Origin of the sequence: uncultured Roseobacter sp. (assembly GCF_947495275.1) — a bacterium.
In the GTDB taxonomy this organism is placed as follows: domain Bacteria; phylum Pseudomonadota; class Alphaproteobacteria; order Rhodobacterales; family Rhodobacteraceae; genus Roseobacter.
This window is the reverse complement of the sequence record NZ_CANLYL010000003.1, coordinates 340283-397166: the sequence shown is the minus strand read 5'-3', so window position 1 is coordinate 397166 and position 56884 is coordinate 340283. Positions and strand designations below refer to the sequence as shown.

Here is a 56884-nt window from a genome sequence, read left to right as displayed (position 1 = left end):
GACCCTTGCGGATTTGTCCTATTTTTACGACGAGGCCCGTGAATTCGCGCGTTTGATGACATTGAAAAGTCTGGAGACCAGCGGGCGGGAAAACGTTGTGGTCACGGGCGGTGGCCCGGGTGTGATGGAGGCAGGTAATCGCGGCGCAATTGACGCGGGCGGTCATTCGATCGGGTTGAATATCGTGCTGCCCCACGAACAGGCCCCCAATGAATTCGTCACGCCTGAGCTTTGTTTCAACTTCCACTATTTCGCAATCCGCAAGATGCACTTCCTGATGCGCGCCAAAGCCATCTGTGTCTTTCCGGGTGGATTTGGGACGATGGACGAGCTCTTTGAAACTCTGACGCTGATCCAGACCGGGCGCATGCAACCGGTGCCTGTTCTGCTGTTTGGTCGTGATTTCTGGGAGCGTATTCTGAACTGGGAAGCGCTTGCCGATGCGGGCACGATATCTGACGAGGATCTGTCGCTATTCCGTTTCGTCGACAACGCGAATGAAGCCGTGCATGTGATCGAGAATTGGACGGATTTGCCCGCCCGCGACAAATTGCCCGGACGCGAATAGCGGAACCATTTCAGCCCTCAGACCGTTGACCTCCCGAACAGCAAATTACGGGCCGCGTGGCGGACCGGCAGAACTTTTTAGGAGGGCCAAATGGCACAAGCACGCACAAATGGTAAGGCGGAGACATCAGACGTAACGGCACAGATTGATACGATTAAACAAGACATTGCGGTGTTGACGTCGATGATGACCGATCTGGCACAGGACAAGAAAGAAAACCTCAAGGCGGGCACGCTGAACAAACTGGACGCTGCTCAGGAAAAAGCGGTCCAAACTGGCGAGCACCTACGCGGCGAAGCGGAAATCGCATTTCACAAGGCCGAGGAAACTGTGCGCCAGCAACCCGCGATGGCGGTCGGAATTGCCGCCGGATTGGGTTTTCTCGTCGGCATGATGATATCCCGCCGCGCCTGACATGATCAATCACTTGAAAAAGAAACTGCGCCGGAGCGCTCAGCGTCTGGCGCTTGGCACCCTTGGCGGAATCATGTTGTTGGCAGGGCTGGGCTTTTTCAGCGCATCAGCTCTGATGCTCCTGCTGACAATGACCGATCCGATAACCGCGTGCGCGATCCTGGGCGGCGCTCTTGCGGGGATTGGTTTGCTGATGATCGCTGTCACGCAGAGCTCCGACGACGACAGGCTTCATTCGACCGCGGACACATCATCTGCTCAGAAGGATGATATGCCACCTCTCGCCGCTGCCTTCATGCAGGGCTTGGCGCAAGGTATGGCCGTTCGTCAAAGGTCAGCCTGACCCGCTCACCTGCCGCGAAGGCATTCCGGTAGAGGCGTCTCCATCTCAAGATCGATGAGCCGCCTTAGGTCATCCTCAGGTAAAGCTCCAATCATCAGCGTCCGGCCCACGAAGGTGCCGGGCGTTCCGGGGATACCGAGTGCGCGCCCCAAAGCCAAGGCATCCTCGATCTGTTGCAGCATCCGCTCGCTTGAGGCATCCGACGTTAGTATTTCAACGTCCAGACCATGACGGGTCGCAACATCGCGTATTCCTGCGACGCCGGGCTTGAGGACGCGCTGCATCATGTCCAGATGGATCGTCGGGTGATCGCCCTGCAACCCTGCTGCCAAGGCGACCTGCGCTGCCCATCGTGAACGATCGCCCAGCAAGGGCAATTCATGAAATCTCACGGCAATTGGCGCGCCCTCTTCCTCCAAATCCGCAAGGCGTTTGTCGAGTACCGCGCAATAGGGGCAATAGTAATCACTAAACACAGCGACGGGCAGTTTGCCCGCTGGTGGGGCGTCTGGGAACACTGATCCGCATAAGTTGTCGGTTAATCGCCCGTCCGCGGCGACTTCTTCAGGCGTTCGCAAACCTGCAAAAAGATCAGGGGCCGCGGAGATCGACCCTCTTTCCAAGCGCCGGAACCCGGGCATGCCCGCAAGCTCCACAAACTCAAAATCCGGCTTCTGTCTGCGCAAGATGGGTGGGATGGCAATCGCGACGGCCATGAAACCGCCCACCACCAACAGATCGCGGCGACGCATTACCGACCGGCCAGACCTGCCTCGGCCTCAATCTGACGGCGTGATTTGCGCGCGCGCTCAGTTGCAGATTTAAGTTGCCCGCAAGCCGCCATGATATCTTCGCCCCGCGGCGTTCGGATCGGAGATGCATAGCCCGCCTTGTAGATGATATCGGCGAAGGCCCGAATGCGATTATTCGACGACCTTTTGTAAGGCGCACCCGGCCATTCATTGAAAGGAATAAGATTGATCTTGGCAGGGATACCATCGATCAACTTAATCAGGCGGCGCGCGTCTTCGTCACTGTCATTCACGCCGTGCAGCATCACATATTCAAAAGTAATGCGCTCGGAATTGGACACTTTGGGATAGCTGCGCAATGCCTCCAGCAGAACATCAATGTTCCAGCGTTTGTTGATCGGAACCAGCCTGTCGCGCACCTCATCGGTGGTGGCATGAAAACTGATGGCCAACTGGCATCCGATCTCTTCGGCGGTCCGGGCAATTTCGGGCACAACACCTGAGGTGCTGAGCGTGATCCGGCGGCGGCTGAGTTGAATGCCTTCTGGATCCATGGCGATCTTCATCGCGTCGCGCACGTTTTCAAAATTGTAAAGCGGCTCACCCATTCCCATCAGGACGATATTGCTCAGCAATCGCGTTTCGTCTTTTGGCGCGCCGATTTCCGGCCATTCGTCCAGGTCGTCCCGCGCCATCATGACCTGACCGATGATCTCAGCAGCCGTGAGATTGCGCACCAGTTTCTGCGTGCCGGTGTGGCAGAATGAACAGGTCAACGTACATCCCACCTGACTGGACACACAAAGTGTGCCGCGGCCTTCTTCGGGAATGTAGACAACCTCTACCTCATGCCCGCCGGCGATGCGCACAAGGTACTTGCGAGTACCGTCGTCGCTCACCTGTTTCGAAACGACCTCCGGCACTTCAATCACGAAGCGTTCGCTGAGTTCTGTGCGAAGGCCTTTGGCCAGATTGGTCATGACATCAAAATCACGCACGCCCCATTGGTAAATCCATTGCCAGATCTGGCCGACACGCATCTTTGCCTGCTTTTCAGGAACGCCCGCGTCAATCAGCGCCGCACGCATGGCATCACGCGTCAGCCCAACAAGGTTGAGCGGCCCCTCCGGCAGTTTGCGCGGGATGGTGTGAACGTCTTGCGTAATCGGCGCAGAGGCAGACATGGCTGATCCTATCGTGGCGAAGAGGTGCCTCTATACAGAGCTTTGCGCCAGGATCAAAAGGAAAAGCCTACCTCGACCTGTGACTATCCGGCGCAGCGTTTCTGGGCCTCTTCCAATGCAGCCGTAAATCCGCGCAGAGAAAATGTATCTTTCGTGGTCGTACCCCGGCTGGACAGACCCGTTACAGTGGCGTCGGCACCTCGTTTCATCGCATCAACAATCTTGCTGTCCTCTGCGGTATTCTCTGGCCAGGCCCATTCTCCATCGGTGAACAATGCATAGTTGCTTCCACTGATGTCCAGATTCACCTTCGATCCGCTGGCAAACGGGTAGCCCCCCGTGAATGTCACCTGCGCGTTCGCACCAGAGCCCGGACGGTAAAACACCATCAGCAATATTTGACCACGGGTCGCCGCAACCACCCGCCCATCGCGGGTGTTGACGGTCTTTGTCGGGACCGAAACACTCCAACATTCTTTGGGATTTGTGTCCTCGTAGACACTCCAATCGGTCTTTTCAGCCACCAGATTGGTACTCTGATCCTGCGCCTGTGCTGCCATGCCGATCAGCGCCAATGCTGAGACAAAACCAACAAAACCCTTATTAATTCGCATGTTTACAGCCTCCAGCCGTCCTTAACCTCAATGTCCCTGTGATCTGCCCGGCACGCCTTTTTCGACGCGCTCTCTTGCATGACCGGTCATTCTTCTCGACAAGTGGCACAGTAACGCAAAACCCGCGAGCCCCGAAAGGGCGATTAGCAGGTTTTTGCCAAATTCTTGAGGTTAAAAATGACACAAGCCGCCCCAATGGTCGAAATCTGGCGTGGGGACTTCCTCGAAAGCGCCCATTCCGGCCATGCTGTGGTCTGCAATGCGGCAGGAGAGATCGTGCATTCCTGGGGCGATCCGGAGGCAATTGTCTTCCCGCGCAGCTCGTCCAAGATGATCCAGGCGTTGCCGCTCATCACTTCAGGGGCCGCAGATCAAGCCGGGCTGACAACCGAACATCTGGCGCTTGCATGTGCGTCGCATAATGGTGCTGCAATCCACACGGATCGGGTCGGCACCTGGCTGGACACGCTTGGACTGGACGATGATGCATTGCGTTGCGGCCCCCAGCTTCCCGATGATTCCGATGCGCGCAACCAGCTCATCCGCGCGTATCAGACCCCCTGCCAGATTCACAACAACTGCTCCGGCAAACACACAGGATTCCTGACCCTTGCCAAGCACATTGGCGCAACCGGGGATTACAATGACCCCGATCATGCGGTGCAAAAAGCCTGTCTGGAAGCATTTGAGGAAACCACCGGGGAAACCTCGCCGGGTTTTGGTATTGACGGATGTTCTGCGCCAAATCACGCTGCAACTTTGCGTGGTATTGCCCGTGCCATGGCGCATTTCGCTGCGGCGCCCGCCGGAAGTGCTGCTGCCCGATTGCACGAAGCCATGCGGCTGCATCCTGATCTTGTGGCTGGCGAAGGACGCGCTTGCACTGAATTGATGCGGGCCATGAACGGTCAGGTCGCTATAAAAACAGGGGCGGAGGCATTTTTTACCGCCATTTTGCCTGAACAGAAACTCGGCGTCGCCCTCAAGATCGTTGACGGTGCCACGCGCGCCTCTGAATGTGCAATCGCTGCCATACTGGTGAAATTAGGCGTGTTAGAGCCTGATCATCCAGCCACGCTCAAGCGCTTGGACGCGCCGATTACAAACCGTCGGGATATCCAAACCGGCTGGATCAAGGCCACCGCCAGCCTCATCTGATCACATCTGGTGAATTTCCGCGACCTCTATTGAGCCTGTGCCATCCACGACCATTGGGCACCCTTTCGCCAAATCTGCCGCCGCATCAATGTCATCCGCCGTGACAACCGTATAACCGGAGATGGGATTTGCCCCGCCGCCATCCGTTACGCTATCGTCGGTTACCGTCTTGGACATGCCGACAGGATTTCCGGGATCAACAACCGCAGCGCCCATGGTTTCAAACCAGGCTTGCCAGGCGGCCATGGTCTTGGCGATTTCGTCTTCCCCTTCCGGCATATGACCTCCGTGGTAGGCAAAAATGAAGTTTGGCATCTGCTGTCCTCCCATCCAGATAGGGTAACCATAGCACAATACTGGCCGGGCCGCGCCTGATCAGTCATTCACGAATTCGGCAGCGGTATACCCCTGAAGAAAAAGCAGCGCTGTCAGATCGCCGTGGTTGATCCGCACATCGCATTGGGCGGCAACGGCGGGTTTGGCATGGAGCGCGACGCCGGTTCCCGCACGGCCCAGCATGCCCAGGTCATTTGCACCATCGCCCACCGCGATCACATCCCGTTCCGATAGTTCCAAACGCTGTGTGATTTCTGACAAAGCGTCGATCTTTGCCTGTTTGCCCAGAATGGGTTCCCCGACTTCTCCGGTCAGAATGTAATTTCTGGCGATCAGTGAATTTGCCCGGTTCTCATCAAAACCCAATTTATGCGCAACGACGCTGGTAAAATCCGTGAAGCCACCCGACACCAGCGCCGCGTGAGCGCCATCCGCTTTCATGGTGCACAGGAGCACCCGCCCACCGGGCATGTAGGTGATCCGCTCCTCAAGCACCTTGGTAATTGTGGACACAGGCAACCCTTTCAACAGGCCCACGCGGGCATGCAAGGCGTCTTCAAAGTCCAGCTCGCCGTTCATGGCACGCGCCGTGATCTCCTTGACCTTACCGCCGACGCCTGCCTCATCGGCCAGTTCATCAATGCACTCCTGCTCGATCATGGTGCTGTCCATGTCGGCCAAAAGCATCTTCTTGCGGCGTCCTTCCATAGGCTGCACCACAAGATCAATGCCCTGTTGCTGAAGCTCAGCCCATACATCCCAGCGATTTCCCGGAATTTGCACGATTGCGAATTCCGCTGCCTCGTCCGGAGCCAACCAGATGGCGTCCCCACCGCCCCAGGCATTGCGCAGCGCGTCGACCAATGAGGGCTCAAGATTCCGGACCGCTGGCGCGACCAGCAAGGTGACAATGTACATGGGCAGTGTTTCCGATCGGCGATGCAGGTGTCGCAAAAAAGCGAATTTGCGGCGTTCTAGCGCCGTTTTTCCCGTTGCACCAGACCACAGACCGCCATAGACCCGTCCGTGGGACACCCTTCCCCAACGAAGGGCGCATATCTGGAAGGATAGCATCAATGGCTAACCAAAAACCGTCCGCGCGGCCGGCTAATCCGCGTTTTTCTTCTGGCCCCTGTGCCAAACCCCCCACCCATAATCTGGCAAAACTGGCCTCCGCGCCTCTGGGACGCTCGCATCGCGCAGCCCCTGGCAAGGCAAAACTGCTGGAAGCGATCGAGACGACGCGCGACATCCTCGGCGTGCCCGACGATTACCGCATCGGGATCGTACCGGCCTCCGACACCGGCGCATTCGAAATGGCGATGTGGTCGCTGCTCGGGGAACGCCCGGCAGAGATGGTCGCCTGGGAAAGCTTTGGAGCGGGTTGGGTCACGGACGTGGCCAAGCAGCTGAAAATCGACCACACCGTGCACACAGCCGACTACGGCGAGATCGTCGACATGGCCGCGCTGAACTATGATAACGACGTGTGCTTTACGTGGAACGGCACAACCTCCGGCGTGCGCCTCCCATCAGGCGATGTCATCCCATCGGACCGCAAGGGGCTGACTCTTTGCGATGCGACGTCTGCCGCATTTGCTGTCGATTTGCCTTGGGACAAGCTCGATGTCACGACCTTCTCCTGGCAGAAGGTGCTGGGCGGCGAGGCGGCGCACGGCATGCTGATCCTGTCGCCCCGTGCGGTCGAGCGGCTGGAACATTACACGCCACCCTGGCCGATGCCAAAGATTTTTCGCCTGACAAAAGGCGGCAAGCTGATCGAGGGCATCTTCAAAGGCGAGACGATCAACACGCCCTCGATGCTCTGTGTCGAGGACTACCTGCAATCGCTGGAATGGGCCAAATCCGTGGGCGGCTTACCCGGCTTGATCGCACGGGCAGATGCCAATACGGCCGCCATAACGGCCTTTGTAGAGCAACATAACTGGATCAACTTCCTCGCAACCGATCCGGCGACACGGTCGAATACATCGGTCTGCTTGAAATTCGCCAGTGACGATGTGACCGATGGTGCCGCTTTTGCCAAAGCAGTGGCCAAGCGGCTGGCGGACGAAGGCGTTGCACTCGATATCGGCGCTTACCGCGATGCCCCCGCAGGCCTGCGCATCTGGTGCGGCGGCACGGTGGAGACCTCGGATATAGAGGCGATGCTGCCCTGGGTCGCATGGGCTTTCGAGGCCGAAATCGAAGCACAATTGGCGTCGGCATAACCTGTCGGCCTACCCCATCCTGACATACTAAAGTTTCAAGAAATGGAGCCCCAAATGGCCCCCAAAGTACTCATCTCCGACAAACTCTCGGAAGCCGCCGTGCAGATTTTCCGTGACCGCGGCATCGACGTGGATTTTCAGCCCGATGTTGGCAAGGATAAGGAGAAACTCGCCGCCATCATTGGCGACTATGACGGTCTCGCGATCCGATCCGCCACCAAGGTGACGGAGAAGATCATCGCAGCGGCGAGCAACCTCAAAGTCATCGGGCGCGCTGGAATCGGCACCGACAACATCGACAAAGAAGCAGCCTCTAAAAAGGGCATTATTGTCATGAACACGCCCTTCGGCAACATGATCACCACCGCTGAACACGCGATTGCAATGATGTTTGCGGTGGCCCGTCAGATACCCGAAGCCTCCGCCTCGACCCATGATGGTAAATGGGAAAAATCCAAATTCATGGGGGTTGAACTGACCGGCAAGACTTTGGGTGTCATCGGTGCTGGTAATATCGGAGGTATTGTCTGCGACCGGGCCCGGGCGCTCAAAATGAAGGTGCTGGCCTACGATCCCTTCCTCGGTGAGGAAAAAGCCAAGAAAATGGGCGTGGAGAAAGTTGATCTGGACGATCTTTTGGGCCGTGCGGACTTCATCACCTTACACGTGCCCTTCACCGACCAGACCGCGAATATCCTCAGCGCTGAGGCAATCGCCAAAACCAAGAAGGGCGTGCGGATCATCAACTGCGCGCGTGGCGGACTGGTTGACGAAGAGGCTTTGGCCGAGGCGCTGAAATCCGGCCATGTCGCGGGCGCAGCCTTCGATGTTTTCGCCAAGGAACCGGCCAATGAAAACGCGCTGTTCCATCTGCCCAATGTAGTTTGCACCCCGCATCTGGGTGCTGCCACGACCGAGGCGCAGGAAAATGTCGCCCTTCAGGTCGCCGAACAGATGTCTAACTATCTCTTGACTGGCGCTGTGGAAAACGCGCTTAACATGCCGTCTGTCACAGCTGAGGAAGCCCGCGTGATGGGGCCTTGGGTGAAATTGGCAGGCTATCTGGGGAGTTTCACAGGCCAGATGACCGACGAACCCATCAGGGCAATCAATATTCTTTATGACGGCGTTGTGGCGGACATGAACCTCGATGCACTCAATTGCGGCGTTATTGCGGGGATCATGAAAAAGGCCAACCCGGATGTGAATATGGTATCCGCACCCTTTATCGCCAAGGAACGCGGCATTCAGATATCAACAACCAATCAGGATAAGTCGGGCACATTCGACGGCTATATGAAGGTGACTGTCGTGACGGCGAAACGGGAACGCTCGATCGCGGGCACCGTCTTTTCCGATGGCAAACCGCGTTTCATCCAGATCAAGGGCATCAATATTGATGCGGAGGTCGGCGCGCATATGCTCTACACCACCAACAAGGACATGCCGGGGATCATCGGGACGCTGGGGCAAACGCTGGGGGATGGTGGCGTGAACATCGCCAATTTTACATTGGGGCGCGCCGAGGCCGGCGGAGAGGCTATCGCCCTTCTTTACGTGGATGAAGCCGTGCCAGCGGAATCGCGTGCAAAGCTTGCCGAAACCGGGCTTTTCACGCAAATCAAACCACTTGCCTTTGATGTAGCCTAAAGCACTGTGCCGCAGGAATTGTGCTTGCGGCACGTCACCATCCACCTTTTGGAAAGCCACGTGAAATGACTGGACCAATTTACGCGATCGGGGACGTGCATGGCCAACTCGAAGAGTTGCACCGTGTGTTGGCTTTGATCGAGGCGGACGGCGGCACGGACGCTCAAGTGGTCTTTGTGGGTGACTATGTGGATCGTGGGCCCGATAGCCGGGGTGTCGTGCAATTCCTGTTGGATGCGCGGGTCGCGGGCCGGAACTGGATCATGCTCAAAGGCAATCACGATCGCTATCTGACGCGTTTTCTGGATCATTCGATTGTTCACGATCCCGCCACCCGGGCAGATTTGTCGTGGTTCAACCCGCGTCTGGGCGGAGACAAGACGATGGCCTCGTACGGCGTGCCTGCGGAAGAGGAAACACCTCTTGGCGAGATACATGCCGCGGCCATACAGGCGGTTCCGCAATCTCACCGGGACTTTCTGAATGAGCGCCCATTGATGCACATCACCGATGACTTGGTCTTTGTGCACGCTGGTATCCGACCCAAGGTGTCTTTGGAGGACCAGATAGAGGACGATCTGATCTGGATCAGGCAACCCTTTCTGGACTATCGCAAGCCCCATGATCGTCTTGTCGTGCATGGGCATACGGCGCTGGATCATCCGGTGCATGCTGGCAATCGTGTCAATCTGGATGGCGGTGCCGGCTATTTTCGCCCCCTTCACGCCGCTGTCTTTGAAGGCACAGAATGTTGGTTGCTGTCAGCGAACGGGCGCATTCCGTTGCGGCCATAGAGCGGCGATAATCATCATCCATCCCAATGCGCCCTGACTGTGATGGCTCAGATTGGCATCCGATGTGAAGGTCAAAAGGCGCAGAAGATGCATGGGACCAGGTGCGGTTTTGACGATCCATTGCACCGGAAGCCCGTCAAACAGAATCAGGTAGTAAAAATAGTAGATTTGCGGGGAAAGCCAGACAAAGAGCCAGAACGCAACAAGCGCCAACGCGCAGCGCCAGACCCAAGCGCGATGCCGTGCCAGTCGCGATGCGCCCCAGATCATCACAAAGGATAGAAACGCCGATACCGCAGCCAGCCCGATCTGCCCGACCGTCGAGAGGGTGAAAAAACTGTCCTGCCCGTACAGCGCGCCTACCCCGTCCAATCCAGAACAACCTTGCCGGATTGCCCCGATTTCATGGCCGCAAATCCGGCCTCGAAATCATCAACCCCGAACCGATGTGTGATCACGCGGCTGACGTCCAACCCGTTCTGCAACATGGCGATCATCTTGTACCAGGTCTCGAAAATCTCGCGCCCGTAGACACCCTTGATCGTGATCGCCTTGAAGACGATGCGGCTCCAGTCCACGGGACTTTTGCCCGGCGGAATACCCAGCATCGCGATCCGCCCGCCCATGGTCATGGCATCCACCATCTGATCCAGCGCCCGCTGGTTTCCGGACATCTCCAGACCAACGTCAAAACCCTGTTTCATCTTGAGCTGTGAAACTGTCTCGGCCAGATCGGCTTCTGCGACATTGACCGGCACAACGTCAGTGACACGCGCGGCAAGGTCCAGACGGTCGGGGTTTATGTCCGTGATGACAACGTGTCGCGCACCCACGTGACGCGCCACCGCCGCCGCCATGATCCCGATGGGACCGGCACCGGTTATCAAAACATCCTCACCCACCAGATCGAAGCTGAGTGCTGTGTGCACCGCATTGCCCAAGGGATCAAGAATAGCCCCGATATCGTCGGAAATCTCATCCGGCAGCGGCACCACATTAAAGGCGGGCAGCTTGAGGTATTGCGCAAAGGCGCCCTGTTCATTAACACCGATGCCGCGCGTGGCGGGATCGAGATGGAACTTGCCTGCGCGGCTCTGTCGTGAGGTTTTCCCGATCAGATGCCCCTCGCCGGAGCATCGCTGACCAATCTCCAGATCACTCACGTTCCGGCCCAGTTCAACGATTTCACCCGCAAACTCATGACCTGTAATCATAGGCACAGGCACGGTCGCTGACGCCCAGTCGTCCCAATTCCAGATGTGAATGTCGGTGCCACAGATACCCGTCTTGTTGATCTTGATCAGCACGTCATCCGGGCCGATTTCCGGAACGGCGGCATGGGTCATCCAAAGCCCCTCGCGCGGGTGCAGTTTGGACAGCGCTTTCATTTCGTTGGTCATCAGATTACCCCACAGGCTTTGCCCGCAACCTCAAAGGCACGCAAGGCGCGGTCCAGATCGTCACGGCTCAGTGCTGCGTTCATTTGCGTGCGGATACGTGCCTGCCCCCGTGGCACAACGGGAAAGAAAAACCCTGACACAAACACCCCTTCTTCAAATAATCTGGCTGCCATGTCCTGCGCCAGTTGCGCCTCACCCAACATGACCGGAATGATCGGATGCTCACCGGGCAAGAGCGAAAACCCCAGCTTTTCCAGCCCCTCACGCCAATAGCGCGCATTCTCAAAGAGCCGCGTCCGTAAATCATCGCCGTGTTCCACAAGGTCCAGTGCTTTCAGCCCCGCAGCCACAATGGATGGCGGCAAGGAGTTGGAAAAAAGATAAGGCCGCGCGCGCTGGCGCAACAGATCAATGATGGGTTGCGGCCCGGCAATATAACCACCAATCGCCCCGCCGAGCGCTTTGCCGAGCGTGCCTGTCAGGATATCGACATCGACACCCGCGTGGGCTGGTGTCCCTTCACCTTTGGGGCCCATGAACCCGGTCGCGTGGCAATCATCGACCATCACCATGGCATCATATTTCGCGGCGAGCTCGTTGATTTCTGGCAGCTTTGCCAGATAGCCGTCCATGCTGAAAACACCATCTGTCGCGATGAGAATAAACCGTGCGCCGTCTTCACGCGCCTGCCGCAGCTGACCTTCCAGATCATCCATATCGGAATTGGCATAACGGTATCTTTTGGCTTTACAGAGCCTGATACCATCAATGATTGATGCATGGTTGAGCGCATCCGAGACAACAGCATCCTCAGGGCCAAGGAGAGGCTCGAAGAGCCCGCCATTTGCATCGAAACACGCAGCAAAAAGAATGGAATCGTCCTTGCCGAGGAACCGGGCCAGTTTCTGTTCCAGTTCCCGGTGAATATCCTGCGTGCCACAAATGAACCGCACGGAGGCCATGCCAAATCCGCGTGGGTCCATCGCGCTCCTGGCGGCCTCGATCAGGTCAGGATGATCCGCCAATCCGAGGTAATTGTTGGCGCATAGATTAATGACCTCACGCGGGCCGACCGAGATTTGCGCGCCTTGCGGAGAGGTAATCATGCGCTCGCGTTTCAACATGCCGTCGGCCTCGATCTGCGCGAGCGTTGCGGTGATGTGGTCGAGGTATTCCTGCGTCATGATAGCGACTCCCTTTCTCCGTTCCGTCTAACATAGTGGACAGAAATCCGAAATAGGGGATGTTCACAATAGCGGAAAAATTCCGTGATCCCGGAAATCACGCGTCCTGAACCACCAAAAACACGCGGACATCGCCCCCGTTGGCGGCAATTCGGTGAGGCACATCTGCTGCATATCGCGCGGTGTCACCCGCTTGCAAAACGCTGTTCGCCTCCCCGCTCGTTACCGTCACCGACCCTTCTATCACCGTCAGATGTTCCCTGGCCCCACGGGTATGCGGCTGGCTGTCGAGCGACCCGCCATTCGCAATGGTGATCTCGTAGACCTCATGTTTGCCGGCCTCTTCGGGGGGCGAGAGAATGCGAATACGACAACCGGACCCGAGATTATCAATGGTGGGCACGTCGGCTGCGCGCAATGTTTCGATTTGCGGCGCGGAAGGCGCGCCATCCAGCAGACCGGCAAAATCGACCTGCAAAGCGCGCGTCAGATTCCAGAGCGTTGCAATCGTCGGGCTGCTTTCGCCGCGTTCAATCTGGCTGACCATAGATCGTGACACACCGGAAAGCCTGGCAACAGCGTCCAGAGACAACCCCTGCTCACGCCGCGCGTCTTTCAGGCGGGCAGGCAACTGGTTCAGGATGGCATTATCGGAATCCGTCATGTCGGAGGTGTCGCCGATATCAAGGATTCTGTCAATTGAGCGATGCCCCCTGACGAAACGTCGCTGCTGACAATCACGCCAAGCGGTCCCATAGTCGATAACAACGGAAAGGACATTCTCATGACCCAAGACATCGTAATTCTGGACGGCGCACGCACGGCAATCGGCACCTTTGGTGGCGCGCTGGCAGGAACCGCCCCCATTGAACTAGGGTCCGTTGCGGCCAAGGCGGCGCTGGCCAGGGCCGGCGTGGAGGGCGCGCAGATCGGGCATGTCGCCTTTGGTCACGTGATCAATACCGAACCGCGGGATATGTACCTTAGCAGAGTTGCGGCCATGCAGGCGGGTGTTCCGGACACGGTTCCGGCGATGAATGTCAATCGGCTCTGCGGCTCGGGTGTTCAGGCGATCGTGTCGGTGGTGCAGTCGCTGATGCTAGGGGACGCAGACTTCGGGCTCGCGGGCGGTGCCGAAAACATGTCCCGGTCGCCTTTCATCGTGACGGACCAGCGTTGGGGGGCCAAGATGGGGGACATCCGCACGCTCGACATGATGCTGGGCGCCTTGAACTGCCCGTTTGGCACGGGGCATATGGGTGTGACAGCGGAAAACGTTGCCAAGGAAAATGACATCACCCGGCAAGAACAGGATGCATTTGCGCTGGAAAGCCAGAAACGCGCTGCTGCCGCCATCGACGCGGGGCATTTCGCAAGCCAGATCACACCGGTCGAGGTGCGCGTCAGACGGGACACTGTGGCCTTTGAGCGCGACGAGCATCCCAAAGCGACCACAGCCGAGGCTTTGGCAGGGCTGCGCGCGGTATTTCAGAAAGACGGCAGCGTGACGGCCGGAAATGCCAGCGGGATCAATGACGGTGCTGCGGCGCTTGTCCTCGCGACGGCGGAGGCAGCAGAAAAAGCGGGCCTGAAACCAAAGGCGCGCGTATTGGGATATGCGCACGCCGGGGTGCGTCCGGAGGTTATGGGCATTGGTCCGGTGCCTGCGGTCCAAAACCTATTGGCCCGAACCGGGCTCAGCGCCGAAGATTTTGACGTGATCGAAAGCAATGAAGCCTTTGCCGCCCAAGCCCTCGCCGTCAGCAAATCGCTGGGATTTGACCCGGCCAAAGTGAACCCCAACGGCGGGGCCATCGCTCTGGGGCATCCGGTTGGCGCAACAGGTGCTATCATCACCGTCAAAGCGCTTTATGAACTGGAACGCCTTCAGGGGTCAAAAGCGCTGATCACCATGTGTATCGGCGGCGGCCAGGGCATTGCACTAGCAATCGAGAGGCTCTGATCAGAAGACTTGATCAATGAGGATCAGGCAGGTGGCCCCGCCCACACCGATGGAAACGCCCAGAACGACCGCCAGAAAAATACGCTCACCAAGGCCACGGCCGCGCGGCGCTTCGTCCAGATTACTCTGGCGGACAAGGGCTGCCTCGACCATCCCCGGCATGCGTGGTCCGAAACGGGCCACAACGCGCGCGGTTTTTGCCAGATCCGACAGCACCGCCTTGGGACCGATGGACTTGGAAATGTAGTCGCTGACGATGGGTTTGGCCACTTGCCAGATATTGATCTGAGGGTTGAGCGACCGTGCGACACCTTCAACAACCACCATCGTGCGCTGCAACAGAATAAGCTCAGTGCGGGTTTCCATGCCGAAGCGCTCTGTTACCTCGAAAAGGTAATTCAGCAAGCGCCCCATGGAAATATGCGTGGCATCCATGCCAAAGATCGGCTCACCCACGGCGCGCAAGGCCCGCGCAAATTCATCCACATCCTTATCGGCGGGCACATAACCGGCCTCAAAATGCACTTCGGCCACGCGTTTGTAATCCTTGCGGATAAATCCAAACAGGATCTCCGCGTAGACGCGGCGCGTATATTCATCAATGTGGCCCATGATCCCGAAATCATAGGCGATCACGTTGCCATTCGGCGCAACCTTAAGGTTGCCCTGATGCATGTCCGCGTGGAAATACCCATCCCGCAGCGCGTGATTGAGAAAAAGCTGCAAGACCCGTTCGCTGAGCAGCACCCGGTCGTGCCCGGCGGCATCAATCGCGTCATTGTCACCCATCGGCGCGCCGTCCGCCCATTCCAGCGTCATCACGCGGCGGGCAGAGTATTCCCATTTGACCAGCGGCAGTTGGAACCCTTCATCGTCCTTCGTATTGGCGGCAAATTCCGAGGCCGCCGATGATTCCAGACGCAGATCAAGTTCGCCGCGTACCACACCGTCGAAATGCTCGATCACTTCCATCGGGCGCAACCGACGGGAGCCGGGTGAGAAAATCTCAACCATGCTGGCCGCCAGGTAAAAAGCGTCGATGTCCTTGCGGAAGGCCTTTTCGATGTTCGGACGCAGGACCTTGACGGCGACCTCTTCACCCGTTGTAGCCAACGTTGCCTTGTGAACCTGCGCTATCGACGCGGCAGCAACGGGTTCACTGAAAGCGGAGAACATCTGATCCACCGGCAGGCCCAGTTCCCGTTGTACCTCCGCCTTGGCTTCTTCGACCGAAAAGGGTGGCAGTTTGTCCTGCAATACACGCAATTGGATCGCCAGTTCATCTCCAACAACATCCGGACGCGTCGAGAGGATTTGGCCAAACTTGATATACGCAGGCCCCAGTGCCGTCAGCGCGCGTGTGGCGGGCGGCATATTCGGATCGCCCTTGTAGCCCAGCCATTTGAACGGCAGGCCCAGCGCACGGGCGAGAAAACGCAAGGCAGGCGGCGCTTCAAAAGCGTCCAGCACAACCTGCATGGCGCCCGTGCGTTCCAGCGTGGCACCAGTACGGATCAGCCGCCAGATGTTGTGAGGGCCGCGCACGTCAGAGTTTCCAGCCCGAATGCAGGCAGGCCACACCCATGGTCATATTGCGATACTTGGCGTTCTCGAACCCGGCATCACGCACCATCTGCAGAAATGTTTCCTGATCAGGGAAGTTGCGGATCGATTCCACCAGATATTGGTAGCTGTCACGGTCGTTTGCGATCATCTGCCCCATGCGCGGGATCACGTTGAAACTATAAAGGTCATAGGCCTTCTGCATCATCGGATTGGGCAGCTGACTGAACTCCAGCACCATCAGACGCCCACCCGGACGCAGGACGCGAAACGCCTCTTTCAGGGCATCCTGCGGGCGCGTTACATTCCGGATGCCAAAGCTGATGGTATAGACATCAAATGAATTGTCGTCGAAGGGCAAGGCCATGGCATCGCCGACCACCCAATCGAGACTGTCCTGCATCTGCTCGGCTTCGGCGCGCTGGCGACCCGCGACAAGCATCTGCTCGGTCAAATCCAGTACCGTTGCATGACCTGATCCCGCGCGTTTAAGAAACCGGAAGGAAATATCCCCGGTGCCCCCCGCCACATCCAGCAGCCTCTGCCCGATGCGCGGCGCCAGCCAGTCCATCATTGCGTCTTTCCACAGCCGGTGAATGCCGCCCGACATCACGTCATTCATGATGTCGTATTTGCTGGCCACGGAACTGAAGACGCCCTGAACGCGTCCGGCTTTTTCGCCTTCGGGAACGGTTTCAAACCCGAAATGGGTGGTTTTGTCGCTGTGATCAGTCATCGGCTCTTGTGGTCCTTGCGGTTCGGACTTTGTTATAGGGTTCTGGGTGCCATGCACAATGCGGCCCTTTGGCCACAGGGGTGAATATGCCGGAGCTACCAGAAGTCGAGACCGTAAAACGCGGCCTCACACCCGCCATGGAAGGGGTCATCATTGCGAAAGCTGAGGTGAACCGACCTGATCTGCGTTGGCCTTTCCCCCCCGACATGGCCGTCCGGTTGACCGGTCAGCGGGTTGAGCGGCTGCGCAGGCGGTCGAAATACATTCTCGCGGATCTCGGTTCCGGCGAAACGCTGCTGATCCATCTGGGGATGTCCGGGCGGATGCTGGTTTCGGGGGATCCCTTGGGGCAATTCGCCCATAATCATCCCGCGCCGCAAAAGCACGACCATGTGGTACTGCACATGGGAAATGGTGCGCGCATCACCTTCAATGATCCGCGCCGGTTCGGCGCAATGGACCTTCTGGAGACCGCAACAGCAGATGCACACAAGCTTTTAGCCGTCCTCGGGCCCGAGCCATTGGGCAATGATTTTCACGAAGCGCATCTGATTTCCGCTTTCAAAAACAAGCTGAGTCCCGTCAAATCGGCACTTCTCGACCAGCGTATCATTGCCGGGTTGGGCAACATCTACGTTTGTGAAGCGCTTTTCCGGGCCAAAATCAAACCGACACAAAAAGCCGGAAAACTATCTAAACCTAAGGTTGCAAGTCTCGTTCCCATCATCCGAGACGTTCTGTCGGAGGCCATCGAGGCTGGGGGATCTTCCTTGCGGGATTTCCGCCAAGCTGATGGAGAACTTGGATATTTCCAGCATAGCTTTGATGTATATGGCCGCGAAGGAGAACCCTGTCGCACCCCCAATTGCCCTGGCGTCATCAAGCGAATCGTTCAGTCCGGACGCTCATCTTTCTATTGCGCGCAATGTCAAAGATAGCTTGAACCCAGCAAACTGCGTGTTACAGACTCGAATTTCCTGACAACAACCGAGAGCTTCCTTAATGGCCTATGAAACGATCATCGTTGAAATAGAGAACCATGTGGCCCAGATCACGCTGAACCGGCCAGATGCCCTGAATGCCCTGAATGACGAATTGATGAAGGAACTCGCAAATGCGCTGAGTGCGGCACAGGACAACGAAAAAGTACGCTGCATCATCATCACAGGGTCGGAAAAAGCTTTCGCCGCAGGCGCGGATATCGCGATGATGAAGGACAAGAGCTTTGTCGAAGCCTTCTCGGGTGATTTGTTCACGCCCGAAACCGACCAGATCATGCGGGTGCGTAAACCGATCATCGCGGCTGTGTCCGGCTATGCCTTGGGTGGCGGGTGCGAACTGGCGATGATGTGCGATTTCATTATCTGCTCAGAAACCGCGAAATTCGGCCAGCCCGAGATCAATCTGGGCGTTGTTGCCGGGATCGGTGGCACGCAACGTCTCACGCGCATCATAGGCAAGTCCAAGGCCATGGACATGAACCTCACGGGCCGCTTCATGGACGCTGAAGAAGCTGAACGATCCGGCTTGGCATCTCGCGTGGTGCCTTGCAAGAAACTGCTGGAAGAAGCCCACGGTGCCGCGCAAAAAATTGCAGAGAAATCCATGGTGTCGGTGATGGTGGTGAAAGAAGCCGTCAACCGTGCCTATGAGGTGCCCCTGCGGGAAGGGCTTTTGTTTGAACGCCGCATGTTCCATTCGCTCTTTGCCACCGAGGACCAATCCGAGGGCATGTCAGCCTTTCTGGAAAAACGCGAAGCGCAGTTCCGCGACAAGTAGAGTGGCACGCTGCGGTTGGATTCCGACTGCGCTGCACCCAGATGCCCGCATTCAACATTGATTTATGATTTTATCCCACATATCCATTCACCCATAGGTTGATTGGATCGGGGATGCTGGTGGGCGGACAGATCGACAAAGAAAGCCTGACCTGGCGGGTGACACCTGACCTTCTGGGCATTCTGGATAAGACGGGTGTATTCACGCATACCAACCCGGCGTGGTTCAAGACTCTGGGGCGGCTGCCTGAAGATATCGAAAGCAGGTTGTTTTTCGACTTCATTCACCCGGATGACATCCCCAAAGCCGAACAGGCATTTGTGGACATCCAAAACGGCATGCCCATCCTTCAATTCGAGAACAGATACCGACACAAGGATGGCAGCTATCGCTGGCTCTCCTGGAACGCGGTGCCCGAAGACGACCTGTTTTTCTGTAATGCCCGGGATATCACAACCAGCAAGGAGAACGAGGCGAGGCTCAAAACCAAGGACGACGAAGCACGTTTGCGCGAGCAGTTCATCGCCGTTCTGGGCCATGATCTGCGCACACCCCTTGCCGCCGTCAGCGGCGCGATCTGGAGTGCGCTGCGACAGGAACAGACAGACAAATCCCGTAAGCTTCTGATGACCACGGAGGCATCGCTGAACCGAATGAGCGAGCTGATCTCGAACGTCATGGATTTTGCGCGGGCGCGACTGGGTGGAGATATCGGAATTGAGGTCAAGGAAATCGCAAACCTCACACCGGTGCTGGAGCAAGTGGTGCAGGAAATACGGCTGTCTCATCCCGGCGTGATCCTGATAGAAGATTATCATTTTTCGGATCAGCTTGAATGCGATACCGACAGGATCGGCCAACTGTTCTCCAATCTTTTATCCAATGCCGTTTTTCACGGCGACCAATATGAACCCATTCGCATCCGGGCATATGATGATGGCCAGGATTTTGTCCTGACCGTCACGAATTTCGGAAAGCAGATACCTGCACCGGCTCAGGAGAAGATGTTCGAACCGTTCTCCCGGGCGGAAGTACAAAAATCGCAAAACGGGCTGGGACTGGGGTTGTTCATCGCCAAACAGATTGCCCTGGAACACGGCGGAACACTGACTGCCAGTTCGGATGAAATCGAAACCACCTTCAGCCTCACCCTGCCTCGGCGCATGCACTGAGCTTCAGCAGGCGCAATGCGCATGCAAATTCCGGTTTGCATTTGCTGCGGTCTTCTTTATAGAGCGCCCGATACATGCGCGTGCAGCCCGCTCAGGCTAGAATCACCTCAGGACGATATTGTCCGGTCAGGGTTTGGCGTCGCGCCTTTGAAATTGAGACAACAAACCCGAGAAGGTCATTCACGCATGGCAAATTCGCCCCAAGCTAAAAAGCGCGCACGTCAGAACGAAGCGCGTTTCCAAGTCAACAAAGCACGTCGTTCACGCATCCGCACCTACCTGCGCAAAGTCGAAGAGGCGATTGCGTCCGGCGACAAGGATGCCGCATCCGCTGCATTGAAAGCTGCACAGCCGGAACTGATGCGCGGTGTGACAAAAGGTGTCTTCCACAAAAACACGGCAGCGCGCAAAGTTTCCCGCCTGTCTGCACGGGTTAAAGCTCTGGGTTGAGCCACCTTGTGATTCTACTCGAAAAAGGCGCCGCGAAATCGGCGCTTTTTTGCATTATTGAGACTCCTCTCCCCCCGGCCAGAGATTCTTTTTTGAAAATTCAGAGTCAAGAATGAAGTTCAGTTGCCGTGCCGCTCACGAACTTGCTACCAGTGTAGTGCGATTCATTTCGCCATGGGGGGACAGGCTCTGAAAGTTCAAGCCGCACTGCTGCGGTCATAAGAACATCAGGGACTGAGTGTTGCATAACATGCAATGCGTTCAGTCTGCGAACGTTGCCAATACAGCGTTTTGCCCTGTCAAAAAAAGTGCGGACGGTGTCGTCTGATTTGATGCGGAGCCTTGAGCGATCAGGGCGCTTGTCGGTCGGGCTTTGCCTAATCGTAGTCGAGCGGCAGTTAGCCATCTGTCTCCTTTTCGAAGGGACAGAGAAGCCACTTGTCGTCTGAAGATAAGAGGCGGCGCGGCCATCCAAAAATGGAGTTGCGTCTGAAATTGGAACGCTAGAGGGAAAACAGGTCAAACATGACTAAGGACAAATGGGGGCAGCTGAGGCAGCGGCTGCTGAAGACGGTAGGTCAAAACAACTATACTAACTGGATCGAACCAATTGAGTTTCGCGCAGCAGACGATGGGATCGCAACTTTTGATGTGCCCACGAACTTTCTCGGAAACTACGTCAATCAGAACTTCGCAGATTTGATTCTGCACGAATTGAAAACCGAAGACCCGACAGTGAAACGGTTGAAATTTGCGGTACCGGCGGTTGTCATGGCCGGTGAAGAGCCCGCAGAACCCGCACCCGTTGCCGCCCCCAAGGCAGCTCCAAAGCCTGCGTCTCGAAGCGCGCTTGCCACGGCGCCGCTCGACAAGCGTTTCACCTTTGACACCTTTGTGGTTGGCAAGCCGAACGAGCTGGCGCATGCGGCAGCGCGCCGTGTTGCCGAAGGCGGGCCAGTGACTTTCAACCCTCTGTTCCTCTATGGCGGTGTCGGCCTTGGCAAAACCCATTTGATGCACGCCATTGCCCATGAATTGCGTCAGCGGCGGCCTGATCTCAATGTTCTCTACCTCTCTGCCGAGCAGTTCATGTATCGGTTTGTCCAGGCTCTCCGTGATCGCAAGATGATGGATTTCAAGGAAATTTTCCGCTCGGTCGATGTTCTGATGGTCGATGACGTCCAGTTCATCGCCGGTAAGGACAGCACGCAGGAGGAGTTTTTCCACACTTTCAACGCGCTCGTCGATCAGAATAAGCAGATCATCATCTCCGCCGACCGCGCACCGGGTGAAATCAAAGACCTCGAAGATCGGGTGAAATCACGCCTGCAATGCGGCCTTGTCGTCGACCTGCATCCAACCGACTATGAGCTGCGCCTCGGCATTCTGCAAAGTAAGGTGGAACAGCAGCGGATCAACTATCCCGGGCTGGAGCTTGAGGCAGGTGTTCTGGAGTTTCTCGCCCACCGCATCTCGACAAATGTGCGGGTACTGGAGGGCGCTTTGACCCGGCTCTTTGCCTTCGCCTCCCTTGTCGGGCGTGAGATCAACATGGAATTGACGCAGGATTGCCTGTCGGATGTGTTGCGCGCCTCGGAGCGCAAGATCACGGTCGAAGAAATCCAGCGCAAAGTCTCCGACCACTATAACATCCGCCTGTCGGACATGATCGGCCCCAAACGCCTGCGCTCCTATGCGCGACCGCGTCAGGTGGCAATGTATCTGTGCAAGAAGATGACGAGCCGGTCACTGCCTGAAATCGGGCGTCGTTTCGGCGGACGCGATCACACCACGGTTATGCATGGTGTCAAACGCATCGAAGAACTGAAAACCCAGGACGGTCAGATCGCCGAAGATCTCGAACTGTTGCGCCGCGCGCTGGAAGAATAGTCACACTACCGACCTGTGGCCTCTCAATGGGGCCACAGGTCTTGACGCCTTGCCCGTATCCTAAGACAAACCAATAAAAGTCTTGTGAAGTCGGTGGAACCGGGTAATTTGCCTTTCCCGACTGGTGGGAAGGATAAAAACATCATGAAGATCAGCATCGAACGCGCAGCCCTGCTCAAAGCGGTGTCACAGGCCCAATCCGTTGTTGAGCGGCGCAACACAATTCCAATTCTCGCCAATGTGCTGATCGAGGCCGAAGGCAGCGATGTTTCCTTCCGGGCAACCGATCTCGACATTGAAGTTGTGGACAAGGCACCGGCTCAGGTGGAACGCGCAGGGGCCACTACCGTTGCGGCCACGACGCTGCACGAGATCGTCCGCAAGCTGCCAGATGGGGCCTTGGTCACGCTAACCGCCGATGGTGCAACCGGCCGATTGACGGTCGAGGCCGGTCGCTCGAACTTCTCGCTTGCGACACTGCCGAAAGAAGACTTCCCGGTCATGGCCTCGTCGGAATATGCATCGAATTTCTCTGCTGCGGCCCCGGTGCTGCGCCGGTTGTTTGACAAATCGAAGTTCGCCATCTCCACCGAAGAGACACGCTATTACCTGAATGGTGTCTACATGCACGTCTCCGACGCGGAAGGCGGCCAGGTTCTGCGCTGCGTGGCGACGGATGGGCACCGGTTGGCGCGGATTGATGCGGATTTGCCCGAAGGTGCTGCGGATATGCCGGGTGTGATCGTGCCCCGGAAAACGGTTGGGGAGTTGCGCAAGCTTCTCGAAGATGATGAGATGAAAATCGCGGTTTCTGTGTCCGAAACCAAGGTGCGTTTCGCCACGCCGGACATTACCCTGACCTCGAAAGTGATTGACGGCACCTTCCCTGATTACACGCGCGTCATCCCGCAAGGAAACACCCGCAAACTGGAAGTGGATGCCAGCGATTTTGCGCAAGCCGTGGACCGTGTTGCAACGGTGAGTTCTGAACGGTCCCGCGCGGTGAAACTGCAACTGGACGAAGACCGCCTCGTGCTCTCGGTCAACGCGCCGGACAGCGGTGCGGCGGAGGAAGAGCTGGCCGTCGCATATGGTGATGAGCGGTTGGAAATTGGGTTTAACGCCAAATACTTGCTGGAAATCGCCAGCCAGGTGGATCGTGAAAACGCGGTCTTCATGTTCAACTCCTCCGGCGATCCGACGTTGATGCGCGAAGGCAATGATCAATCGGCTGTCTATGTGGTCATGCCGATGCGCGTGTGACCTGCCCCGCCGCGTAAAACTCTCGAACGTAAGGTGATGTCGTGACACTGGCGCTGACATCTCTCACCCTGTCGCATTTTCGATCCCACAAAATTGGGCGAATGACATTGGATGCGCGTCCAGTGGCGCTTTTTGGATCGAATGGCGCAGGAAAGACCAATGTACTTGAGGCGGTGTCGCTTTTCTCTCCCGGGCGCGGTCTGCGGCGGTCCAGCGCGGAAGACATGACGCGGCGACCCGAAGCCCTGGGGTGGAAAGTTACCGGACTGCTACACTCCCTGCACCAGATGCATGAGATCGACATCTGGTCGGAGGAAGGGGCCGCACGTCAAATCAAGATTGACAGCAAGGCAGCGCCCCAGACGGCGCTTGGTCGCATTGCGCGGGTTTTGTGGCTGATCCCGGCGATGGACAGGCTGTGGATTGAAGGCGCAGAAGGACGCAGGCGATTTCTCGACCGCATGACGCTGAGCTTTGAGCCTACCCACGCAGAGGCTTCGCTCACCTATGAACGCGCCATGCGGGAGCGTAACCGCCTGCTGAAAGACATGGTCCGCGATCCGGCCTGGTACGGCGCTTTGGAGAACCAGATGGCGCAGGCGGGAACCGCGATCAACACCAACCGCTTGAACGCGCTTGCGCAGCTCGCAGAGGCGCAGAAAGGGGCCGCAACGGCGTTTCCGGCGGCGGATCTGACCCTCATTCATTCTGATGGGGATTTACCTGACACAGAGGATGATCTGCGGGCCGCACTTGCCGACAATCGGAACCGTGATCTGGCGGCTGGGCGCAGTCTCATCGGCCCGCATCGCGCTGATCTGACAGGCGTTTACAGCGCCAAGGGTGTGCCCGCGAAAGACTGCTCCACAGGTGAGCAAAAGGCACTTCTGGTCTCCTTGATCCTGGCCAATGCCCGCGCCCTGACACGTGATTTCGGCGCGCCACCCTTGCTGCTGCTGGACGAGGTTGCGGCCCATCTGGACGCAGACCGTCGTGCAGCACTTTATGATGAAATCGTTGCTCTCGGCGCGCAGGCCTGGATGACCGGCACAGGACCAGAGCTTTTCGACACACTGGGTTCCCGCGCGCAATATGTCGAGGTTCGCGAACAGAATGGCATTTCGGAGATCGTTCAAAAGTCATGACCATCACATTGGCCGATCTCCTGCTTTATTCCGGCGCGTTGGTAATCCTGTTTCTGACACCCGGCCCGGTTTGGCTCGCCCTGATGGCACGGGCTTTGTCTGGCGGGTTTCAGGCCGCCTGGCCACTCGCACTAGGGGTCGCACTCGGCGATATCCTGTGGCCTCTGGTCGCGATCCTGGGCATCTCCTGGATTCTGTCGATCTTTGATGTTTTCATGACCATTCTGCGCTGGGTCGCGTGTGGCGTTTTCATAGGCATGGGCGCGCTGCTCATCAAACATGCGCGGCAGGAAATCAGTACGGACAGTAGGCTCACCCGCCCGGGGCTCTGGCCCGGATTTATCGCAGGTATTGTCGCAATTCTGGGAAACCCCAAGGCCGTTTTGTTTTACATGGGTGTCCTGCCGGGCTTCTTTGATCTTCGCAATGTTTCTGCAATCGATATCTCTGCAATCATTGGCGTGTCGGTGGCGATACCAATGATCGGCAATCTCGTTCTGGCCGCTTGCGTCGGTCAGGTTCGCTCCATTGTGACCGCCCCCAGGACACTTGCCCGCATCAATATCACGTCGGGCTTGCTGCTGATTTTGGTCGGTGTGCTTATCCCCCTCATCTGACACAAAATATTGTGCCAATTGCGTGACATCCCGCGCCAAAAATCGTATAAAATCGCAAAAATACGAAGGTGTAGCGGCATGTCCGACAACGAGCAATCGCCAGAAGAATATGGCGCTAATTCCATCAAAGTTCTCAAAGGCTTAGAAGCAGTTCGAAAACGTCCGGGCATGTATATCGGGGACACGGATGATGGCTCCGGGCTGCACCATATGGTTTATGAGGTTGTCGACAACGGTATTGACGAGGCATTGGCCGGTCATGCGGACGCCGTCACCGTCACAATTCACGAGGATTCCTCTGTTTCAGTGAGCGACAACGGGCGTGGCATTCCAGTGGGCATCCACGAGGAAGAAGGGGTATCTGCCGCCGAAGTGATCATGACGCAGCTGCATGCCGGGGGTAAGTTCGACAGCAATTCCTACAAGGTCTCCGGCGGTCTGCACGGTGTCGGCGTATCAGTTGTGAACGCGCTCAGCGATTGGCTTGAACTGCGCATCTGGCGCGAGGGAAAAGAGCACGTCGCACGGTTTGAAGGCGGTTTTACCACCAAGCATCTTGAAATCGTGGGGCCGACCGACCGAACGGGCACCGAGGTTCGTTTCATGGCGTCGACAGGGACATTCTCCAATGTCGAATACTCCTTTGAGACATTGGAAAAGCGGTTGCGGGAACTGGCGTTCCTGAATTCCGGCGTCCGGATCATTCTGGTGGACGAGCGCCCGGCGGAACATCTGCGTTCGGAACTCTTTTATGATGGTGGCGTCAAGGAGTTTGTAAAGTACCTAGATCGGCACAAATCTTCGGTCATGCCAGAACCGATTTTCATTACCGGTGAGCGGGATGACATCGGCGTCGAAGTGGCGATGTGGTGGAATGACAGCTACCACGAAAACGTCCTGCCCTTTACCAACAACATCCCTCAGCGCGACGGCGGCACACACATGGCCGGTTTCCGGGGCGCTTTGACCCGCACGATCAACAACTATGCGCAATCTTCCGGGATCGCCAAGAAGGAGAAGGTGTCGTTCACCGGAGACGACGCGCGCGAAGGGCTGACTTGCGTGCTGTCCGTAAAGGTCCCGGACCCAAAGTTTTCCAGCCAGACCAAAGACAAGCTTGTCTCCAGCGAAGTGCGCCCGGCCGTCGAAGGGTTGGTGAACGAGAAATTGGCCGAATGGTTTGAAGAAAACCCCAACGAGGCCCGAATTGTCGTGTCCAAGATCATTGAAGCTGCGCAGGCGCGGGAAGCCGCGCGTAAAGCCCGTGAATTGACGCGTCGAAAAACGGCCATGGACGTGAATTTTCTCGCGGGCAAGCTCAAGGACTGCTCAGAAAAAGACCCTGCCAAAACCGAAGTTTTCCTCGTGGAAGGCGACTCAGCCGGCGGGTCAGCGCAAACCGGTCGGGACCGTCAAACACAGGCGATCCTGCCGCTGAAGGGTAAAATCCTGAACGTGGAGAGGGCCAGGTTTGACCGAATGCTCGGCAGTCAGGAAATTGGCAATCTGGTCATGGCCCTTGGCACCGGCATTGGCCGCGATGAATTCAATATCGAGAAACTGCGCTACCACAAGATTGTCATCATGACGGACGCCGACGTGGACGGCGCGCACATTCGCACGCTGCTTCTGACATTTTTCTACAGGCAGATGCCGGAGTTGATCGAACAGGGGCATCTCTTTATTGCACAGCCACCGCTCTACAAGGTGTCTCGCGGGAAATCTGAGGTTTACCTCAAGGATCAGGCCGCGATGGAAGAATACCTGATCAACCAAGGGATCGAAGGGGCCATGCTCAAACAGGGCAATGGTGAGGAAATCACCGGGCAGGATTTGATGCGCGTCGTCGATTTGGCCCGTCAGATGCGCCGTGTGTTGGACGCCTTTCCCACCCACTATCCACGTCACATATTGGAACAGGCTGCGATTGCCGGTGCTTTCGCGCCGGGCGTGGTTGATGCAGACCTGCAAGGAACCGCAGACAAGGTCGCAAACCGCCTGAACCTGATTGCCGCCGAATACGAACGTGGCTGGCAGGGGCGGATTACGCAGGATCATGGCATTCGGCTGGCGCGTATTCTGCGAGGTGTCGAAGAAGTGCGAACGCTGGATGGCCGTATCCTGCGGGGCGGTGAAGCCAAGCGCACTGGCAGCTTCACACAGAGCCTGCAGGAGGTTTACAATCTGCCTGCAACCCTGATCCGCAAAGACCGCATGCAGTCTATTCTCGGGCCAATGGACCTGTTGGATGCGATCCTGCAAGAGGGCGAGAAAGGGCTGTCATTGCAGCGCTACAAGGGCCTGGGTGAGATGAACCCAGATCAGCTATGGGAAACGACGCTGGACCCGGATGCACGCACACTTTTACAGGTGAAGGTGGATGACATGGCGGAAGCCGACGACCTCTTTACCAAGCTGATGGGCGATGTGGTCGAGCCTCGTCGGGAATTCATTCAGAAAAACGCCCTGAGTGTCGAGAATCTGGATTTCTAGATTATTCCTTTGAAATCAAGTTGATGAAACGCAAAGGAATAGATCTTAGTCGACAGCAGCGACCGCCGCGCGCCATGCTTCTGCGTAGCGCCGCATATTTTTGCTGTGTTTCGGCGTCTTCACACGTTTAACATCAAGAGCCCTCGTGGATTCTGAAAACAGCATAGCGGCGCCAATTGCCGTTCCGGTCTTTGCAGCGGCAGCGTAGGTGCTTTGCCCCGTTGCTGCAGCAAGCATTTCCAAGAACAGCTGGTTTTCGGCAAATGGCCCCTCCACGAAGTTATCGCCACGACCCCCGGAAATTTCCAGACATGTGGCCGTCATCATCGCCAGATACAATGCCAGGGCTGCCGCGCGGGTTGGCTCCCCAACAGCCGGTTCCACACCGACCCAGCGGGATTGCATGCCCTGATACGGGCCCGTGTCCGCTACAATTGCAGGCAACAGCATGATCTGATTTTCCAACACCTTGGTCAAAGCCGCGTCGGTCACCCCGGCAGGCTTGTCTCCTTGTCCGATGTCAAACTCTCGCCCACCCATGAACCTTACCGACGGCACAGCGTGCCCAAACGCGTTGACATTTAACAATGCGTCCCGCTTGGGGTCCGGGCGGACATCAGTGCCCCCGATGCTCATGACGATCACCCAGGTCCCTGTTGAAACAACATTGAAGGGTGGTTGGTGCCGAAGGACGTAGGGCAACAAAGAAGCGTTGGAATCGTGAATTCCGCAAGCCACAGGAACCCCCGGCCTCAGGCCTGCAAATTGCGCGATATCCGGCAACACCGTGCCCAAAACATCACCGGGTTTTCGAACGGGCGCGAGTTTTTCCCGAATGCCAAGCCTGTCCACCAGTTCAGACAAACAGCCCGACCTTGGTTCCCATAAATCCGTGTGACACCCCATGGAGGTCACATCGCTGGCGACAACGGCCGTCAGCCGGTGCCCCCAATATTGCGGGTAGGTCAGGATGCTGGCTGTTCGATCATGCAAACCAGCATCACGGGTAAACTGCCAATGCAATTGCGCGCCTACGTTCAATCCACCGGCAAGCCTGGGCGATCCGGTTTCCGCAAAAGCAGGACGCAGAGCCTCATATTCGGCGGCACTCTCTTCGGGACCGTCGTGTTCGTAGTCGAGAATGGGAGTTGCCAGCGACCCGTCTTCAGCGAGTAGTGCCGCACTGGCACCATGCGTCGTTACCGAAACCGCGTCGATCCCATGATCATCCTGCAACGTGGACAACGCCGACAGAATGAAACGCCAATGACCTTCGGTATCAAAATGTGGATAGGGCGGACCGGGTTTGACGATATTGGGCCGGGTGAGAACGGCCAGCTCCTCACGTTCCTCAAGATCGACAAGCGCCACTTTTACATTGGTTTTTCCAACATCAATGACCGCAATGTTGCGCGGCCCCGTCATGGCAAATGAAACAATCGCACGAGTGGCTGCGCAACCGGTTCATTATCCTCAGCAACCTCCATGATGTCGGACATATGCGCCCACCAGCGCTGCATGACCGGGTGGTTTGGCAATTCATCCATTGTGTGGTTCCGACGCCGCGTCAGGACGCCAATCAGCAGATCGCTTTCCGGGTCAAGCCAGATATCGTAGTCGCTGATACCCGCGTCATGCAGCAGGTCGACCAACTCTGGCCAGATCTCATCATGACGCCGCTTGTACTCTGCCTGCTTGCCAGGGTGCAGCCGCATGCGAAACACGTATCTTTCGCTCATGTTTTCCGCCTCTGCGACCATAGTCGCCATAATCTTGGTAAAGCGATGACCCCGATCAGCAACAGGCCAATGAAGATCGACATCACAATACCGGGCACATTCAAAAGGCCCAGTCCAAAGGTCACCAACCCCATCACGCAGGCCGCGATAACGACACCGGGAATACTGCCTGATCCCCCCAGAATATTAACCCCGCCCAGAACCACCATTGTGACCACCTCAAGTTCCATTCCTGTGGCAATGGAGGGACGCGTAGACCCGAGCCGCGACGTCAGACAGACAGCGGCCACGCCTGACATCAGTCCGGTCAGCAGAAACAGAATGAACTTGATCCGCTGTACCCTGATCCCGGAAAACATCGCTGCCGTGGGGTTGTTGCCAATGGCAAAAATCGCGCGGCCGAAATTCGTCTTGTGCAAGACAACGCCATACAGAAGCGCCAGAAGCGCAAAGAGCACCAATTCGAAACTGATGACCCAGAAAACGTATCCCTGCCCAAAATAGGCAAAAGAAGGTGGATATCCACGAAAGGCACCGTCACCCAGAATAATGTAGCTGATGCCGCGGAAAAGGCTCATGGTTCCGATTGTGACAACAATTGAGGGCAAGCCCAAAACCGTGACAAACACGGCATTGAACGCCCCGCACAACAGCCCCACCAGCAAGCCGATCAGTACCAGTTCTGATGTGCCGGCACCCCATTGCATCGCCAGTCCCATTGCCGTCGATGCAAGCGCAATGATCGAGGCAACCGACAAATCAATCTCGCCTGAGATGATCAGAAGCGCCATCGCAAAGGCAATCATGGCTTTTTCAGTGAAATTGAATGTGGCGTCCGACAGATTCCAGGCATTCAGGAAATACGGCGACGCAAAAGAATTCAGCACAAAGATACCAACCGCAACCAGCAGCAGCAGCGTTTCCCAACTGCGCAGTAATTGAGCGCCGCGCCCGGTCAGCCGGTCGGGAATATGACGGTCTGCAAGGCTCATGTGGTGGTTTCCGCTTCGCGCAGGATGATGCGGCCCTTGGACCGGCTTGACTGGGCGTTCAAGACCACGGCGACCAGAATAGCGCTACCGGAGATGGCCAGCTGCCAGAACGGAGAAATGTTCACGACCGGCAGGGCGTTTTTGACGATACCCAAAAACACGGCACCCAGAACCGCGCCACCTACCGAGCCAATGCCGCCGGCAATGGAAATACCGCCGATGACACAGGCCGCCACGACTTCGAGCTCAAACCCCCCGGCGATATCCACGTAAGCCACCGCATAACGGGCGACCCAAAGGTATCCAGTCAGCCCTGCGAGCGCGCCCGAGATGACAAAAGCGGCGCATTGCGTCCGGCCCACATTGATACCGGCATAAACGGCTGCGTGCGGGTTGCCGCCAACAGCAAAAAACGATCGCCCCAACGGCGTGCGGGACATCATCAAACCAATGATTGCGATACAAAAAAGGGCAATCCACGAAAGAACGGGCAACCCCAGAAAGAAAGCACGCGGGAAACCGGTAAAGGCTGGGCTCATCTCATGAGCATTCACCCATTTGCCATCTGACAGCAGGAAAATGATACCTCGGAATATCGTCATCGTGCCCAGAGTGACGACGATGGGCGGTATTTCCAATTTCCACACCAGCACGCCATTGATCAAGCCCATGACTGCGCCAAACGTGATCGCAATGGCAAGAATGAACGGCACGGGAAGTCCCGGAAAGGCTGTGTTCAACATGGCAACCGCCATGCCTGTCAGCGCAAGATTAGCGGCCACGGACAAATCGATACAGCGGGTGAGAATGACGGCCATCTGGCCCAAGGCCAGGATGATCAGCGGCGCCGTATCATTAAAGACATCACCCAGATTGGCAGGTGTGACAAACCCGGAAAAACGGCTGGCAATCAGGACCAGCATCAGCCCGATGGCCAATGACAAAATGCTCTCGCGCGATCTGATCCATCGTCCCGTCATGCGGCGGTTTCCACAATCCCGGAAGCATGGCGCACGAGTTCTTCCGGGGACAGATCGTCTCCCGAAAGCTCCGCCACGATGCGGCCCTCACGCATCACGATCACCCGATCCGACATGCCGATAATCTCGGGAATTTCTGAGCTTACCATGATGATCGACAGGCCCTGGGCTGCCAGTTCGGACATGAATTCATGAACCGCTGCCTTGGATCCGATGTCGATCCCCTTGGTGGGTTCATCCAGAATGATCACTTGGGGCCGTGTTGACAACCACTTGGCAATGACCACTTTTTGCTGATTCCCGCCTGACAGGTTTCCAACCTCCTGATCCAATGAGGCGGCCCGCAGGTCCAGCCGTTGGGTGTATTCGCGCGCCAGTTCGAATTCTTTGGTCATACGCAAGAATCCGTTCCGGGAGGTGTTGCCCAGCGATGGTAACGTCACGTTTTGAAAGATCGGCAGACCGATGATGGCTCCTTGTTTGCCGCGGTCCTCGGGGACATAGACAATACCATTGGCGATGGCATCCGCCGGGGATCGGATGGATTTTTCGGCGCCATTGATCCTTGTCGTGCCATGGGATGGCCTGGTGATGCCAAAGAGGGATTGCATAAATTCCGACCGCCCCGCGCCAACCAGACCGTAGAACCCAAGGATCTCGCCTTTGCGCAGCTTAAACCCGATGTCTGCAAATTCGGTTGGATGTGCATAGCCTGCAACTTCGAGCACGTCTTCCATGGGGTGCGGATCGCGTTTGGGGTAAATCTGATCCACGGCGCGTCCGACCATGAGCTGAACCAATTCCGCTTCCGTCACCTCCGAAATACGGCCCTCACCCACAAGTTCGCCGTCGCGAAATGCGGTGTAGTTGTCCGCAATGTGGAAAATCTCATCAAATTTATGGCTGATGAACAAGATCGCTTTGCCCTGGGCTTTCAGTTGTTCGATCAGTGCAAAAAGTTCGCGTATTTCCTTCTGGCTCAGAGCGGCCGTCGGTTCGTCCATGATCACGACCCGCGCGTCGATGGAGAGCGCGCGCGCAATGGCCACAAGATGTTTGCTCGCAATCCCGAGATCTCTGAGACGTGTAGACGGGTCGATCTGAGCACCGATTTCAGCCAAAAGCTCTGAAGCGCGGCGATGGGTCTCTGCGCGGTCAATCAATCCCCATGAGGTGAGCGGTGCATGTCCCAGGAATATATTCTCCGCGACCGACAGCTCATCGAACAGAACTGTTTCCTGATGAATGGCCGTGATGCCCGCCCGGGTTGCATCGTGCGCCGTGGCAAATCTGGTGACCTTGCCGCCAACCCGTATCACCCCGGCATCCGGTTTATAAATGCCGGTCAGAACCTTGACGGTCGTTGATTTCCCGGCACCGTTTTCACCAACAAGCGCCGTCACTTCACCCGGATAGAGGTTCAGCGTCACGTCAGATAATGCGCGAACACCGGGAAAGGTCTTTGTGATACCGTCCAGCGATACAACAGCGGCCCTGCTCATGAGAGTGCCCTTCAAGGATGCAAGAGTGGAAAGGGACATCGGCGCTTTGGATGGCACCGATGTCGCCAAGATCGCGCCGGATCAGAAGATAGATTTGAAGGCGTCGATGTTGCTCGCGTCATAGACGAATGGGTCAGCCATGGCGCCTTCACTATTATCGTCGAGTTTCAGGCTGCCCATCCGGCCCATTGGGATTTCAGCACCTGGGGCGGCTTCGGCGCCATTCTTGCTGATTTCATACGCCAGCATCGCGGCGGAATACCCCAGATCGATCGGATTCCAGATGGCGAAAGACTGCGACGCACCACTTTCGATAGCACCCGCCATTTCGGATGGCAGACCGAGGCCTGTCACATTCACCTGACCCACTTTTCCGGCATCAACAACCGCCTGTGCCGCGGCCACGATCCCTACAGATGTGGGTGCAATGATCGCATCAAGGTCGGGATATGTCTGCATCAGCCCGGTTGCCTCGCGATACGATTTATCTGCAAGGTCATCCCCATAGACAGTAGATACGACATTGATGTCGGGATAATCGCCCATCACCTTGGTCATCTCTTCGATCCAGATGTTCTGGTTGGTCGAGGTTGTCGTCGCTGACAGAACAGCAACGTCACCGCCTTCGGGAAGGTGGTCTGCTGCAAGCTTGATGATCATGTTCCCGATCAAAGGATTGGACGACGGGTTCAGATGCAGCTGGCGACCCTCTGGTGCCACACCTGAATCCCAGCTGATCACAGTGATGCCGCGCTGCATCGCTTTCTTCAACGCCGGGACCAAAGCGTCAGCATCATTGGCGGACACGGCAATCGCATCGACATTCTGCGCGATCAGAGCGTTGATCACCTCGATCTGACCTTCAGCGGTTGTATCTGTCGGCCCGGTATAGATGATCTCGACATCTCCCAGCTCCGATGCCGCTTCCTCCGCGCCCTTGGCCGCCGCTTCGAAAAACCCGATCCCAAGCGCCTTGACGACCAGCGCAATTCTGACGTCTTCGGCTTGTGCCGCACCAGCCGCAAACGTGGCCACGGCTGCAACCGTCGTCAGTACTCTTTTCATGACACTCATATTGGTTCCTCCCTTGAGCGTTTCTTGATCGGTGGCCTAAGACGCCACCCCTTCTTTCTGAATTGCATTGGTGGTCGCGACGACCAGCTTGATATCTGCGGCATCCAGCATCGCGGCGGTGCGATCCGTAATACCGTCATCGGTGATGATCGTATCGATCTTTTCCAGGGGGCAAAGCACAAGGCTCGAACGGTTTTCGAACTTGGTGCTATCGACCAGCACGATCAGCTCATCTGCCTGACCAATCAGTTTTTGTTCCGCCTGGATCAACAGCGGATCCGCTTCCATAAGACCAAGTGGGCCGATGCCCTGCGCGCCCATGAACATCCGGCGCGCGCAGAAATTTCGGGTCACGTCATTGTCAAACGGCGACAGGATGATGTTTTGCTCGCGGTAGATAATGCCACCAGACAGCAAGACGGTATTCTTGCTGTTTTTCAGGAGATGTTCTGCAATGGGAAACGAGTTGGTGAAAACCTGCAACCGCCGGGTCGCAAGCGGATGCACCATCTGGAATGTGGTCGTGCCGCCGTTGACGATGATTGCATCCCCGTCCTCACAGATATCCACCGCGGCAGCGGCAATAGCCTGCTTTTGCGCAATGTTCATGGTTTCGTTGACCGAAAACGGGCGCCCGGCCAACCCCACAAAAGGCGCGGAGTTCAACGCCTCTGCGCCGCCTCTGACGCGGCGAAGTTTTTTCTGGGCATCCAGCGTATTAATGTCACGCCTTACGGTCGCCTCTGACGCGCCGGTCAGCGCACAAAGGTCCGGAACGGTCAGCACGGAACGGTCCTGAACCGCCGAGAGAATGACGCGATGTCGATCATTTTCGTGCATGGAATCCTCCGAACCTCATCACATCCTGCGTCGTGAGGGCATTTTTTGTCAATCATTTATTTTCACTAGCGCTCAACTTGATATACAGTATGACTGATATTGATTGTTTGTGATTGACATTTTGACACAGGCGCGCCAGCCTGTCGGGCAATGGATATCACCCGATGGAGAGTTTGATGCTCAGGAACACGCCCGCTGACAGCCTTGAAAACAAATGGGATGATGTTCGCGCTCAGCAGATGTCCGAAGCCGAGAAACTGCTCTATCGCTCCAACCTATTGGGTTCCGACAAAAGAATTACGAATTTTGGTGGCGGCAATACATCTGCCAAGGTCATCGAAAAGGATCCGCTTACCGGAACCCTTGTAGATGTGCTTTGGGTCAAAGGCTCAGGCGGAGATGTCGGGTCGATCAAGATGGACGGGTTTTCCACGCTTTACATGGGCAAGCTGATGGCTCTGAAAGAGCTCTATCGCGGCGTGGAATACGAAGATGAGATGGTCGGCTATCTGCCGCATTGCACCTTCAACCTGAATCCAAGAGCCGCCAGCATCGACACGCCTTTGCATGCTTACGTTCCTGCAAAACATGTCGATCACATGCACCCCGATGCGATTATTGCAATTGCTGCCGCGAAAGATAGCAAGGCTTTGACCCGGAAGATATTCGGCGATCGTATTGGTTGGCTGCCCTGGAAAAAACCGGGTTTTGAACTGGGGCTCTGGTTATCCGATTTCTGCGACCGCAATCCTGATGCGCAGGGTGTCGTGCTGGAAAGCCACGGCCTTTTTACCTGGGCCGATGATGCAAAAGACTGCTACGAACTCACCCTGAAAACCATCCAGACAGCCATGGATTGGTTTGCCGAAAATTCGGCCGGCGTGGCAGCTTTTGGTGGCGCGCTTCACACGGCGTTACCTGCCGAGGAGCGCGATCAGGTCGCCGCGCGGCTGATGCCCGTTATCCGAGGCATGATCTCCGGCCAGCAGCATATGGTCGGGCATTTCGAAGATTCCGAAACTGTGCTGGAATTCGTAAACGCCAATGATATGAGCGCGCTGGCGGCGCTCGGCACATCGTGTCCCGATCATTTCCTGCGGACCAAAATCCGCCCGCTTGTTGTAGATTTCGACCCGTCAAATCCAGATCTGGAAAAGACGGTCAAAGGGCTCGAAGAGGCCGTAGCCGCTTACCGTCTGGACTACACCGCCTATTATGACCGGTGCAAACACAGCGATAGCCCGGCAATTCGGGATCCGAACCCGGTTGTCTATTTGATCCCTGGTATCGGGATGATCACCTTCGCCAAGGACAAGGCCACGGCGCGTATCTCTGGCGAATTCTACATCAACGCCATCAATGTGATGCGGGGCGCGTCAACCGTATCGACCTATCAGGGCTTGCCGGAACAGGAAGCTTTCGACATAGAATATTGGTTGCTGGAAGAAGCCAAATTGCAGCGGATGCCAAAGCCAAAATCAATGGCAGGTCGTGTGGCGCTTGTGACTGGTGGCGCAGGTGGGATCGGCGCTGCAACGGCGGAAAGATATCTGAAAGAAGGCGCCTGTGTCGTGCTTGCAGATATCGATGAGGATGCATTGGTTGATACGGCTGAACGCCTCTCCTCACAATATTCGGCTGATGTGGTGCGGGCTGTGGCCATGAATGTGACCGACGAAGACGCCGTCGCAGAAGCCTTTGCCCAGACAGCCCGGGAATTCGGTGGCTTGGATATACTGGTCTCAAATGCCGGAATTGCCAGTTCAGCGCCCATTGAGGAAACTTCGCTTGATCTGTGGAACAAGAATATGTCGATCCTCTCGACAGGGTATTTTCTGGTCAGTCGGGCGGCGTTCGAGATGATGAACGCTCAAGGTCTGGGTGGCGCGCTGGTCTTTGTCGCATCGAAGAATGGTCTGGCCGCTTCACCCAACGCATCGGCCTATTGCACTGCCAAAGCATCTGAAATCCATCTGGCGAGATGCCTGGCCCTTGAAGGGGCACCAAAGGGCATTCGGGTCAACGTGGTCAATCCTGACGCCGTTTTGCAAGGGTCCAAGATCTGGTCTGGTGACTGGTTGAAAGAGCGTGCAGCGACTTATGGCAAGGACAAGGAAGGGCTGGAGGCTCACTATCGCGAACGGTCACTGCTGAAACGATCCGTTCTTCCTCAAGATATTGCAGAAGCGGCCTATTTTCTGGCCTCTGATCTGTCTTCAAAGTCGACCGGCAACATCATCAACGTGGACGCCGGGAACGTTCAGGCCTTTACCCGGTGAGGAGCTGCAAATGATCCATCAGGACATCATCGCGCAAAGCAACGACGCTTTGATACCCGAACTTCATGCCAACTACGACGGCTTGGGGGAACATCTGGACCGCCGCGGGATAGATATCGCCAGCATCAAGGAAAAGGTGGCAAACTATGGTGTGGCCATTCCCAGTTGGGGTGTCGGGTCCGGCGGGACTCGATTTGCCCGCTTTCCGGGCCCCGGTGAGCCACGTGACATATTCGACAAGCTTGATGATTGCGGGGTAATCCATCAGCTGGCAGGTGCGACCCCATCGGTGTCTTTGCACATTCCATGGGATGAGAAACCGGCGTCGGATCTCAATTCGAAGGCTGAGGAAGTCAGGTTGGTATTCGATGCCATGAATTCCAACACGTTCCAAGACCAGGAAGGCCAGGCGCACAGCTACAAATTTGGCTCACTGTCGCACACCAATAAGGAAACCCGCGCGCAGGCGATCGAGCATAACCTCGCCTGCATCGAACTTGGCCGTCAAATCGGCTCCAAAGCTCTGACGATCTGGGTGGGTGATGGGTCGAACTTTCCCGGCCAGGCGAATTTTACCCGCCAGTTTGAGCGATATCTGGACGCCACCCAGCAGATCTATGCGGCTCTGCCGCCAGACTGGACCCTGCTGACCGAACATAAAATGTTCGAACCTGCGTTTTACTCCACGGTCGTTCAAGATTGGGGAACAAACCTGCTCATTGCACAGCAACTGGGTCCAAAAGCCAAATGCCTCGTCGATCTGGGCCACCATGCCCCCAATGTGAACATCGAAATGATCGTCGCCAGACTGACCCAATTCGGCAAACTCGGGGGTTTTCACTTCAATGACAGCAAGTACGGCGACGATGATCTCGACACCGGCAGTATCGATCCCTACCGGTTGTTTTTAGTATTCAATGAGTTGGTTGAGGCGGCGTCCGATCCAGGTTTTGCACCGATGCACATGCTCGATCAAAGCCACAACGTGACAGATCCGATTGAAAGCCTGATGGTTTCGGCCATGGAGGTTCAGCGCGCATACGCCCAGGCGCTTCTGGTCGACCGAGGGGCCTTGGCATCCTATCAGGAGGACAATGACGCGTTGATGGCCACTTCAACGCTGAAGAACGGGTTTCGCACAGATGTGGAGCCGATTTTAGCCATGGCCCGGTTTGAGAAAGGCAATGCAATTGATCCCGTTGCGACCTACCGAGCTTCCGGCTACCGGGCGAAAGTCGCGGCGGAGCGTCCTGCTGCCGCCGGCACCGGCGGGGGGATTGTTTGACATTATGTCGTCCAAAACATCGCAAAAACGACTTATTAGAGACTAGTTTTCCGCCCAGTCGGGCATCGGTTCCTTGTTGAGAAACGCCTTGATACCGGCTTCGGTATCTCGGGCCATCATGTTTTCCGCCATCGCCGCGCCGGCAAAAGCATAAGCCGCTTCCAAACTCATTGTTGCCTGCTTGTAAAAGCCTTCCTTGCCGATCTTTACGGCGACGGGTGCCTTTGACACGATTTTGGCTGCCATCGCACGGGTCGCTTCAGAGAGCTCGCTCTCTGGCACAGCCTGGTTGATCAAGCCCATCTCGACGGCGCGCGCAGCGGGCTGAAACTCCCCCAGAAGTAGCATTTCCATCGCCATTTTACGTGACACATTGCGCGACAAAGCCACCATCGGTGTGGAACAGAAAAGGCCGATGTTCACCCCGGATGTCGCGAATGTTGCGGTATCTGCGGCAACCGCCAGATCGCAGGTCGCCACCAGTTGGCATCCTGCTGCTGTGGCAATGCCCTGCACCTGCGCGATGACCGGTTGCGGTAACTGCGTGATCGTCAACATCATGCGAGAGCAGGTCTCAAAGAGACTGTTGAAATAGGCTTGGCCACCATCCGCGTCGCCACGCTGCGCTGTCATTTCCTTGAGATTGTGACCGGCACAGAAATGCGACCCTGCGCCGCGAAGTATGACCACTTTGATGGCTTTGTCCGTCGCGATTTCATCCAAGGTAGATTGCAGGGCTGCGAGCATGTCTTCCGACAATGCATTGAGCGACTTGGGGCGGTTCAACGTGACCGTGCCAATCCCATCGGATTTTTCCAGTAATACAGGCGCGTCAACGTGGTCCATGATCGATCCTTTTGAGCAGACACATTTGGAGCATCAAAACCGGAATTGATCAGATAGGCAATGTCGGGTCCCGGGATGGGTGATCATTTCCTGTCGCAGCCCCCGGCCAGAGGTTATGCGGGACCGGATCCTTGGTCCTGACCAAGAAGAGGCGTGCAATCTGACCATACGATCGATAGGCGTACCCTCCATTACGTTCGAGAAAATCAGAACGTCGGGCCACGTAGTAGGAATGCAATTTATACCAAGCCAGGCCCGGGCAGGCATGGTGCACAGCATGAAGATTGTTTTTCAGGAACAGGAACGACAAAAGCCCGCGATCTTCGATGATGACACTGCGGCAACGTGCTTTCTCATGGGCTCGGTGCTCAAGGAAGGTCCGGATTTTCAGGATCGAGTGGCTGAGATAGGCGGATAACGCATAAAGCCAGAACGGCATCTCTGCCACGAACATCCACCAAAGCAGGACAGGAACCAACCCGGCGAGGTGAAACAAATAGGCGTTGATGATGCTGCGATCGCCTTTGAGCATCGCTCGTATGTCGAGCTTGTAGAAGGACAGCAATCCAATGACCGGCCCGATCATGACCCGCCCCAGGAGGGTGTTGTTCCATGTGTAGAGAACCCGCCGGGCAAGGCACCAGTTCGCCCAAACCGCTGGATCAACGAAATTTGTTTCCGGATCGTCATACGGGTCTGTCAAAATCGGATCGTGATGGTGCGCCAGATGGGTGTCACGAAACCGGTGATAGGGGATCGCCAGTCCAAGTGCCGGAAACACCAGCGCGGTGTTCAGGCGCGTATCCTTGAAAGGGTGGCCGTGCAGAACTTCGTGGCTGAAAGACGAATAAAGCGTTAGCGCCAATGTCAGTATCAGCGCAGCAAACCAGGGGCCCAAAAAACCATATTGCGCCGTTGCAAAAGCAAATCCTATGTAGCAAAGCGCTCCAACTATCAGCGTCGGCCATTCAACCAACCGAACCCGCATGGCTATAGTCGTCGCCAATTCGACCCATCCTTCTGGCATAATCACAGATTAACTTCCCCAAGCATATTCTTCGGGTCATCCGGAATTGGTGCAAGAGCGTGGATTTGTCATTCTTGTATTAAATATGCAGCATTTAAAGAATTATGTTGTGTATCTACAACAAAACTGCACATTCGCTGTATGGATAAACGTGATCTTTCCACAAACTTCAAATCACGCCTGTCGCAGGTGCTCGCCTCCCATCCGGCTGGTAAAGGTCATTTCCTGAAGTCGGTAGGTATGGATCGCTCTGCGCTCAGCCAGTTTCTCAATCCCGATTCTGATCGCCTTCCAAGAGCAGAAATGCTGCGGCGCATAGCACAGGTTACCGGCGTGTCCGTGGATTGGTTGCTATGTCTTGAAAACGCCCCCGAAGGGCGCCAGGAAGTTGCCGCAAGTGTACATATTGAGAAAGCCGTTCAGGCAGACGGCTCCACGCCCCTTGATCAATGGCGGCGGGAAGCTTCGGGCTTCAAACTGCGATATGTGCCGTCGACATTGCCGGATATGGTAAGCCTGTCACCGGAAGCGGCAGACACAAACACCGATGCGCGTGGTGGCGGTGTTGAGAACGTTCTGGAACGTATTTCGCTCGACGATCTGGACGTGGAGATCGCCATGCCCATTCAAACGCTGAAAGATCTGTCGGCGCGCACGGGGCTTTGGCGCGGAGCGGAGGCCCAGACATGTCGCGCACAGCTTGCGCACATGGCCCGCGTTTGCCGTGAGAACTACCCCGCTCTGCGGTTGCACCTTTACGATGGCACCGAGACCTTCTCTGCCCCATTTACCGTCTTTGGCAAACAGCGTGTGGCGCTCTATATCGGCGATGCTTATCTGATGGTCAGCAGCCCCGATCAGGTACGTGGATTTTCCCGACAGTTCGACCGGCTCGTGCGACGCGCGACCATTGGTTCTGACCGCGTTCATGAGGTTATCGAAGCGCTTGCAGATGCCGTGCGCGGTTAAATTTCACCGAAAGACAGCGGGTCAACCTTCGACGTTCAGAAACGCCTGCATGCGATCCCTGATCTTTTCAGACCATGGCACGGGACGACCTGTTTTCATATGAACAGAGACCAGCACCGGTGTTGCGGTCATTCGCAACTGATCGCCGCAATGTGCCTCAATATGCAAATGCGCTGACGTACGGCCCAGCTTCTTGACAACCAACGTCCAGGTCAGGACATCTCCCATTTTGCTGGGCGCTGTAAACTCCGCACCGATAGAGACCGTCGGAACCCCATATCCGGACTCCAGATGCATCTGGGAAAAGGAATGCTGTAGCCCAACCTCATGCCATTCTTCGACGGTCTGATTGACCATTTCGAAATAGCGGGGATAGAAAACGATGCCAGCCGGGTCACAATGCTGGAACAACACTTTGATGGTATGCGCGAAAATCTGAGCCATAGCGGTCACCCTGACGCATCAGGATCGCGCGTCAAGCCCTGCTAACACTCCGACGCAAGGTCCGCCAGAATGGGGCAGTCCGGACGGTCATTACCTGCGCATGTCTCGATGAGATGAGACAGGGTGTCCCGCATCTGGTGCAGTTCGCTGAGCTTCTGATCAATCTCAGCCAGATGTTCCTGTGCGAGTTTCTTCACATCCGCGCTGGCACGCGATTTGTCGTTGTAAAGCCTCAGCAACCCGCGACAGGCATCGATACCGAACCCCAGGGATCGCGCTCTGCCCAAGAAGGCCAGTTTGTGAATGTCACTGTCGGAAAAGCTACGGTATCCGTTACCGCTTCGGGCGGGTGCGATCAGCCCAATGTCTTCATAATACCGGATTGTCTTGACTGGCAGGCCCGTACGTTTGGCCACATCAGAGATATTCATGCAATTCTCCTGTTCATCCGGCGCAACCGCAGCGCATTCGCAAGTACGAAAAGGCTCGATAGAGCCATGGCCCCGGCGGCCAGTTGAGGCGACAACAGAATGCCAAACCCGGAATAGAGCGCACCGGCAGCGACCGGGATAAGGGCAACATTATATCCAAACGCCCAGAACAGATTTTGCCTGATATTGCGCATGGTCATTTTCGCCGCAGAAACCGCGGATGTGATACCCTGTAGGTTGCCGGACATCAAAACCACATCCGCCGCTTCGATCGCAATATCCGTTCCGGTACCGATGGCGATACCGACATCCGCATAGGCCAGCGCGGGCGCGTCATTGATGCCATCTCCGACAAAAGCGATCTTTGCATCGGCTCCGCGCAATTGCGTCAGCGCATCAACTTTCTGGTTTGGCAGCACTTCGGCGACCACCTTGTCGATCCCGATCTGACGACAAACTGTTTCGGCAGTGGCCTTTCGGTCCCCGGTGATCATCGCAACCTCGATGCCTTGAGAAACAAGGCCCGAAATCAAGCGTTCCGCATCCGGTTTGATTTGATCGGACACGCTGATCATTGCGGCGACCTCGTCGTCTATCGCCGCGAAGAAAACCGTGTGGCCACGCTCTGACAGCGCGTCGGCCTGGTTTTGAAAGGCCGTAGTTTCCAAGCCGCGATCTTTCATCAACCGGTCTGAGCCGATCAGCACGAACTGACCGGAGACGACCCCTTCGATGCCCATACCACTCAACGCGGTGACGTAGCGGCTGGGTGCCAGTTCCAGACCCTGTTGAGTTGCTGCATCAACAATGGCTTTGGCGACAGGGTGTTCGGCGCGCGCCTCAAGGCTTGCGATCAGACGCAAGACCTTGGTGCGGTCATACCCTTCGCTGACGGTTAGTTCAGACAGTTCCGGCTGACCAACTGTGAGCGTCCCTGTCTTGTCAAATGCGATCAGGTCAACCTCTGCCAAAGACTGAAGCGCATCACCCTTGCGGAACAGCACCCCCATTTCGGCGGCGCGTCCGGTCGCAACCATGATCGAGGTCGGTGTTGCGAGACCCATGGCGCAGGGACAGGCGATGATCAGCACCGCGACCCCGGCAACCAACGCATGTGACGCCACCGGCTCCGGACCCAGAATCCCCCACAAAAAGGCGGTCAGGGTCGCGATTACCAATACGCCGGGCACAAACCAATGGGTGATGCGGTCAACCAATGTCTGGATCGGAAGCTTCGCACCCTGAGCTTCCTGCACCATCCGGATGATGCTGGCGAGTACAGTATCGGCGCCGGTTTGCCTTACCTTCAGCTTCAGGCTGCCCTGCCCATTGACGGTTCCGCCGGTCACCAGATCACCCGGTACCTTTTCAACAGGCAACGGCTCACCGGTGATCATACTTTCGTCAATATGGCCCCTGCCCTCTGTGACGACGGCATCCACCGCGACGCGTTCGCCGGGTTTCAAAAGGACGATATCCCCGACTGACAGCGTTTCGATATCGACCGAAATGACACCTTCAGCAGTCTCTAAATTCGCGGTTTTAGGCTGCAAATCCAACAGGGATCTGATGGCCGCGCCCGTATGGCCCTTGGCCCGTGCTTCAAGCCAACGCCCCAGCAAAATGAAGACGACAATGACTGCTGCTGCTTCGAAATAAACGGCCTGCGACTGCGCTGGCACAACATCCGGGAACAACAGGACACAGAGTGAAAAGAGGTAGGCGGCAGCGGTGCCGATAGCGACAAGGCTGTTCATGTCGGGCGCACGTTTCAGCAGCGCGGATATGCCCAGCGCGTAGAAGGAGCGCCCCGGGCCAAAAAGAATGGCCGTCGTCAGGACAGCCTGCACCGCCCAGCTGAATTGAACCCCTATCGTTTGCGCGATGAATTGATGAAACGTGGGCACAATATGGCCACCCATTTCCAGCACCACGACCGGAAGCGCAAGAACGGCAGCCAGCAGGGTACGTCTGGCTAATACATGTGCCCGATCAGAGTGTTTAGCCTGTGAATCTTCGTAATCCCGTTCGTTGATCACCTGCGCCGGATAGCCTGCTCGGGTCACTTCCTGTGCCAGAAATTCGGGCGCCAGGTGAGCACTTGCTATGTCCACTGTGGCCTCTTCGGTCGCCAGATTAACAGCGACGCGTTCCACGCCGCTTACAGCGGACAATATCTTGTCAACACGCCCGACACATGAGGCGCAGGACATCTTGTCGATGGAGAGTTTTATTGTATGCGATGCAGACACGCATGGCCCCTCTTGAAGGTTTCAGGAGGGATATAGGGGTTCCAGTTACTGGAAGGTCAAGACCCTAACTTGCCTTGACCTCTTCCGACGCTTGCGGATCCGTCCCACCGGACCCTTCCGCGGGCAGCAACTCGGCATCTTCGATGGTTTCTTCATCCGGCAAGTCATCAGGTACCGTATTGTCCGTGGGAGCACCGACAATCAGCGGTAACATCTGAACGCCCACCGGCATCGCGACCTCCGACATAGGGGGCCGCTTCCAGGCGAGGGTATCGAAACTCTCGCAGTTCTCGCAGATAGGTGCCCAATCAGCGTGAATATGCTGGCAATTGTCACAAATCCATTGTGGTCCGCGAGAAACCGAGAGCGCGCGCGCCAGCCATCCACGCACCACGGCGTCATCCGCCCCTTCGCCTCTTTCGATCGCCGCCATCAATGTGACCGATCGCGCCGTTGGGTCCTTTTCCACCAAATCGCCCAGAGATCGCCGCGCCTGCGGGAAATCCTCATTTGCAATATGCAACTCTGCCAGCAACATCTGTGTTTCAGAATCCGTCGGATTGGCACGGGTCAGCACCGAAAATCGCTTTATCCGTTGCGCCGGGGTCTCTTCCGGCTCTATCGCGGCAAATGCGGCAGCAAGATCCGGATGCGGGTGCGTTTCCCAGGCTTTTTTCAGAAGTCGCGTGGCGAGACGAGGCTTGTTCTTTTCAATGTAGCTTTGCGCCGCCATAACAGCGGCTGGGATCAGATCAGGCGAGAGCTTGTTGGCCTCAATCGCTTTTTCCTGTGTTTCAATGGTTGCATCACCGGCCATGATGTCCCTGGCTTCCGACAAGGCCAGAACCGCATCGCGCCGTCTGTGCACATCGCGCGGTAGATGCCCGTGTTTCAGCTTGGCGCTGAGTGTTTGCCGGGCGCCCGACCAATCTTCTTTCTGTGCTTGCAGGCGAAGCAAAACATCTTGTGTCTCTTCGTGCTTCGGTTTGAGCGCAAAGGCGCGCTCGGCCAATTGCAACGCTGTTTCGGTGTCTCCATCAGCCAGTTTTTGCTTAAGAATGCCGCGAACACCAACAAATCGCGTGGCATCATTGGCGACGAGTTTCTTATAGGTCTCTTCCGCTTTGTGCTTGTCGCCCGCCAGTTCTGCGGCCTGCGCCGTCAACAGGTTGGTCAAGGCGGGTTTATTGAGGTATTTGTCAGCTTTGGCAGCCTTGGCCATCGCCAGCCGCCCTTCTCCACTGGCCAGCGCCATCATCCCTTCGGACAGCGCCTCAAAACCCTTCCGCTCGCGATTACGGTCGAAATAACGCGATAGCGCAGTTTCATCCCCGTTGAGAAATTTCCATGTCGCCAACAGCAGCGACAAAAGCTTCAACATGATCCAGACCGCAACAACGAAAACAACGACGGCTATGACAGACTGGATCGGGCTAAAGGTAAATTCACTCCCCATGACGGTGATCTGCACGCCCCCCTGGCTTTCAAGCAGGTAACCTGCACCAAGGGCAAGTAGCGCCACTGCAGCAACGAACAGGACAATCTTTATAAGGGACCAGAGCATAACGTTTTCCTTAGTTCACTGTCAGACTGTCGGAGAGGGATTTCGTCGCGTCCCGAGCAGCCTTGCGCGCATTTGCACTATCAAGCCAACCCTGCATCGCGGCCTTCGCCGCATCCGGTAAAGCATCCATTTCGCGCAGAGCGGTATCCAGATCTTCCGCTTTCATGGCCGCCTCTGCGCGGGACAATATCGCATCCGGATCAGTCCCTTCACGCGGCGTCACCGACCGGACGCTCAATTGCCGGCGAATAAAACCGCCGATCCCCTGCACTTCCGATTCCGGAACTTCCGCGCGAGCCGCTGCCAGCCCGGCCCGCGCCGCGTCAGGGAACCCTTCGCGCAACATGGACATTGTGGGCACCCCTTCGGCCGCCGCGGATCGCAAAACATCCGGAACATCAACCGGTGCCACTTCTTCCAGGGCACCCAAGGCAGGCTCGAAAGCGGTGCCACTGTCGACTGCCGTCTCCACTCGTGTAAGCGCGGCGCGTGCCAGAACACGTTCCGCCTCCGTCCGTGCACGCGCTTCATCTTCGCTCAGTTGCGCCTGCAAATCCGCAAGAGCGGACTGGAGAGCAGCAATCTCGCCACTATTGTCGACAACCGGTGCGCTAGGCTCTGGTTCGGGCCGGGACTCGATGGCCTCCAGCCGCGATGTCATTTGAAGCAATGCAGATTGAAGCGCATCAACCGAGGATATCAATTCTTCGTCCCGAGCAGGAACCGGTTCGGGCGTGGCAGCGATAACCGCTTCCAGACCATCAATCCGTTCTATCAGCGCGCTGTTTGCCTCCGCCAGGGCTTGCGTTTCTGCCTCAATTGGAGCGAGATCAACAGCTTGTCGCTGCATTGATGCTGGCAAAACACCATCAAGAACGTCCCCACGACCCGCAATGAATCCCAAAAGCGCGGCAATCACGCCACCAAAGACCGCGGGCCAGAAACTGGATGTGTTTTGCGCGGGGGCCGGAGGGGGTGCCGGACGCTCCTCTGTCTGAGCTTCCTGGGCGCTTTCTTCATGTTCAAGCTCGGCTTCGACCTCATCTTCTGGATCGCCGTCGGCGAGATCTTCCTTTTCCGCAAGACCCCCTTCGGGGGCGGTGTCCGGATCAAGTTCACCGTTTTCATGTTCAGCATCAGACGTTTCTGCTTCCGAAGCTTCCTCCTGGGCATCTAAACTCGACTCTGACTCTGGCGCAGCAGCCTGTTCATCGGCATCAGATTGCAGCTTTTCCACTGCCGTGCCCTCGTCAGAAACGTCTTTTTCGTCTTCAGCTTTCGCCACTCCCTACACCCTTTCGAATCTGCCCCCCGTAGGCACGCCCTAGAACCTTACCCGCGCCACCTCCACCTCTCAACCCAAGGTGATGCGCGCGACCATCTTTTCAATGGCCTGCCACATCTCGATTGCATCAGGGTTTTCCGCTGTTTCAGAACCCGCGATGTTTAATCCGGCAGCTTCAGCGTTCACAGATTCACTTAAGAAAACGGCATAGGGGTATGCGCTGGCGGGGCAAATCGCCGCAAAATGTGCCGCCGATCGCGGCGAAAACAGGGGCACGACAACCTGGCCCGATTTGCGCAACACGTCGTCTGCCTGGGCAGTCAGTGGCATAAGCTTTTGGTCATAAACCTTCACGCGGTCGACATTGAGCCCAGCCGCGCCCAGTTTCTCTGCAACCTGTCCACGGGTGTGAACGCCAGATAAATGTACGAGCCGCTCTTCGGGCTTCAGATGCTCCAGAAATGAAATCAATCCGGCGGCGTCCTCGCCTCCGCGCTGACTGATCCAGCCCGCCTGCGCCGCAGCGCGGGTTGTGGCGGCCCCAACACAATAGGCCTTCCGACCCGCACCAGCCGGGGCGAACTTCACACCATTCGCAGAGGTGAAGATCGCGTTATCCTCCTGGTCCAGGTTTACGGCCAGACCGGTTGCCGAAATCTCTGTCAGCGGGGCGTGTATCACCTGAAAGCGCGGAAAGAGCCGCGGTGGGCAAAGCTCCAGGAATCGCTCATTTGACCCCGCAGGCCGGGTCAGTATCAAAGAGATAGGAGCGTGACCCATTAAAGACCCTTGGCATTGTTTGCGACCGCTTACGGTGTTACCTGCCTGCCCATATGCATGCAACGGGGCCTTCAGTGAGTAAGTCCGTCACAATTCTGGGATTGGAAAGCAGCTGTGACGACACAGCGGCGGCAATCCTGCACCGGGACGGGATGGGGCAGACCACAATCCTGTCATCTGTCGTCAAGGGTCAAGCCAACCTGCATGCAGATTTCGGCGGAGTCGTTCCTGAGATCGCTGCGCGGGCCCATGCAGAGATTCTTGATCTCTGTGTCGAGGAAGCGCTGGCCGAGGCGGAGACTTCGATCGCGCAGATAGACGCCATTGCTGTAACCTCTGGCCCCGGCCTCATTGGAGGCGTTGTGTCAGGTGTCATGTGTGCAAAGGGGCTTTCTGCCGCGACGGGTGCGCCCCTTTACGGGATAAATCACCTCGCAGGGCACGCGCTGACCCCCAGACTGACCGATGGCGTGCCCTACCCTTACCTTCTGCTGCTTGTTTCCGGTGGCCACTGTCAATTTCTGCTGGTGCGCAGCGCGGATCAGTTTCAAAGGCTCGGCGGGACGATTGACGATGCTCCGGGCGAGGCATTTGACAAGGTCGCAAGGTTACTGCGATTGCCTCAGCCCGGTGGACCCGCTGTCGAGAAGGCTGCGAAACTGGGCAACCATATGCGGTTCAACCTGCCGCGACCGCTGCTGGACCGGGCCGGTTGTGATATGTCCTTTTCCGGATTGAAAACAGCCGTATTGAGAACAAGAGACCGCATCATCGAAGAACATGGCGGCTTGCCAATCCAGCTACGCGCAGACCTTTGCGCAGGATTTCAGGCCGCAGTTGTTGATGTTCTGGCCGAAAAAACGCGGCGCGCATTTTCAGACTATCTGCAAGCGGAACCGTCGGCGCCGACCCTTTGCGTCGCTGGTGGCGTCGCCGCCAATCAGGCGATCCGAAATGCATTAGAGACTGTTTCTAGCGAGTTTGGGGCCGAATTCACTGCCCCGCCGCTTGCTCTTTGCACAGATAACGCCGCGATGATTGCCTATGCGGCTCTTGAGCAAATGCCCCTCAGACCGGCTGATGATTTTTCCCTTTCAGCGCGTCCCCGCTGGCCGCTGGATAAATCAAGCCCGGCGATGTTGGGCAGCGGAAAGAAAGGGGCAAAAGCATGAGCATCGCGGTTTTGGGTTCGGGCGCATTCGGCACCGCCCTGGCGATCACAATGGGTCAGGTTGGCCCCACTTTGCTGTGGGCGCGCAACACAGACCATGTCGCGGCGATGCAAAACACCCGGGAAAACGCGCTCCGGCTTCCCGGCAAGGCATTTCCAATAGACCTGACAGTCACCGCCGACCTTGATCGCGCAGCTTCCGCTGAAATACTTCTGATCGCCGTCCCGATGCAGAAACTTCGTGCCTTTTTGCAAGACCACGCCACCGCCCTTGGCGGCAAGATGCTGGTTGCCTGCTGCAAAGGCATGGAGCTTGGCACCGGGTTGGGTCCCCTCGACATCATTGATCAAGAAGTCCCCGATGCAGAAAAGGCTTTGTTGACGGGTCCAAGCTTCGCTGCGGATATTGCCGCCGGGATGCCGACCGGCCTGACCCTGGCCTGTGCAGATGACCACCGCGGAAGACTGTTGCAGGCATCATTGTCAACGCCGACGTTGCGCCTTTACCGCAGCCTCGATGAGATCGGCGCGTCACTGGGCGGGGCGCTCAAAAACGTGATTGCGATCGCCTGCGGAACATCGATGGGCGCCGGGTTAGGCGAAAGTGCACGCGCGGCCCTGCTGACGCGCGGCTTTGCCGAGATGCAGCGACTTGCATTGCGCAAAGGCGCCCAGCCTGAAACGCTGGCAGGGCTCTCAGGGTTTGGCGATCTTGTCCTGACCTGCACATCTTCCCAGTCGCGCAATTACCGCCTTGGATTGTCCATCGGCAAAGGAAATGCCTTTGATGCGTCAATCACAGTCGAAGGTGCCGCCACTGCCATGGCCGCTCATCTGCAAGCGCAGGAGTTGGAGATCGATCTGCCCATCACCTCTGCTGTTGCGGGCCTGCTGGAAAAACGTTTGGATGTAACCGAGGCCATGTCAGGCCTCTTGTCCCGAAGTCTGAAGGAAGAATGACATGCTTGTTGCCCTGATTGCCCACGACAAACCGGGGGCCTTGCCCGTCAGGCAGGAAAACCGACCCGCTCATGTCGCCTATCTCAAATCCGGCGACGCGGTTCAGCAGGCCGGGCCGTTGTTGGATGATGCCGGGGAAATGGCCGGATCATTGATCATTCTCGATGTGCCGGACATGACCGCCGCCGAGGCCTGGGTTGCAGGCGATCCGTATGGTCAGGCTGGCCTCTTCGAGAGCGTTCAGCTAATCCCATGGAACAGGGTGATCGGGTGATGGCTTACTGGCTTTTCAAATCCGAACCCTCGACCTGGAGCTGGGACGATCAGGTTGCCAAAGGCGATGTCGGCGAAGAATGGGATGGCGTGCGAAACTACCAGGCCCGGAACTTCATGCGTCAAATGGCTGTGGGCGACCAAGGGTTTTTTTATCACTCGCAAAAAGAGCGTGCAGTCGTCGGAATTGTCGAAGTCATCGCGAAAGCGCATCCCGATAGCACAACCGATGATGAGCGTTGGGAGTGCGTTGATATAAAAGCTATAAAACCGGTCGAACAGCCCGTCACGCTGGATGAGATCAAACAGGTCGAAGCCCTTTCAGAGATGGTTTTGGTTCGAAACTCCAGGCTCTCCGTGCAACCGGTTACAGAAGGTGAATGGCGCATCGTCTGTGGCATGGCGGGAATTTCGGGCTAGCGGCTTTTCGCAAGCGGTGGCAATCTGAGCCGATAAACGAGGGAGATTTCCATGGAATTTGTCAGTGTTGCAGTCGCGGGTGTCGCGGGGTTCATGTTCGGCGCGGTCTGGTATACTTTGCTCGCAGATCGCTGGATGGCGGCGTCTGGCGTGCCGTTGGACGAAAACGGGGTTCCGGCAAACCGATCCGATCCAATTCCCTATATCACCAGCCTGCTCGGCGCGATCCTGGTTGCTGGAATGATGCGGCATATCTTCGTACTGAGCGGTATCGATACGGTGGGAAAAGGTCTTCTCTCCGGTCTGGGCATTGGTTTGTTCTTGGTGAGCCCCTGGATCGCAACGTTCTACAGTTTTGGCGCACGACCACGTAGCCTGATCCTGATCGATGGTGGATACGCAACCTTTGGATGCACGGTTATCGGCATTGTTTTGACACTGTTTTAGGAAGTCTGTCTCTCTGAATCCGAGAAGGGTTCTGACACAGCGCCAGAACCCTTCTTCACCCCACGTGTTCTCGGTACCCACCACACGTGTTTGAATCTGGTCCTGGCCATACTGGCCGGATAAAGAGTTGATACTCTAGAACGAAAAAAATCTCAATTGTTCAATAGTTTAAATGCGCGACAAAAAAGAAACGCCTTCTTAAGAAAGAGGCGCTTCCAAAATACTTATTGGTCCGGTTCAGCCGTAAACCGACTCTTTGCCGAAGTGTTTGGTCAGCATGTAGTAGACGACCGCGCGGTACTTGTTGCGTTCGGATTGACCATAGGTTTCGATAACTTTGCTGATCCCCGCATCCAGCTCAGGACCGTCAGACAAACCTAGTTTTTTGATCAGAAAATTGTTTTTGACTGTATCAAGCTCGGCCGCCTGACTTGACGCAACGGTTGACGCATCCGCGTCATAGACCGCCGGACCACATCCGATGGTCACCTTTGTCAGCAGATCCATATCTGGCGTCATGCCGCATTTGTTTTTCAGATCATCTGCATATTGCGCGATCAAATCGTCTCTTTTTCCCACATTACTCTCCCAAAATTATTGCCGAGGAAATCTCAACCATCTGTCCCCTCTGCGGACATTGCGCAAAGACTAGTCAACAATCCGCTCGATCACAAAGGGAAATAATCCACGTAAATTCCCCTAGGATAATCGTCGCCGACTTCCGAAGGTGCCGAGAATGTTTATCAAAAGGAAAACACGATGGGACTTTGGAATTTTATCAAATCGGCGGGCGCGTCGCTTGTCGGCGGCGCAGAAGCCGGTGAGGCACCGGCGAAAGAGATACTCGCCAAGGAAATCTCCGACATTGGTCTTGATACGAAAGGTGCTGAGATCAGCGTTGAGGGAGACAAGGTTACCGTCGCTGGCGGTGCCTTATCCGTTGAAGAGCGAGAGAAAATCATTCTGGCCGTTGGAAATGTCGAAGGGGTTGCAACCGTAGAGGCCGATACTGAAATCGAGCCGGTTTTTCACACGGTCGAGAAAGGTGACACTCTTTGGGCGATCTCGTCAAAGATGCTTGGAGACGGCAATCGATACAATGAGATTTTTGAGGCTAACAAGCCGATGCTAAGTCATCCTGACAAAATCTACCCCGGCCAAATGCTGCGTATTCCACAAGCATAAACGAAAAGAGGCCCGCAACACTTGATGCTGCGGGCCCCTTTTTTTCGGTTAAATCAATAGCGGTAATGTTCAGGTTTGAAGGGCCCTTCCGGGGTCACGCCAATGTACGCGGCTTGTTCTGCGTCGAGTTGCGTCAGCTTCACGCCAATCCGGTCCAGATGAAGACGCGCTACTTTTTCATCCAGATGTTTCGGCAGGATATAAACGTCATTCTTGTACTGATCGCCCTTGGTCCAAAGCTCGATCTGCGCCAGCACCTGGTTGGTGAAAGATGCTGACATCACGAAGGAGGGGTGGCCTGTCGCGTTTCCGAGATTCAACAAACGGCCTTCCGACAACAGGATCAGACGATTGCCGTTTGGCAATTCGATCATGTCCACCTGCTCCTTGATGCTGGTCCACTTGTGGTTTTTGAGCGCTGCGACCTGAATTTCATTGTCGAAATGGCCGATATTGCCGACGATCGCCATATCCTTCATCTCGCGCATGTGCTCGATGCGGATCACATCTTTGTTGCCGGTTGTCGTGATGAAAATGTCCGCCGAGCCGACAACATCCTCCAGCAACACAACCTCGAAGCCATCCATAGCCGCTTGCAACGCGCAAATCGGGTCTACTTCGGTCACCTTGACGCGTGCACCCGCGCCCCGCAGTGACGCAGCAGAACCTTTGCCTACATCGCCATAGCCCATCACGACGGCAACCTTACCGGCCATCATTGTATCCGTGGCGCGGCGGATGCCATCGACCAGCGATTCCTTGCAGCCGTATTTGTTGTCGAACTTCGACTTGGTGACGGAATCATTCACATTGATAGCAGGGAAGGGAAGCTGGCCCTGTTTGACGAGGTCATAGAGGCGGTGCACGCCGGTTGTTGTCTCTTCGGAGACGCCCTTGATCTGATCGCGCATCTTGGTGAACCAACCGGGGGTAGCCTCCATGCGTTTCTTGATCTGCGCCTTGATCACGGTCTCTTCCTCGGACGTCGGCACGGCGATCACATCCTCACCGGCCTCTGCGCGCGCGCCCAAAAGAATATAAAGCGTAGCGTCCCCGCCATCATCGAGGATCATATTCGGCCCGTCCGGGAACATGAAGGATTTGTCGAGGTAGTCCCAATGCTCTTCCAGAGACTGACCTTTGATGGCAAATACCGGCGTGCCGCCCGCGGCAATTGCAGCGGCTGCGTGGTCTTGAGTTGAGAAAATATTGCACGAAGCCCAGCGCACATCAGCACCAAGCACCACCAGTGTCTCGATCAGGACGGCTGTCTGGATGGTCATATGCAGGGAGCCGACAATACGCGCGCCGGACAGCGGTTTGCTTTCGCCATATTCTTCGCGCAAAGCCATCAGCCCCGGCATTTCGGTTTCGGCAATATTGAGTTCCTTGCGCCCGTACTCGGCGAGCGAAATGTCTTTTACAATATAGTCATTGGCCATGGGGTCGGGTTCCTATCCGTGCGATTTCCCGCGCAGATAGCACCACGAAAGCCATGATACAATCCGTCAGGTCAGATCATCCCCAACACATTCTGAAGGGCGGTATCAATCCGCCATCGCAAGAGCCTTCGCCAATCTAGCTGGCCGTGCCTTCGACAGGGGATATCTCGGAGCCTTCGAAGAAATCCGTACCCGCTGCAACAACGCAACTTACACCGTTGGGGTTGGTCAGCAGTACAGTAAATGTTCCGGTATCCGGCGAAGACCAGATTTCAACGATAGTCTGGGAAGTGCGGGTCGTTTGAAGCCCTCCGGCCGTAAAATGCTCCGCGTATTTCGATTTCAGTTTCTCGATGACCGCCTCGCGAGGGCCGCAATTTGCCGCGGCCGCCGGCGGGGGGATGCCTGCCATTCCTACTGTCAGGCAGGCGACGATGAGATGCTTGACCATTGCAAGCTCCTTTCTGTTTCGCTTCTGACATCGGAGGAGGCGACCATATGGAAAAGGATACGCCTTCCCCCATGGTATATATATCGTGATCACAGGGCTTGTTTACAAAGCACAGCCCGTCAATAACCTGTGGCAGCTTGTGATCAGATGCGCTTTAAGGTGCGCCTGAATTGTGGCGAAATCGTGGCAAGAACACCGGACTGTTACATTATGGCAACACCAAAACGCGCCTGGCAACGAATGCTTTCTGGCCGCAGGCTCGACCTGCTGGACCCAACGCCTGTTGATGTAGAAATCGAAGATATTGCGCATGGCCTGGCGTTTGTGGCGCGCTGGAACGGCCAGACAAAAGGAGAGCACGCATATTCTGTTGCTGAGCATTCTCTCTTGGTAGAGACGCTTTTTGGCCGAATTTCACCCAAAGCACCCGCTAAATGGCGGTTGGCGGCGCTCTTGCACGATGCCCCTGAGTATGTGATCGGTGACATGATTTCGCCGGTGAAGGCAGCGGTTGGGCCCGGCTACGGTGCATTGGATGATCGGTTGGCTGCGGCGGTCCACATCCGCTTTGGCCTGCCAGCCGCAATTCCCGTTCACATCAAGAAACAGATCAAAAAAGCCGACAAGATCAGCGCATGGATGGAAGCAACGCAGATCGCCGGTTTCTCCGAGATCGAGGCCAGCAAGTTTTTCGGCAAACCGGATACGTCCATCATCAACGACCTTTCCATCGTGCTGCGCACCCCTATCGAAACCAGAAACGCCTTTACCGAAAGACACGGGCAATTGCTGGGGGAAATGCAATGATCAGAGTCCGGCGCGCTATGGCACTGGATGCAGGTTCAATGGCCAGATTGCTCAACGCGATTATCGAAAAAGGTGGAACAACAGCGCTGACCCGCCCGGTCACCGCCAAGGACCTGACCGAATGGATGGCAAGCAATGCAGAAAGATCTGCCTGGCATGTGGCCGTGGATGAGCAGGAGGCTGTTGTAGGATTTCAGTGGATATCGCCCCATCCGCAATTGCCACCTGAAGCCGTGGATGTGGCGACCTTCGTCCAGGTTGGCCAAACGGGCCTGGGAATCGGTTCGGCATTGTTCGATGCCTCGTCAAAGGCGGCTCGCGAGCTGGGATATGTCTGGATCAACGCCACCATTCGCGCGGACAACACTGGTGGTCTGACCTACTACCAAAGCAGGGGCTTTCGCGACTGGCATTTTGACGAAGGGATCAGGCTGGAATCTGGCCAGATCGTCGACAAGATCAGCAAGCGCTATGACATCTGAAGTGCTTGCCTTCGGATTATCGCGGTGATCTTTTGGCCAAAATGCGCTGCAAGGTCCGACGGTGCATGTTCAGACGCCGCGCTGTTTCACTGACATTCCGGTCACATAGCTCGAAGACGCGCTGGATATGTTCCCAACGAACCCGGTCAGCGCTCATCGGGTTTTCCGGCGGTGGCGGCAGATCATCGCCATTCGCCAGCAGAGCGTTGACGATGTCAGCTGCATCTGCGGGTTTGGAAAGGTAGTCCGTGGCGCCAATCTTGACCGCCGCAACAGCCGTCGCAATTGCGCCGTATCCGGTTAACACCACTACGCGCGCATCTGGCCGTTTCTCTCGCAGAATCTCCACGACATCGAGGCCGTTGCCATCTTCGAGCCGTAGATCGACAACTGCATAGGCCGGCGGCCGGGCAGTTGCAATCGCACTACCAGCGGCAACGGATTCAGCTGTTTCAACCGAAAATCCACGCTTTTCCATAGCCTTCGCCAGCCGGCGCAGAAAGGGCTCGTCATCATCGACCAGCAAGAGGCTTTTGTCTTCGCCCAAATTCAAGTCAGCTGCATCCTGCATTGATTGCCTTTCCTGTGCGCACGTCATGTGTGCCATGCTATATGTGTCAGCGCCAGTAATTCGTCAAATCGGCAGTTTGCGATTTGACCTCCTAACTGTTTTCCACAAAGCAGGCTACAGTGTCCGCCACGTCCTGCGCCGTTGCTTCACGGCGGAAAAATTCAACGAAGCCCGCTTCTGGCATGACCAGATAGCTGAACGTCGAATGATCTACGAGATAGTAGTCGTCATCGCCATCGTGCGCTTTGTAATAGGTACGGTAGGCTTCGCTTGCGGCTTTGACCTGCTCAGGTGATCCGGTCAGCCCGATCATGCGCTCATGCAGGTTTTCCGCGAAATCTCCCACAACCTCCGGTGTGTCCCGTTTTGGATCAATGGTGATGAAGACGGGCGTGACGGAAATGTTCCGTTCGGCCAGAACATCGACGGCCTCGGCATTCCGGGCGGTGTCGATCGGGCAGACATCAGGGCAGAAGGTGTATCCAAAGTAAATGAGCGATGGCTCTGTGATGACATCCTTATCCGTGACCGTCTGCCCGTCACCATTCACCAGCTCAAAAGGCCCGCCGATGGACCCGGCCCCCCCGGCAATCTGGCTGGCACGGCATTGCGCAAAACTGTCGCCATCTTTCGGTGTCTGAGTGGCGTACCAGACGCCCCCAAGCAGACCAACAATGGCAACAGCGG

At 56.5% G+C, this 56884-nt stretch carries 59 protein-coding genes (2 of these 59 cut by a window edge); 28 read left to right on the top strand and 31 right to left on the bottom strand.

The window, feature by feature from the left end:
- From Q0802_RS08460 to Q0802_RS08450, 3 genes are all read left to right on the top strand, one after another.
- Window positions 1–568, top strand: partial view of a TIGR00730 family Rossman fold protein gene (locus Q0802_RS08460; RefSeq protein ID WP_298916420.1) — the 3' portion only. 275 nt of this gene lie to the left of the window's left edge; the window shows 568 of its 843 coding nt (coding positions 276–843); the start codon falls outside the window, past its left edge; it ends in the stop codon at window positions 566–568.
- Window positions 569–658: 90 nt separating this feature from the next.
- Window positions 659–982 (top strand): hypothetical protein, encoded by a 324-nt coding sequence (locus tag Q0802_RS08455; protein WP_298916417.1) that lies wholly within the window; start codon window positions 659–661, stop codon window positions 980–982.
- Between the two features lie 13 nt (window positions 983–995).
- Complete coding sequence (locus Q0802_RS08450) at window positions 996–1325, top strand: phage holin family protein (RefSeq protein WP_298916414.1); 330 nt, start codon at window positions 996–998, stop codon at window positions 1323–1325.
- 5 nt (window positions 1326–1330) lie between these two features.
- Here Q0802_RS08450 and Q0802_RS08445 read toward each other — a convergent pair whose 3' ends face one another.
- The 3 genes from Q0802_RS08445 to Q0802_RS08435 form a co-directional block, all read right to left on the bottom strand.
- The gene (locus tag Q0802_RS08445; protein ID WP_298916411.1) at window positions 1331–2077 is read right to left on the bottom strand and encodes a DsbA family protein; all 747 of its coding nucleotides are present in this window, start codon (window positions 2075–2077) and stop codon (window positions 1331–1333) included.
- Window positions 2077–3261, bottom strand: coding sequence for a 23S rRNA (adenine(2503)-C(2))-methyltransferase RlmN (gene rlmN / locus Q0802_RS08440; protein WP_298916408.1), 1185 nt, complete (start codon window positions 3259–3261; stop codon window positions 2077–2079). The genes Q0802_RS08445 and rlmN overlap by 1 nt, the downstream gene beginning before the upstream one ends.
- 83 nt (window positions 3262–3344) lie before the next feature.
- Window positions 3345–3875: an invasion associated locus B family protein gene (locus Q0802_RS08435; protein WP_298916405.1), complete on the bottom strand. Its 531-nt coding sequence runs from the start codon at window positions 3873–3875 to the stop codon at window positions 3345–3347.
- A 177-nt stretch (window positions 3876–4052) separates the two neighbouring features.
- On the opposite strand from Q0802_RS08435, the gene Q0802_RS08430 reads away from it, so the two are divergent.
- Complete coding sequence (locus tag Q0802_RS08430; protein ID WP_298916402.1) at window positions 4053–5033, top strand: asparaginase; 981 nt, start codon at window positions 4053–4055, stop codon at window positions 5031–5033.
- Here the strand turns inward: Q0802_RS08430 and Q0802_RS08425 are convergent, their stop codons facing one another.
- Window positions 5034–5348, bottom strand: coding sequence for a YciI family protein (locus Q0802_RS08425; RefSeq protein WP_298916399.1), 315 nt, complete (start codon window positions 5346–5348; stop codon window positions 5034–5036).
- Window positions 5349–5408: 60 nt separating this feature from the next.
- A complete protein-coding gene (gene serB, locus Q0802_RS08420; protein WP_298916396.1) occupies window positions 5409–6287 on the bottom strand; it encodes a phosphoserine phosphatase SerB in 879 nt (292 codons plus the stop codon).
- A 158-nt stretch (window positions 6288–6445) separates the two neighbouring features.
- Between serB and Q0802_RS08415 the strand changes: the two genes are divergently transcribed.
- The 3 genes from Q0802_RS08415 to Q0802_RS08405 all read left to right on the top strand — a co-directional run bounded on the left by Q0802_RS08415 (window position 6446) and on the right by Q0802_RS08405 (window position 10044).
- Window positions 6446–7600, top strand: coding sequence for a phosphoserine transaminase (locus tag Q0802_RS08415; RefSeq protein WP_298916393.1), 1155 nt, complete (start codon window positions 6446–6448; stop codon window positions 7598–7600).
- A gap of 54 nt (window positions 7601–7654) precedes the next feature.
- Entirely contained in the window at window positions 7655–9250 is a 1596-nt protein-coding gene (gene serA / locus Q0802_RS08410; RefSeq protein ID WP_298916390.1) for a phosphoglycerate dehydrogenase, read from the top strand.
- Between the two features lie 65 nt (window positions 9251–9315).
- A complete protein-coding gene (locus Q0802_RS08405) occupies window positions 9316–10044 on the top strand; it encodes a metallophosphoesterase family protein (RefSeq protein ID WP_298916386.1) in 729 nt (242 codons plus the stop codon).
- On the opposite strand, the gene Q0802_RS08400 is transcribed toward Q0802_RS08405, so the two are convergent.
- The 4 genes from Q0802_RS08400 to Q0802_RS08385 all read right to left on the bottom strand — a co-directional run bounded on the left by Q0802_RS08400 (window position 10012) and on the right by Q0802_RS08385 (window position 13292).
- Window positions 10012–10416, bottom strand: coding sequence for a hypothetical protein (locus tag Q0802_RS08400; RefSeq protein WP_298916383.1), 405 nt, complete (start codon window positions 10414–10416; stop codon window positions 10012–10014). The two genes, Q0802_RS08405 and Q0802_RS08400, sit on opposite strands and share 33 nt — an antisense overlap.
- A complete protein-coding gene (tdh, locus tag Q0802_RS08395) occupies window positions 10404–11444 on the bottom strand; it encodes an L-threonine 3-dehydrogenase (RefSeq protein ID WP_298916378.1) in 1041 nt (346 codons plus the stop codon). Before tdh ends, Q0802_RS08400 begins: the two co-directional genes overlap by 13 nt.
- On the bottom strand, window positions 11444–12628 hold the full coding sequence (locus Q0802_RS08390; RefSeq protein WP_298916375.1) for a glycine C-acetyltransferase: 1185 nt from the start codon (window positions 12626–12628) through the stop codon (window positions 11444–11446). The genes tdh and Q0802_RS08390 overlap by 1 nt, the downstream gene beginning before the upstream one ends.
- Before the next feature lie 97 nt (window positions 12629–12725).
- A complete protein-coding gene (locus Q0802_RS08385; RefSeq protein ID WP_298916372.1) occupies window positions 12726–13292 on the bottom strand; it encodes an XRE family transcriptional regulator in 567 nt (188 codons plus the stop codon).
- A gap of 120 nt (window positions 13293–13412) precedes the next feature.
- Between Q0802_RS08385 and Q0802_RS08380 the strand changes: the two genes are divergently transcribed.
- Window positions 13413–14591 (top strand): acetyl-CoA C-acyltransferase family protein, encoded by a 1179-nt coding sequence (locus Q0802_RS08380; protein WP_298916368.1) that lies wholly within the window; start codon window positions 13413–13415, stop codon window positions 14589–14591.
- Here the strand turns inward: Q0802_RS08380 and ubiB are convergent, their stop codons facing one another.
- On the bottom strand, window positions 14592–16136 hold the full coding sequence (gene ubiB, locus Q0802_RS08375) for a 2-polyprenylphenol 6-hydroxylase (RefSeq protein ID WP_298916365.1): 1545 nt from the start codon (window positions 16134–16136) through the stop codon (window positions 14592–14594).
- 1 nt (window position 16137) lies between these two features.
- Window positions 16138–16890 (bottom strand): bifunctional demethylmenaquinone methyltransferase/2-methoxy-6-polyprenyl-1,4-benzoquinol methylase UbiE, encoded by a 753-nt coding sequence (gene ubiE, locus Q0802_RS08370; protein ID WP_298916362.1) that lies wholly within the window; start codon window positions 16888–16890, stop codon window positions 16138–16140.
- An 86-nt stretch (window positions 16891–16976) separates the two neighbouring features.
- Between ubiE and mutM the strand changes: the two genes are divergently transcribed.
- The 9 genes from mutM to gyrB all read left to right on the top strand — a co-directional run bounded on the left by mutM (window position 16977) and on the right by gyrB (window position 27699).
- Window positions 16977–17828, top strand: a complete 852-nt coding sequence (mutM, locus tag Q0802_RS08365; protein WP_298916359.1) for a bifunctional DNA-formamidopyrimidine glycosylase/DNA-(apurinic or apyrimidinic site) lyase — start codon at window positions 16977–16979, stop codon at window positions 17826–17828.
- Between the two features lie 64 nt (window positions 17829–17892).
- A complete protein-coding gene (locus Q0802_RS08360) occupies window positions 17893–18669 on the top strand; it encodes an enoyl-CoA hydratase (RefSeq protein ID WP_298916356.1) in 777 nt (258 codons plus the stop codon).
- Between the two features lie 113 nt (window positions 18670–18782).
- Window positions 18783–19841, top strand: coding sequence for a PAS domain-containing sensor histidine kinase (locus tag Q0802_RS08355; protein ID WP_298916353.1), 1059 nt, complete (start codon window positions 18783–18785; stop codon window positions 19839–19841).
- A gap of 186 nt (window positions 19842–20027) precedes the next feature.
- Window positions 20028–20291, top strand: coding sequence for a 30S ribosomal protein S20 (gene rpsT, locus Q0802_RS08350; RefSeq protein ID WP_298916350.1), 264 nt, complete (start codon window positions 20028–20030; stop codon window positions 20289–20291).
- A gap of 525 nt (window positions 20292–20816) precedes the next feature.
- Window positions 20817–22181 (top strand): chromosomal replication initiator protein DnaA, encoded by a 1365-nt coding sequence (gene dnaA / locus Q0802_RS08345; protein WP_298916348.1) that lies wholly within the window; start codon window positions 20817–20819, stop codon window positions 22179–22181.
- A gap of 144 nt (window positions 22182–22325) precedes the next feature.
- Entirely contained in the window at window positions 22326–23444 is a 1119-nt protein-coding gene (gene dnaN, locus Q0802_RS08340; protein WP_298916345.1) for a DNA polymerase III subunit beta, read from the top strand.
- A gap of 41 nt (window positions 23445–23485) precedes the next feature.
- Window positions 23486–24589, top strand: a complete 1104-nt coding sequence (recF, locus tag Q0802_RS08335; RefSeq protein WP_298916338.1) for a DNA replication/repair protein RecF — start codon at window positions 23486–23488, stop codon at window positions 24587–24589.
- Window positions 24586–25206, top strand: coding sequence for a LysE family translocator (locus tag Q0802_RS08330; RefSeq protein ID WP_298916335.1), 621 nt, complete (start codon window positions 24586–24588; stop codon window positions 25204–25206). Before recF ends, Q0802_RS08330 begins: the two co-directional genes overlap by 4 nt.
- 78 nt (window positions 25207–25284) lie before the next feature.
- The gene (gene gyrB, locus Q0802_RS08325) at window positions 25285–27699 is read left to right on the top strand and encodes a DNA topoisomerase (ATP-hydrolyzing) subunit B (protein WP_298916332.1); all 2415 of its coding nucleotides are present in this window, start codon (window positions 25285–25287) and stop codon (window positions 27697–27699) included.
- Between the two features lie 45 nt (window positions 27700–27744).
- Here the strand turns inward: gyrB and Q0802_RS08320 are convergent, their stop codons facing one another.
- From Q0802_RS08320 to Q0802_RS08290, 7 genes are all read right to left on the bottom strand, one after another.
- Complete coding sequence (locus Q0802_RS08320) at window positions 27745–29124, bottom strand: FGGY-family carbohydrate kinase (RefSeq protein ID WP_298916329.1); 1380 nt, start codon at window positions 29122–29124, stop codon at window positions 27745–27747.
- Window positions 29121–29438, bottom strand: a complete 318-nt coding sequence (locus tag Q0802_RS08315; RefSeq protein ID WP_298916326.1) for an L-rhamnose mutarotase — start codon at window positions 29436–29438, stop codon at window positions 29121–29123. The genes Q0802_RS08320 and Q0802_RS08315 overlap by 4 nt, the downstream gene beginning before the upstream one ends.
- On the bottom strand, window positions 29435–30430 hold the full coding sequence (locus Q0802_RS08310; protein ID WP_298916323.1) for an ABC transporter permease: 996 nt from the start codon (window positions 30428–30430) through the stop codon (window positions 29435–29437). Before Q0802_RS08310 ends, Q0802_RS08315 begins: the two co-directional genes overlap by 4 nt.
- The gene (locus tag Q0802_RS08305; protein WP_298916320.1) at window positions 30427–31410 is read right to left on the bottom strand and encodes an ABC transporter permease; all 984 of its coding nucleotides are present in this window, start codon (window positions 31408–31410) and stop codon (window positions 30427–30429) included. The genes Q0802_RS08310 and Q0802_RS08305 overlap by 4 nt, the downstream gene beginning before the upstream one ends.
- The gene (locus Q0802_RS08300; RefSeq protein ID WP_298916317.1) at window positions 31407–32912 is read right to left on the bottom strand and encodes a sugar ABC transporter ATP-binding protein; all 1506 of its coding nucleotides are present in this window, start codon (window positions 32910–32912) and stop codon (window positions 31407–31409) included. The genes Q0802_RS08305 and Q0802_RS08300 overlap by 4 nt, the downstream gene beginning before the upstream one ends.
- An 81-nt stretch (window positions 32913–32993) precedes the next feature.
- Window positions 32994–33986, bottom strand: a complete 993-nt coding sequence (gene rhaS, locus Q0802_RS08295; protein WP_298916314.1) for a rhamnose ABC transporter substrate-binding protein — start codon at window positions 33984–33986, stop codon at window positions 32994–32996.
- Window positions 33987–34022: 36 nt separating this feature from the next.
- Entirely contained in the window at window positions 34023–34826 is an 804-nt protein-coding gene (locus Q0802_RS08290; RefSeq protein ID WP_298916311.1) for a DeoR/GlpR family DNA-binding transcription regulator, read from the bottom strand.
- A 176-nt stretch (window positions 34827–35002) separates the two neighbouring features.
- Here Q0802_RS08290 and Q0802_RS08285 point away from each other — a divergent pair, with 176 nt between their 5' ends.
- Both Q0802_RS08285 and rhaI read left to right on the top strand, forming a co-directional pair.
- Window positions 35003–37105: a bifunctional rhamnulose-1-phosphate aldolase/short-chain dehydrogenase gene (locus Q0802_RS08285; RefSeq protein ID WP_298916308.1), complete on the top strand. Its 2103-nt coding sequence runs from the start codon at window positions 35003–35005 to the stop codon at window positions 37103–37105.
- Between the two features lie 10 nt (window positions 37106–37115).
- Window positions 37116–38390, top strand: a complete 1275-nt coding sequence (rhaI, locus tag Q0802_RS08280) for an L-rhamnose catabolism isomerase (RefSeq protein WP_298916306.1) — start codon at window positions 37116–37118, stop codon at window positions 38388–38390.
- A gap of 42 nt (window positions 38391–38432) precedes the next feature.
- On the opposite strand, the gene Q0802_RS08275 is transcribed toward rhaI, so the two are convergent.
- Window positions 38433–39236, bottom strand: coding sequence for an enoyl-CoA hydratase (locus Q0802_RS08275; protein WP_298916301.1), 804 nt, complete (start codon window positions 39234–39236; stop codon window positions 38433–38435).
- 49 nt (window positions 39237–39285) lie between these two features.
- Window positions 39286–40242 carry a fatty acid desaturase gene (locus Q0802_RS08270; protein WP_298916298.1) on the bottom strand — a complete coding sequence of 319 codons (957 nt, stop codon included), beginning with the start codon at window positions 40240–40242 and terminating at the stop codon, window positions 39286–39288.
- Window positions 40243–40404: 162 nt separating this feature from the next.
- Here Q0802_RS08270 and Q0802_RS08265 point away from each other — a divergent pair, with 162 nt between their 5' ends.
- Window positions 40405–41232: a helix-turn-helix domain-containing protein gene (locus tag Q0802_RS08265; RefSeq protein WP_298916295.1), complete on the top strand. Its 828-nt coding sequence runs from the start codon at window positions 40405–40407 to the stop codon at window positions 41230–41232.
- 21 nt (window positions 41233–41253) lie between these two features.
- Here Q0802_RS08265 and Q0802_RS08260 read toward each other — a convergent pair whose 3' ends face one another.
- The 6 genes from Q0802_RS08260 to Q0802_RS08235 form a co-directional block, all read right to left on the bottom strand.
- Complete coding sequence (locus Q0802_RS08260; RefSeq protein ID WP_298916292.1) at window positions 41254–41676, bottom strand: thioesterase family protein; 423 nt, start codon at window positions 41674–41676, stop codon at window positions 41254–41256.
- A 41-nt stretch (window positions 41677–41717) separates the two neighbouring features.
- Window positions 41718–42107, bottom strand: coding sequence for a Cu(I)-responsive transcriptional regulator (gene cueR / locus Q0802_RS08255; protein ID WP_298916288.1), 390 nt, complete (start codon window positions 42105–42107; stop codon window positions 41718–41720).
- On the bottom strand, window positions 42104–44359 hold the full coding sequence (locus tag Q0802_RS08250) for a heavy metal translocating P-type ATPase (RefSeq protein WP_298916286.1): 2256 nt from the start codon (window positions 44357–44359) through the stop codon (window positions 42104–42106). Before Q0802_RS08250 ends, cueR begins: the two co-directional genes overlap by 4 nt.
- A gap of 64 nt (window positions 44360–44423) precedes the next feature.
- The gene (locus Q0802_RS08245; RefSeq protein WP_298916283.1) at window positions 44424–45923 is read right to left on the bottom strand and encodes a heme biosynthesis HemY N-terminal domain-containing protein; all 1500 of its coding nucleotides are present in this window, start codon (window positions 45921–45923) and stop codon (window positions 44424–44426) included.
- Window positions 45924–45933: 10 nt separating this feature from the next.
- Window positions 45934–47208, bottom strand: a complete 1275-nt coding sequence (locus Q0802_RS08240) for a hypothetical protein (RefSeq protein WP_298916280.1) — start codon at window positions 47206–47208, stop codon at window positions 45934–45936.
- Window positions 47209–47277: 69 nt separating this feature from the next.
- Complete coding sequence (locus Q0802_RS08235; RefSeq protein ID WP_298916277.1) at window positions 47278–47988, bottom strand: uroporphyrinogen-III synthase; 711 nt, start codon at window positions 47986–47988, stop codon at window positions 47278–47280.
- A 74-nt stretch (window positions 47989–48062) separates the two neighbouring features.
- Between Q0802_RS08235 and tsaD the strand changes: the two genes are divergently transcribed.
- The 5 genes from tsaD to Q0802_RS08210 are packed head-to-tail and all read left to right on the top strand — an operon-like array spanning window position 48063 to window position 51259.
- Window positions 48063–49160 (top strand): tRNA (adenosine(37)-N6)-threonylcarbamoyltransferase complex transferase subunit TsaD, encoded by a 1098-nt coding sequence (gene tsaD / locus Q0802_RS08230; RefSeq protein WP_298916274.1) that lies wholly within the window; start codon window positions 48063–48065, stop codon window positions 49158–49160.
- Window positions 49157–50119 carry an NAD(P)H-dependent glycerol-3-phosphate dehydrogenase gene (locus Q0802_RS08225; RefSeq protein WP_298916271.1) on the top strand — a complete coding sequence of 321 codons (963 nt, stop codon included), beginning with the start codon at window positions 49157–49159 and terminating at the stop codon, window positions 50117–50119. The genes tsaD and Q0802_RS08225 overlap by 4 nt, the downstream gene beginning before the upstream one ends.
- A gap of 1 nt (window position 50120) precedes the next feature.
- Window positions 50121–50393, top strand: coding sequence for a YciI family protein (locus tag Q0802_RS08220; protein WP_298916268.1), 273 nt, complete (start codon window positions 50121–50123; stop codon window positions 50391–50393).
- On the top strand, window positions 50393–50812 hold the full coding sequence (locus Q0802_RS08215) for an EVE domain-containing protein (protein WP_298916265.1): 420 nt from the start codon (window positions 50393–50395) through the stop codon (window positions 50810–50812). The genes Q0802_RS08220 and Q0802_RS08215 overlap by 1 nt, the downstream gene beginning before the upstream one ends.
- Before the next feature lie 51 nt (window positions 50813–50863).
- Window positions 50864–51259, top strand: coding sequence for a DUF1761 domain-containing protein (locus tag Q0802_RS08210; protein ID WP_298916263.1), 396 nt, complete (start codon window positions 50864–50866; stop codon window positions 51257–51259).
- A 237-nt stretch (window positions 51260–51496) separates the two neighbouring features.
- On the opposite strand, the gene Q0802_RS08205 is transcribed toward Q0802_RS08210, so the two are convergent.
- Entirely contained in the window at window positions 51497–51838 is a 342-nt protein-coding gene (locus Q0802_RS08205; protein ID WP_298916261.1) for a DUF2853 family protein, read from the bottom strand.
- Between the two features lie 180 nt (window positions 51839–52018).
- Between Q0802_RS08205 and lysM the strand changes: the two genes are divergently transcribed.
- Complete coding sequence (gene lysM, locus Q0802_RS08200) at window positions 52019–52444, top strand: peptidoglycan-binding protein LysM (RefSeq protein ID WP_298916258.1); 426 nt, start codon at window positions 52019–52021, stop codon at window positions 52442–52444.
- A gap of 53 nt (window positions 52445–52497) precedes the next feature.
- On the opposite strand, the gene ahcY is transcribed toward lysM, so the two are convergent.
- Both ahcY and Q0802_RS08190 read right to left on the bottom strand, forming a co-directional pair.
- Complete coding sequence (ahcY, locus tag Q0802_RS08195; RefSeq protein WP_298916256.1) at window positions 52498–53886, bottom strand: adenosylhomocysteinase; 1389 nt, start codon at window positions 53884–53886, stop codon at window positions 52498–52500.
- A 136-nt stretch (window positions 53887–54022) separates the two neighbouring features.
- Window positions 54023–54337 carry a hypothetical protein gene (locus tag Q0802_RS08190; protein ID WP_298916253.1) on the bottom strand — a complete coding sequence of 105 codons (315 nt, stop codon included), beginning with the start codon at window positions 54335–54337 and terminating at the stop codon, window positions 54023–54025.
- 210 nt (window positions 54338–54547) lie between these two features.
- Here Q0802_RS08190 and Q0802_RS08185 point away from each other — a divergent pair, with 210 nt between their 5' ends.
- Window positions 54548–55144, top strand: coding sequence for an HD family hydrolase (locus Q0802_RS08185; protein ID WP_298916251.1), 597 nt, complete (start codon window positions 54548–54550; stop codon window positions 55142–55144).
- Window positions 55141–55626 carry a GNAT family N-acetyltransferase gene (locus tag Q0802_RS08180; RefSeq protein ID WP_298916248.1) on the top strand — a complete coding sequence of 162 codons (486 nt, stop codon included), beginning with the start codon at window positions 55141–55143 and terminating at the stop codon, window positions 55624–55626. Before Q0802_RS08185 ends, Q0802_RS08180 begins: the two co-directional genes overlap by 4 nt.
- A 16-nt stretch (window positions 55627–55642) precedes the next feature.
- Here Q0802_RS08180 and Q0802_RS08175 read toward each other — a convergent pair whose 3' ends face one another.
- Window positions 55643–56197 carry an ActR/PrrA/RegA family redox response regulator transcription factor gene (locus tag Q0802_RS08175; RefSeq protein WP_298916245.1) on the bottom strand — a complete coding sequence of 185 codons (555 nt, stop codon included), beginning with the start codon at window positions 56195–56197 and terminating at the stop codon, window positions 55643–55645.
- 91 nt (window positions 56198–56288) lie between these two features.
- Window positions 56289–56884 carry the 3' portion of an SCO family protein gene (locus Q0802_RS08170; protein WP_298916242.1) on the bottom strand. The gene runs 22 nt beyond the window's last position, so only the last 596 of its 618 coding nucleotides appear in the window; its start codon lies off the right edge, out of view; it ends in the stop codon at window positions 56289–56291.

Coding starts and splice junctions, on each gene's coding strand:
- rpsT (WP_298916350.1), top strand. CDS start 20,028: ATGGCAAATTCGCCCCAAGCTAAAAAGCGCGCACGTCAGAACGAAGCG.
- serA (WP_298916390.1), top strand. CDS start 7,655: ATGGCCCCCAAAGTACTCATCTCCGACAAACTCTCGGAAGCCGCCGTG.
- Q0802_RS08360 (WP_298916356.1), top strand. CDS start 17,893: ATGGCCTATGAAACGATCATCGTTGAAATAGAGAACCATGTGGCCCAG.
- Q0802_RS08215 (WP_298916265.1), top strand. CDS start 50,393: ATGGCTTACTGGCTTTTCAAATCCGAACCCTCGACCTGGAGCTGGGAC.
- rhaS (WP_298916314.1), bottom strand. CDS start 33,986: ATGAGTGTCATGAAAAGAGTACTGACGACGGTTGCAGCCGTGGCCACG.
- lysM (WP_298916258.1), top strand. CDS start 52,019: ATGGGACTTTGGAATTTTATCAAATCGGCGGGCGCGTCGCTTGTCGGC.
- ahcY (WP_298916256.1), bottom strand. CDS start 53,886: ATGGCCAATGACTATATTGTAAAAGACATTTCGCTCGCCGAGTACGGG.
- Q0802_RS08315 (WP_298916326.1), bottom strand. CDS start 29,438: ATGAGCGAAAGATACGTGTTTCGCATGCGGCTGCACCCTGGCAAGCAG.
- Q0802_RS08445 (WP_298916411.1), bottom strand. CDS start 2,077: ATGCGTCGCCGCGATCTGTTGGTGGTGGGCGGTTTCATGGCCGTCGCG.
- Q0802_RS08220 (WP_298916268.1), top strand. CDS start 50,121: ATGCTTGTTGCCCTGATTGCCCACGACAAACCGGGGGCCTTGCCCGTC.
- Q0802_RS08320 (WP_298916329.1), bottom strand. CDS start 29,124: ATGACGGGGCCGCGCAACATTGCGGTCATTGATGTTGGAAAAACCAAT.
- Q0802_RS08415 (WP_298916393.1), top strand. CDS start 6,446: ATGGCTAACCAAAAACCGTCCGCGCGGCCGGCTAATCCGCGTTTTTCT.
- tdh (WP_298916378.1), bottom strand. CDS start 11,444: ATGACCAACGAAATGAAAGCGCTGTCCAAACTGCACCCGCGCGAGGGG.
- Q0802_RS08185 (WP_298916251.1), top strand. CDS start 54,548: ATGGCAACACCAAAACGCGCCTGGCAACGAATGCTTTCTGGCCGCAGG.
- Q0802_RS08275 (WP_298916301.1), bottom strand. CDS start 39,236: ATGGACCACGTTGACGCGCCTGTATTACTGGAAAAATCCGATGGGATT.
- Q0802_RS08330 (WP_298916335.1), top strand. CDS start 24,586: ATGACCATCACATTGGCCGATCTCCTGCTTTATTCCGGCGCGTTGGTA.
- Q0802_RS08290 (WP_298916311.1), bottom strand. CDS start 34,826: ATGCACGAAAATGATCGACATCGCGTCATTCTCTCGGCGGTTCAGGAC.
- Q0802_RS08235 (WP_298916277.1), bottom strand. CDS start 47,988: ATGGGTCACGCTCCTATCTCTTTGATACTGACCCGGCCTGCGGGGTCA.
- Q0802_RS08265 (WP_298916295.1), top strand. CDS start 40,405: ATGGATAAACGTGATCTTTCCACAAACTTCAAATCACGCCTGTCGCAG.
- Q0802_RS08180 (WP_298916248.1), top strand. CDS start 55,141: ATGATCAGAGTCCGGCGCGCTATGGCACTGGATGCAGGTTCAATGGCC.
- Q0802_RS08390 (WP_298916375.1), bottom strand. CDS start 12,628: ATGACGCAGGAATACCTCGACCACATCACCGCAACGCTCGCGCAGATC.
- Q0802_RS08305 (WP_298916320.1), bottom strand. CDS start 31,410: ATGACGGGACGATGGATCAGATCGCGCGAGAGCATTTTGTCATTGGCC.
- Q0802_RS08455 (WP_298916417.1), top strand. CDS start 659: ATGGCACAAGCACGCACAAATGGTAAGGCGGAGACATCAGACGTAACG.
- Q0802_RS08210 (WP_298916263.1), top strand. CDS start 50,864: ATGGAATTTGTCAGTGTTGCAGTCGCGGGTGTCGCGGGGTTCATGTTC.
- dnaN (WP_298916345.1), top strand. CDS start 22,326: ATGAAGATCAGCATCGAACGCGCAGCCCTGCTCAAAGCGGTGTCACAG.
- Q0802_RS08430 (WP_298916402.1), top strand. CDS start 4,053: ATGACACAAGCCGCCCCAATGGTCGAAATCTGGCGTGGGGACTTCCTC.
- Q0802_RS08405 (WP_298916386.1), top strand. CDS start 9,316: ATGACTGGACCAATTTACGCGATCGGGGACGTGCATGGCCAACTCGAA.
- Q0802_RS08260 (WP_298916292.1), bottom strand. CDS start 41,676: ATGGCTCAGATTTTCGCGCATACCATCAAAGTGTTGTTCCAGCATTGT.
- Q0802_RS08380 (WP_298916368.1), top strand. CDS start 13,413: ATGACCCAAGACATCGTAATTCTGGACGGCGCACGCACGGCAATCGGC.
- rhaI (WP_298916306.1), top strand. CDS start 37,116: ATGATCCATCAGGACATCATCGCGCAAAGCAACGACGCTTTGATACCC.
- gyrB (WP_298916332.1), top strand. CDS start 25,285: ATGTCCGACAACGAGCAATCGCCAGAAGAATATGGCGCTAATTCCATC.
- Q0802_RS08285 (WP_298916308.1), top strand. CDS start 35,003: ATGCTCAGGAACACGCCCGCTGACAGCCTTGAAAACAAATGGGATGAT.
- ubiE (WP_298916362.1), bottom strand. CDS start 16,890: ATGACTGATCACAGCGACAAAACCACCCATTTCGGGTTTGAAACCGTT.
- Q0802_RS08355 (WP_298916353.1), top strand. CDS start 18,783: ATGCTGGTGGGCGGACAGATCGACAAAGAAAGCCTGACCTGGCGGGTG.
- Q0802_RS08300 (WP_298916317.1), bottom strand. CDS start 32,912: ATGAGCAGGGCCGCTGTTGTATCGCTGGACGGTATCACAAAGACCTTT.
- cueR (WP_298916288.1), bottom strand. CDS start 42,107: ATGAATATCTCTGATGTGGCCAAACGTACGGGCCTGCCAGTCAAGACA.
- rlmN (WP_298916408.1), bottom strand. CDS start 3,261: ATGTCTGCCTCTGCGCCGATTACGCAAGACGTTCACACCATCCCGCGC.
- Q0802_RS08310 (WP_298916323.1), bottom strand. CDS start 30,430: ATGAGCCTTGCAGACCGTCATATTCCCGACCGGCTGACCGGGCGCGGC.
- Q0802_RS08190 (WP_298916253.1), bottom strand. CDS start 54,337: ATGGTCAAGCATCTCATCGTCGCCTGCCTGACAGTAGGAATGGCAGGC.
- dnaA (WP_298916348.1), top strand. CDS start 20,817: ATGACTAAGGACAAATGGGGGCAGCTGAGGCAGCGGCTGCTGAAGACG.
- Q0802_RS08435 (WP_298916405.1), bottom strand. CDS start 3,875: ATGCGAATTAATAAGGGTTTTGTTGGTTTTGTCTCAGCATTGGCGCTG.
- Q0802_RS08425 (WP_298916399.1), bottom strand. CDS start 5,348: ATGCCAAACTTCATTTTTGCCTACCACGGAGGTCATATGCCGGAAGGG.
- Q0802_RS08225 (WP_298916271.1), top strand. CDS start 49,157: ATGAGCATCGCGGTTTTGGGTTCGGGCGCATTCGGCACCGCCCTGGCG.
- mutM (WP_298916359.1), top strand. CDS start 16,977: ATGCCGGAGCTACCAGAAGTCGAGACCGTAAAACGCGGCCTCACACCC.
- Q0802_RS08245 (WP_298916283.1), bottom strand. CDS start 45,923: ATGCTCTGGTCCCTTATAAAGATTGTCCTGTTCGTTGCTGCAGTGGCG.
- Q0802_RS08175 (WP_298916245.1), bottom strand. CDS start 56,197: ATGCAGGATGCAGCTGACTTGAATTTGGGCGAAGACAAAAGCCTCTTG.
- serB (WP_298916396.1), bottom strand. CDS start 6,287: ATGTACATTGTCACCTTGCTGGTCGCGCCAGCGGTCCGGAATCTTGAG.
- Q0802_RS08385 (WP_298916372.1), bottom strand. CDS start 13,292: ATGACGGATTCCGATAATGCCATCCTGAACCAGTTGCCTGCCCGCCTG.